Genomic DNA, 57,671 nt, shown 5'->3' on the forward strand with positions numbered 1-57,671 from the left:
TGTGCGGTTCGGCAAGGTGCACGTCTACGACAACTACTACGAGGTGCCGGACGCGAGCACGTTCGTCTACGCGATCGGCGTCGGCGTGCAGTCGCAGATCGTCGCGGAGAACAACTACTTCCGGCTGAGCCGTGCCGTCGACCCCGCCGGCCTGCTGTACGACTGGGGCGGGACCGCGCTGACCGCGCGCGGCAACCTGCTGCGCGTGGGCGGCAAGGAACGGCCGATCGACCTGGTCGGCGTCTACAACGCGGCGCACGACCCCGACTTGGGCGCCGACGCGGGATGGACGCCCACCCTGCACACCGGCATCGATCCGGCGAACACGGTCAGGCGGGAGGTGTCCCGCCACGCGGGCGCGGGCCATCTGAAGTGAGTCGCACCGGCCGGGCTCGTCGCCGAGCCCGGCCGGCATTTCTGGCGTTTCAGCAGGTCAGCGGTTTCCGACCGTCTCACAGGCGACGTCGTGCGGTGTGCGGCGCAAGCAATCCGGCGAGCCGAGATCTTGACAAGTCATGATCACATGGGCAGGTTGACAACGTTGTCATACCCGGGGAGCCCCCTATGCCCGAGTCGTCGTCCGTATCGCGACGTTCCTTCCTTTCCGCCGGCGCCACGCTTCTCGCCTCGTTCGGAGTGGCCGCAGCCCTCCCGGACGCCGCCGAAGCCGCGTCCACCACCCCTGCGACCCCCGCGGCCGCCAAACCGGCCGCCACACTGGCCGCCGACCTCGCCCGGTACCGGCCCGTGACGGTGTCGTCCACCGACTACGCGCCGACGCCGGGCGCATTCGCCGTCGACGGGTTACCGCAGGTCGGCGTGCGCGGCAGCGGCTGGCGCGCCGCCCCGGGCGACCCGCAGTGGATCTCGGTGGACCTGCAGGCGCCGTGCCGCATCGAGGCGGTCACGCTGGTCTTCGAGGCCACCCTCGCCGACGGCCCGTTCGACGGGAACTACTCCGACACCGACGGCGACGAGATCCGCTCCAGCGCCGCCGTCGCGTACCGGCTGGAGGTCTCGTCCGACGGCCGCACCTGGCGCACGGTCTACGAGACCACCGACGGCCAGGGCGGCGTCGAGGCGATCAAGCTGCCCGAGCCGGTCGTCGCCCGCTGGATCCGGATGACCGCCACGAAGCGGTCCAACAGCAACCCGGTGGGCCTCAACGGCTTCCAGGTGTACGGCACGGCCACCAAGCACCAGCCGACCGCGCACGGCTGGACGAACTGGAGCGGCGGCGACCGGCCCGCCCCCGCGCTCACCGTGGCCGCCGACGGCACGGTGCCGCTGGAGTCCGGCTGGTCGCTCACCATGGACGACTTCGCCGGCACCGACGACGGCGCGGCCCTGTCCGCGGGCGACGTCGACGTCCGGTCCTGGCTTCCCGCGACCGTCCCCGGCACGGTGCTCGGCTCGCTCGTCGACCAGGGCCACCTGCCCGACCCGGTCTCGGGCTACAACAACATGCAGATCCCTGAGGCCCTGTCGCGCCACACCTGGTGGTACCGGCGGGCGTTGCGGCTGCCGAAGGGGCTCGACACCTCGGCCGGCCGGCGGATCTGGCTCGAGTTCGACGGAATCAACCACGAGGCGACGACCTGGGTGAACGGCGTGAACGTCGGCTCCGTCGCCCATCCGTTCGCGCGGGCGGCGTTCGACGTCACGGACGCGCTGCGGGGTCGTTCGGAGCACGTCGTCGCGGTCCGCGTCACCCCGATGCCGCACCCCGGCACCCCGGGCGACAAGGGAGCCGACGGCAACACGTTCCTGCAGTCGGCCCACCACTACCTCAACTCGCCGACGTACCTCGCCGTGTCCGGGTGGGACTGGATGCCCGCCGTACGCGACCGGGTCACGGGCATCTGGAACCACGTCCGGCTGCGCAGCACGGGCGTGGCCGTCATCGGAGACCCCCACGTCACCACCAAGCTGCCCGGCCTGCCCGACACCGGCACAGCCGAGATCACCATCGCCGTGCCGCTGCGCAACGTGGCCGGCACCGCGACCGCCGTGACGGTCCGCGCGAGGTTCGGCGAGGTCGACGTCCAGACGAAGGTGACCGTCCCCGCCGGGGAGACCACCACGGTGACGTTCACGCCGGACCGCTTCCCCGCCCTCAGGCTCAGGAACCCCGAGCTCTGGTGGCCCAACGGCTACGGCGACCCCGCGCTGCACGACCTGCGCCTCACGGCCACCGCGGGCGGCGAGGTCAGCGACCGCCGCGAAATCCGCTTCGGCATCCGCGAATTCGGCTACGACTGGGACCAGCCCATCGTCGTGTCGCCTCCCGGAAAGCCGCCGCTGGAGTTCACCGGCGACCGCGCGACGCAGACGGTCACGTTCGACCGGCAGCACGCCCAGCACGTCCGCATCCAGGCCGGCAAGCGCGCGACCGGCTGGGGCGTGTCGATGTGGTCGTTGTCGGTCGCCGACGGCGCCGGCGCGGACCTGGCCCTGCACAAGACCGCCACGGCGTCCTCGACGGACGGCAACGGGCCCGCCAACGCCGTCGACGGCGACGACGGGACCCGCTGGTCGTCGGCGTACCAGGACGACCAGTGGATCCAGGTCGACCTCGGCTCCCCGGTGGACTTCGACCGGGTCACCATCGTGTGGGAGCAGGCGTTCGCGCTGGACTACCGCATCCAGGTCTCCGGCGACGGCGACGCCTGGACCGACGTGAAGACGGTCACCAACGACACCCCGATCGGCAACACCGCCACCCAGGTGGAGACGTTCCCGTCGCAGACCGCGCAGCATGTGCGCATCCAGGCAGGCAAGCGCGCCACCCAGTGGGGCGTCTCGATGTGGACGCTCTCGGTGCAGCGCCAGGCCGACCCGTCCGTCGACCTGGCACTGAACAAGACCGCGCGCGCGTCCTCGTCGGAGAACGACACCAACGTGGCCGCCAACGCCGTGGACGGCAACCCGCGCACCCGCTGGGCGTCCGCGTACCAGGACGACCAGTGGATCCAGGTCGACCTCGGCTCCCCGGTGGAGTTCGACCAGGTCACCATCGCCTGGGAGCAGGCCTACGCCCGCGACTTCGTCATCCAGGTCTCCGACGACGGGGACAAGTGGACCGACGTGAAGTCGGTGAACAACGCCGTCCGCCAGCTGAAGATCAGCGTGAACGGCGTTCCGGTCTTCTGCCGGGGCGGCAACTGGGGCTGGGACGAACTGCTGCGCCGGGTGCTCCCGCACCGGCTGGCGGACACCGTCGAGATGCACCGTGACATGAACTTCACGATGATCCGCAACTGGCTGGGCAGCAGCAACCGCGAGGAGCTCTACCAGGCCTGCGACGAGCAGGGCATCCTCGTGTGGAACGACTTCTGGCAGGCGGGGCAGTTCCTGCCGAACCCGCCCGGTTACGTCGACATCGCCGCCGACACGATCCGCCGGTTCCGGCACCATCCGAGCATCGTGGTGTGGTGCGGCGCCAACGAGGGCGACCCGCCCCCGATCGTCGACGCGGGGCTGAAGCAGGCGGCAGCGGACGAGAACCCCGAGATCCTCTACATCCCCAACTCCGCGGGCGGCATCGTCAGCGGGCACGGCCCGTACCGGTGGATCGACCCGCCGACCTACAACGACAAGAACACCTACGACACGGGTGCGTTCGGATTCCACACCGAGATCGGCATGCCGGTCGTGCCTGTGGCGGAAAGCATGCGGAACCTCGTCGGCGACGAGCCCGGATGGCCGATCAGCGAGGTGTGGAACTACCACGACTGGTCGACCATCGGGAACCAGCACACCGACACCTACCTGGCCGCGATCGACGCCCGGCTCGGCGCGTCCGCCTCGCTCGAGGAGTTCGCCGCACGGGCGCAGTTCGTCAACTACGAGAGCCACCGCGCCATGTTCGAGGCGTGGAACGCCAACCTGTGGCAGGACGCCACCGCCCTGCTGCTGTGGATGTCGCATCCCGCCTGGCACAGCACGGTGTGGCAGACCTACGACTACGACCTCGACGTGAACGGCGCCTACTACGGCGCGCGCAAGGGGTGCGAGCCGCTGCACGTGCAGGCCGACCCCGGCACGTGGCAGGTCCGCGTCGTGAACCACACCACCGCGGCGCTCACCGGCGCCACGGTCACCGCCAAGCTGTACGACCTCACGGGGCGGCAGCTCGGCAAGACCCAGACCGGGCGGGTGGACGTCGCCAAGTCGTCCACGTCGGCCGCCTTCACCCTCACCGCGTCGGACGAGGCCCCGCTGCACCTCGTCCGGCTCGAACTGCGCGACGGCCGCGGCCGGTTGTTGTCGGAGAACACGTACTGGCGCTACCGGCAGGCCGAGGACATGCGGGCGCTCACCGGCATGCCGAGCACCCGGTTGTCGGTGTCGGCCACCGAGTCCCGCTCCTCCGGAGGACGGGAGACGGTGACCGCGACGGTGGCCAACCACGGCCACGCGGTCGCCGCGCTCGTCCGGCTGAGCGTGCGAGACGACCACGGCGACCGGATCCTGCCCTCCCGGTACGACGACAACTACTTCTGGCTCCTGCCCGGTGAGACGCGCCGGATCGGCGTCTCGTGGCCGTCCCGGGCGGGCACCAAGGGGATCAAGGTGTCGGCTCAGGCCTACAACTCGGCCGACTAGTTCCGGGCCGGGGTGCCGCTCACGCGCGCAGGCGTCCGTCCACGCGCTGCGGCACCCCGAGCGGGTTGTCGTCCCGCAACTCGAGGGGAAGCAGTTCCGCGGGCCAGTCCTGGTAGGCCACCGGGGTCAGCCACCGGCTGATCGACGCCGCGCCGACCGAGGTGTGGGCGGGCGACGTGGTGGCCGGCCAGGGACCGCCGTGGTGCATGGCCCAGCACACCGCGACCCCCGTCGGCCACCCGTTCCAGATGAGGCGGCCGGCGATCCGCTCCAGGACGGCCGTGATGTCGCGCGCGTCGCCGGGACCCCCTGCGTGCACGCTCGCCGTCAGCGAGCCGGGCAGCCTGCGCAGCACGTCCGGCAGGTCGGAGGAATCGCGATATCTCACGACGATCGCGGCCGGGCCGAAGCACTCCTCGGCCAGTTCGGGCAGCCCGCCGGCGAACGCGTCGAGCCCGGTGGCGAAGACCTGCGGCGTCACCGCGTCCGGCGCGTCCCCGGCCCCGCCCCGCGCCAGTACGGCCAGGCCCGCGCCGGGCAGCCGCTCGACCGCGCGGAGATAGCCGTCGCGGATCTTGGCGGTCAGCATGCGCCCGCCGGTGGTCGCGGCGACCGCCTCGCCGATGGCGCGCTCGAACTCGCCCTCGGTTTCACCCTCGCCCTGGGGGACGAACACCAGCCCGGGGTTGGTGCAGAACTGGCCGACCCCGAGCGTGAGGGACGCGGCGAACCCGGCCGCGACGGCGGCGGGGTCGGCCGAGGGCAGCACGACGACCGGATTGACGCTGCCGAGCTCGCCGTAGAAGGGGATCGGGTCCGGCCGCCCGCCTATCAGCGCCTGGATGGCCGTGCCTCCGGCGAGGGAACCCGTGAAGCCGACGGCCGTCACCAGCGGGTGCCGCACCAGCGGAGCGCCCGCCTCGAATCCGTGCACGAGTCCGAGCAGATCGGGGTCGGGCAGCGCCCGCCGTACGACGGCGGCGGTCAGGTCGGAGGTCTGCGGGTGGCCCTCGTGCGCCTTCACGACGACGGGGCATCCTGCCGCGAGCGCGGAGGCCGTGTCGCCGCCCGCCACCGAGAACGCGAACGGGAAGTTGCTCGCGGCGAAGACCGCGACGACCCCGACCGGCTGATTCATCCGGCGCACGTCCGGCCGTGGAGGCGTCGCTCCCGGGTCCGGGTGGTCGATCACGGCCTCGGCGTACGCCCCGTCCCGCAGCACCTCGGCGAACAGGCGGAACTGCGCCGCGGTGCGCGCGACCTCCCCGCGCAGCCGCACCTCTCCGAGGTGGGTCTCGGCGTCGGCGACCGGCCAGAGCTCGTCGAGATGTTTGAGCAGCGCCTCGGCGACGCCCTCCAGGACCGCGGCGCGCTCGGCGGCGGGTGTCGCCCGCCATGTGGCCCCGGCCGCGGCGGCGCGCCGCACCACTTCGTCGATGTCGTTCATTCAGCGCTCCCGGGTGAGATTGTCGGCGTCGAGCTGAGGGCCGCAGAACCGCCCGCCGAGCAGCGCATGGTCGATGGCGGCCGGGTCGGGCTCGCCGAACTCGGCGATGAGCTCCCCCGCGTAGACCTCGGCGTCGTCCTGCGGTTCGTAGCCGATGGCGCGGCCCTCTTTCAGCGACCACCATCCGCGGGTGTTGGCCGAGACTCCCCACACCACGTGATAGCCGTCGGCCGCCAGCGAGGCCTCGACCAGCCGGGCGCAGTCGTCGGGGGACAACCAGGTGGACAACATGCGCAGGTCCTTCGGCCGCGCGAAGCACGACCCGATGCGCAGGCACGTCACGGCCATGCCGTACCGGTCGTGGTAGAGCGAGCCGAGCGCCTCCTTGGCGACCTTGCTGACGCCGTAGTAGGTGTCCGGGCGGGGGAACAGGTAGTCGGGGGCCTCGTCCACGCGCGGCTGGAAGCCGACGGCGTGGTTGCTGCTCGCCAGCACGACGTGGCCCACCCCGGCCTTCCTCGCGGCCTCCAGCACCACGTGGGTGCCGTTGATGTTGACCTCCAGGATGTCCTGCCAGGGCTGCTCCACGCTGTGCCCGCCGAGGTGCAGCACCGCGTCGACGCCGTCCATCGCCGCGTCCATGGCCGCGGGATCGGTGAGATCCGCCGTGACCGCCTCCTCGCCCGGGCCGGGATCGACGGCGGTGATGTCCAGCAGGCGCAGAACCCGCCCGTCGCGGGCCAGCCGGGGACGCAGCAGCGTGCCCACGCCGCCCGCGGCTCCGGTCATGAGAATTCGCATGGCTCTCCTGTCAGACGCCGGCCCCGCAATAATCTGCCGAATATCGACATTTATGTCCGCTTATGCGGGGATTCTTGACACCGTAAGTACCGATTCTTACAGTTACGACGGGTGTTCACAATCTTGACCCTGGTTCATATATGTGAATAGCTCGCCGTGCTGACGGCGACGGCTACGACGATTGAGTGGATCGATGCGTCTCGACGGTGTCTTGTTCTTCCCGGTCACGCCGTTCTCCGCGGACGGCACTCTGGACGAGGCCGCCCTGCGGCTCCACGTGGAGGCGGGCGTCGCGGCGGGCGCCGGGGGCGTCTTCGCCGCCTGCGGGACGGGAGAGTTCCACGCCCTCGCCCTGGAGGAGTACGAGCGTGTGGTGCGGATCGCCGTGGAGGCGACCGCCGGGCGCGTCCCCGTGCTGTCCGGCGCCGGCGGCCCGCTGCCCTTCGCCCAGGCGTGCGCCGGGGCCGCCGCGCGTGCGGGCGCCGACGGCCTGCTCGTGCTCCCGCCGTACCTTGTGGCGGCCCCGCCCGCCGGCCTGGTGCGCTACATGCGCGAGGTGTGCGCGGCGACCGACCTGCCCGCGATCGTCTACCAGCGCGGCAACGCCCGCTTCACCCCGCGGACCGCCGCCGAGCTGGCCACCGAGCCCAAGATCATCGGGTTCAAGGACGGCATCGGCGACCTCGACCTGCTCCAGCGGATCATCCTCGCCGTACGGCAGGCCACCGACCGCGAATTCGCCTTCTTCAACGGGCTCCCGACGGCGGAGATGACGGTGCCCGCCTACCGCGGCCTGGGCGTGAACCTCTACTCCTCCGCAGTCTTCTGCTTCGTCCCCGAGGTCGCGCTGGCCTTCCATCGGGCCGTCACCACCGGAGACGGCGAGATGACGCGGCGGCTGCTGACCGAGTTCTACCGGCCGCTGGTGGAGCTGCGCGACCTGGTCCCCGGATACGCGGTGTCCCTGGTCAAGGCGGGCGTCACGCTCCGCGGCCTCGACGCCGGGCTCGTCAGGCCCCCGCTGGTCGACGCCGCACCCGAACACGTCACCCGGCTCAAGGACCTGGTCGCGACCGGACTGGAGATCGTCTCATGCTGATCCGCGACGTCGTCGTCACCCCTGTCGCCTTCAGGGACCCGCCGCTGCTCAACGCCGCGGGCGTGCACGAGCCCTGGGCACTGCGCACGATCGTCGAGGTGGTGACCGACGAGGGCCTGACCGGCCTCGGCGAGACCTACGGCGACCTCGGCCACCTGGCCAAGATGCGCACGGCCGCCCGGTCGCTGATCGGGCTCGACCCCTTCCACCGCAACGCCGTCTACACGGCCGTGGCCGCCTCCGTCGGGGCCGACGTCGTGACCGACGCACACGGCCTCACCGGGGCGTCCACCCGGGAGAAGACGGTCGACCGGGTGTTCTCTCCCTTCGAGGTGGCCTGCCTCGACATCCTGGGCAAGGCCGCGGGACGGCCCGTCGCCGACCTGCTCGGCGGCAAGGTCAGGGACGCCGTGCCGTACAGCGCCTACCTGTTCTACAAGTGGGCCGGGCACCCGGGCGCGCCCGACGACGCGTTCGGGGCCGCGCTCGACCCCGCAGGCATCGTCGAGCAGGCCCGGCTGTTCACCGGAAGGTACGGCTTCCGCTCGATCAAGCTGAAGGGCGGGGTGTTTCCGCCCGCCCAGGAGATCGAGGCGGTCCAGGCGCTGAGGGAGGCGTTCCCGGAGCATCCGCTGCGGCTCGACCCCAACGCCGCCTGGAGCGTGGAGACGTCCATCGAGGTGGGGCGGGCCCTCGACGGCGTGCTCGAATACCTGGAGGACCCGGCCGAGGGCATCGACGGCATGGCGGCCGTCGCCCCGCGTGTGCCGATGCCGCTGGCCACCAACATGTGCGTGGTGACGCCCGAGCACATCCCGCCGGCGATCCGGCAGGGCGCCGTCGGCGTGCTGCTCCTCGACCACCACTACTGGGGCGGGCTGGTGAAGTCGTCCCACATCACCACCCTGTGCTCGACCTTCGGCATCGAGCTGTCGATGCACTCCAACTCGCACCTGGGCATCAGCCTTGCCGCGATGACCCACCTGGCCGCCGCGACTCCCGCGGTCACGCACGCCTGCGACACCCACCTCCCGTGGCAGGACGGCCAGGACGTGGTGGCCCCCGGCGTGCTGCGTTTCGTCGACGGGGCCGTCCCCGTTCCGGACGGGCCGGGGCTCGGCGTGGAGCTCGACCGCGACGCCCTCGCGGTCATGAGCGAGCAGTATGAGAAGTGCGGGGTACGCTCTCGCGACGACACGTCGTACATGAAGAGCATCGACCCGTCCTTCTCCCCCCGGAGGCCACGCTGGTGAACGTCATCTACGCCTACCCCTGGGACGTCGTCGGCGATCCCTCCGCCGCCGGACGCCTGAAGGCGCTGGGCGCCGACGCCGTGGCGCTGGCCGCGTCGTATCACACGACCCGCGCGGCCACCCCGAGACACCCGGCGCACCGGCTCGTCGACGCCCGGCACTCGGCGTGCTACGTCCCGGTCAGGGAGGAGGCGTGGAAGGATCGCCGGCTCGTGCCGGCCGCGCCGTCCTGGATGGAGACGGCCGACCCTTTCGGGGACGCCCGCGACATGCTGCGCGCCGAGGGCCTGCCGGTCCACGCGTGGACGGTGCTGACCCACAACTCGCTGCTGGGCTCGGCCAACCCCGGCCTCGTGGTCACGAACGCCTTCGGCGAGCCGTACGCCTACGCGTTGTGCCCGGCCTCCGCGGACGTGCGCGACTACTGCCGGACGCTGGTGCACGAGGTCGTCGAGCTCGGCGCGCCCGACGCGCTGATCCTGGAGGCCTGCGGCGCGCTGGGGTTCCGCCACGGCGGCCACCATGAGAAGACCGACGGGGCCGACTGGTCGCCCGCCCAGACCGCGCTGCTCTCCCTGTGCTTCTGCGCCGCCTGCCAGACGCGGTACACCGGCGCCGGGATCGACCCGGCGGTGCTGCGTGCGCGGGTGTGCGCCGCCGTCGACCTCCCCCCGCGCTCGGTGACGTCGGTCGACGAGGCGCTGGGCGACCTGGCGGAAGCCGTACGGGACGTGCGGACCGGCATGGCGACCATACTGCGCGACCTGCTGGTCCGCGAGGCCAGGTCCGTACGGCCCGGCATCCCGGTGACCTTGCACGCCAGCGCCGACCCGTGGGCGACCGGGCCCTTCGCGACCGTTCCCGAAGGCGTCGACGTGGACGTGCTCGTGGGCAACTGCTGGAACGCCGTCGAGGTCGACGAGGCCGGGCTGCGCGCGCTCGGGCGGCTCGGCCCGCGCGTCGGGGCCTACCTGCTGGCGCTTCCCCCGCGGCCCGCCGATCCCGCGGCGCTGTCATGGCTGGTCGAGACGTACACGGCGGCGGGCGCACAGGAGATCCACTGGTATCACGGCGGGCTCGCGTCCACCGCCCGGCTGGAGGCGATCGGCGCGGCCATCAGCCGGTGAGGCACAATCCCGGCATGAGGTTCGGCATCCTCGGCCCCACGGAGGCCAGGCTCGACGACGGGCGCACCGTCTCCATCGGGGGGCCGGGCCTGCGGGCGCTGCTCGGGCTGCTGCTCCTCGGCGCAGGCAAGGTGATCGCCGGCGAGCGCCTCATCGACGGCCTGTACGGCGAGCGACCGCCCGCGACCGCGACCAACGCCCTCCAGTCCCAGATCTCGCGCCTGCGCCAGCTGCTCGGCGACCTGGTGGTGCGCGACCCGGCGGGATACCGCCTCGCCGTCGAGCCCGACGACGTCGACGCGCTGAGATTCGAACGCCTGGCCGCCGAGGGCCGCCGGGCCCTGTCCTCCGGCGACTCCGGCACGGCGGCCGAGCTGCTGAACCAGGCGCTCGGCCTGTGGCGTGGGCCCGCCCTGGCCGACATCCCCGACGCGCCGTTCGCGGCGGCCCAGGCGGCCAGGCTGGAGGAGTCGCGGCTGGACGCCGCCGACGACCTCGCCGAGGCCGTGCTCGCGCTGGGCGACTCCCACGGCCTCTGGCACGATCTCGTCCCCGAGCTGCGGCGGCGCGTCGCCGAACATCCTCTGCGTGAGCGCACCCGCGCCCAGCTCATGCGCGCGCTCTACGCGAACGGCCGGCAGGCGGAAGCTCTCGCGACCTTCGAGGACGCCCGGCGGCTGCTGGCCGACGAGCTGGGCGCCGACCCCTCCGCCGAACTGGCCGCCGTGCACGTCGCCGTGTTGCGGTCCGACCCGGCGTTGTCCCCCGCCGTATCACCCGCTGGGCCGGCCCCTGCCCGGCGGTCGCTGCCCGCCCCGCTCACCACGCTGATCGGGCGCGAAAACGACCTCCAGCAGATCGACGCCCTTGTGGGCGAGTCACGCCTGGTCACGCTCACCGGGCCGGGCGGCACGGGCAAGACCCGCCTGGCCACCGAGGCCGCCGGCCACCGTCCCGGAGGCGTCTGCTACGTCGAGCTCGCGCCCGTCGGCGACGGCGCGGACGTGCCCCAGGCGGTGCTCTCCGCGTTAGGCCTGAGGGAGACCGGCGTGCTGGCCGGCTCGGGGCCCGCGCGGCAGAGCGCCTCCCCCGACCCGGTCGCCCGGCTGGTCGCGGCCCTCACCGACCGGCCGCCCCTGCTCGTGCTGGACAACTGCGAGCACGTCATCGAGGAGACGGCCCGGCTCGCCGAACGACTCCTGACCTCGTGTCCCGAGCTGCGCGTCCTGGCCACCAGCCGCGAGCCGCTCGGCATCACCGGCGAACGGCTCTACCCGGTGCCCCCGCTCGGCCTCCCCCCGCTCGGCGGGCCCGTGCACGGCGAGCCGTTCGTGGACGGCGACGCGCTCGCCTACCCGGCGGTCCGGTTGTTCGCCGAGCGTGCCCGTGCCGTACGGCCCGACTTCACGCTCGACGCCGCGGTCGCGGGTGACGTCGTGCGCGTCTGCCGGGCGCTCGACGGGCTGCCGCTCGCCATCGAGCTGGCCGCCGCCCGGCTCCGCTCGATGAGCGCCGGCGAGATCGCGGCCAGGCTCGGGGCCGCCGGCGAACGCCCCGACGACCGTTTCTCCCTGCTGTCCCGCGGAAGCCGTACGGCCCAGCCGCGGCATCGCACGATGCGCGCGGTCGTCGAGTGGAGCTGGGACCTGCTCGACGACACCGAGCAGGCGATGGCCAGGCGGCTGACCGTCTTCGCGGGAGGCGCGACCGTGGAGGCCGTCGAGCGGGTGTGCGGCCTTCCCGACACCGACGGCCTGCTCGCCTCCCTCGTGGACAAGTCGTTCGTCGAGGTCGTGGGCGACCGCTACCGCATGCTGGAGACGATTCGTGCCTTCTGCGCGGAGCGGCTGTCGGAGGCGGGCGAGGAGGCACGCCTGCGTGAGGCGCACGCGGACTGCTTCCTGCGGCTGGCCGAAGCCGCCGACCCCCACCTGCGCGGGCCCGGTCAGCTGGACTGGCTGAGGCGGCTGGACGACGACCACGACAACCTGCACGCCGCGCTGCGCAGGACGATCGACGCCGGTGACACCCGAGTGGCTCTGCGGCTCCTGTCGGCCTCGATCGGCTACTGGACGCTGAGAGGCCTGCGCCGGGAGACCGCCGCATTCGCGGGAGACCTTCTCGCCGCGACGGGCGCCGTGCCCCCCGCCGGTCTCGAGGAGGAGCACGCGTTGTGCGTGTTCGCCGCCCTGTCGGGCAGTGACCGCGACCCCGGCCTCGCCCCCCACGTGCGGGCGGCCACCGAGCTCGTCGACACCCTGGAGACGCTCCCCCGCCAGCCGTACCTCTTCGTCCTCCGTGCCACGGTCATCGGGCCGCCGGAGCGGGGATCGGTCACCGAGCTGGCGATCGCGCAGGCCCGGCTGAGGCAGGACCCGTGGCTGAGCGCGCTCGTCGACTTCGGCAACGGATTCCTCCTGGCCTTCGACGGACACCTCAAGGAGGCCGAGCGCCGCATCACCGCCTCGGTGGAGGCGGCGCGGGCCGTCGGCGACCGCTGGATCCTGGCGGTCATGCTTTCCTCGCTGGCCGAACTGGTCGAGATCCAGGGCGACTTCTCCAGGATCGAGGTGCTGACGAACGAGGCGCTGGAGCTGGCCGAGCGGCTTGGCGCCGTACTCGACATGGCCGAGACGCTGTGCCGCCGGGCCCGAGGCCGCGTGCACGCGGGTGACGAGCAGGGCGCCCGGTCCGACTACGAGCGCGCCACCGAGCTGGCCCGCCGCGCGGGCGCCCCGGAGATCACCGCCGCAGCGCATCTGGGGCTCGGCGAGATGGCCAGGCTGCGCGGCGACCTCGGCACGGCCCGGGCGCTCTTCGAGACGGCGCTCGCCGAATGCACCGCGGACTGGTTCGGCGCGGAGGAGATCCGCGCACGCGTCTATATTTCGCTCGGCTGGACCGCGGAGCTGGAGGGCGACACCGCCGAGGCGATCGGCTGGCATCGCCGCGCCCTGTCCACCGCGGTCGGCGACCGGGACGTCTCCAGCGCCGCCCGGATCGCCGAGGGCCTCGCCGGCGTCGCGATGCTCGAGGCGGACGGCCGGCGTGCCGCGCTTCTGCTCGGAGTCGGCGCCGCGATGCGCGGGTCGGCGGCGGTCGGAGACCCCGACGTCGCCCGGGTCGTCGCCCGGTGCCGAGCGGCCATCGGCGAAAGCGCCTACGAGACCGCGTACGAGCGGGGAAGGGCCCTCACGAGCGAACGCATGCGCGTGCTACCCGACGCCGCTCAGCCGGCGCTGACCGTCATCGAAGGGCACCTGTCAGCGTTCGGTGACTGACTCGTCAGCGCCGGCGCGCACGCTGCCGGCATGAACGAATCACGCAGATGGGGCACGCTGGTCATCGCATGCCTGGCCATGCTGCTCCTCGCCATCGACCTCACCGTGCTCCACCTGGCCGTGCCCAAACTGGTCGAAGGGCTCGGCCCCTCGGCCACCCAGTTGTTGTGGATCGCCGACATCTACGGCTTCGTGCTCGCCGGGCTGCTGGTGACCATGGGCAACGTGGGCGACCGGATCGGGCGCAAACGGCTCCTGCTCATCGGCACCGCCGCGTTCGGCGCGGCCTCCGCGCTGACCGCCTACGCCTCCAGCCCCGAGATGCTCATCGTGTCCCGGGCACTGCTCGGCGTGGCGGGGGCCACCATCATGCCGTCGACGCTCTCCCTCATCCGCAACGTCTTCACCGACCCCACCCAGCGGACCACCGCCGTCGGCATCTGGAGCAGCGTCGCGGCGATCGGCTACGCCCTCGGACCGATCGTCGGCGGCTTCCTGCTCGATCACTTCTGGTGGGGCTCGGTGTTCCTCGTCAACCTGCCGGTCGTCGCCGTCATCCTCGCCGTGGGCGCGTTCGTGCTGCCGGAGTCGCGCAACCCCCGCCCCGGCCGTCTGGACGTGCCCAGCGTCCCGCTCTCGGTGATCGGCGTGCTCGGGTTGGTCTACGCCCTGAAGGAGGCCGCACAAGGCGGTCTCGCCCAGGCGCAGGTCGCCGCGTCGGCCGCCGTCGGCCTCGCCGCGCTGGTCGTGTTCGTCCGGCGCCAGACGAAGCTGGCCGAACCTCTCATCGACGTGCGGCTCTTCCGGCGCCGGGCGTTCTCCGCGTCGGTCACGGCCGAACTCATCGCGATGTTCACCATGCTGGCCATGTCGCTCGTCTTCGCCCAGTACTTCCAGCTGGTGGCGGGCTGGACTCCGCTCGTGGCGGGGCTCGCCGGCCTGCCGGGCGGCCTGGCCGGAGGAGTGGGAGGTGCGCTGGCCGGGCCCCTCGTGCGGTCGTGGGGCCGGGGACCCGTCGTGGCGACCGGGCTGATCCTCACGGCAGCCGGGTTCACCCTGTTCAGCGGGTTGGGCGTCGAGGTGAACTACCTCTACCTGCTCATCGCCATGATCATCCAGGGCGTCGGCATCGGGTTCACCTTCGCCGTCACTAACGACACCATCCTCGCGACGGCTCCGAAGGAGCGGGCCGGAGCGGCGGGCGCGATCTCGGAGACCGCCCACGAGATCGGGGGCGCTCTGGGCATCGCCGTGCTCGGCAGCGTGCTCAACGCCGTTTACCGGAACGGCCTCGCCCTGCCCGCCGGGCTGCCGGCGCCCGCCGCGGACCTGGCGCGCGACACCCTCGCGGGCGCCGCCGAGGCCGCGGCCGCCCTCCCGCAGGAACTCGCGTCGGCGCTGCTCGCCACGGCCAGGCAGGCGTTCGTGGAGGGAATCCACGTCACCGTGCTCACCGGCGCCGGCATCCTGGTCTGCCTCGCCGGGGTGACCCTTTACGCGCTCAGAGGCGTGCCCAAGGTGATCCCGGAGCACGCCGAGCCGTCCGAGCAGGCCGCGCCGGTCAGGTGACCTGCGACAACCACGCGGCGTGCGCGCCGCCGAACGGGCCGGCCCTCAGGCCCACCGCGTCCATCAGCCAGGCGGCCGACCGCTCCGCCTGGCCGATGACGTCGGCGGGGTAGCCGTACAACACCTGGTGCTCGGCGAACTCGTCCTCGTCGTCCAGATGGATACGGCCGTCGCGGAACAGGATCACGTCGAGGTCGAGATCGACCATCGTCACCTCACCGCCGCTCCACTGCGGCACGGTGCTGACGTCGCAGTAGACGGCCATCTTGTGCGGATCGCCATAGAAGACGGCGGTCCACCACGAGTCGCGGGGGAAGAGGACGACGTATCCGTGCTCCGCCGGCACCGCGGGGCCCTCGCCCTTGCGGGACTCGGTGCCGGGAGGGGCGCCGACCCACACGCCGTGCTCGTCCTCGCCGAGCAGCCGCCCCGGGTGATGCCAGTGCAACGCCCCGCCGTACTTGCGGTAGACGACCCGGACTGCTTCGGCATCCGCCGTGCTCACCTCGGCCATGGGCCGGACGCTATGTCAGCACCCATCTCCGCGCAACCGCCCATGCTGCGGCCCACACTGCGGCCCATGCGTGGGCGCGGCGTGCGGGGCCGCACCGAAGTGCGGCCCCGGGCGGCTACACCTCGACGATCACCGGGATGATCATCGGGCGACGGCGGTAGGTGTCGCTGACCCAGCGGCCCACCGTACGGCGGACCGTGCGGCGGATCTGCATGACGTCCGCAACCCCGGCCGCGGCGACCTCCTGAAGCGCGGCCTCGATCTGCGGGATGACCGCGTCGAACGCCTCCGGGTCGATGCCGGAGCCACGCGCGGTGATCTCCGGTCCGCCCGCCAGCTTCCCTGTCGTGGAGTCGACCACGATGACGATGGAGATGAACCCCTCGTCGCCGAGAATGCGCCTGTCCTTGAGCGCGACGTCGGTGATGTCGCCGACCGAGGTGCCGTCGACGAACACGTAGCCGCAGGGGACCGCCCCGACGATGGAGGCCGTGCCGTCGACGAGGTCGACGACCACGCCGTCTTCGGCGATGACGATGTTCTCCTCCGGAACCCCCGTGAGAGCGGCCAGCCGCGCGTGCGCCCGAAGGTGCCGCCATTCTCCGTGGACCGGCATGAAGTTGGACGGCTTGGTCAGGTTGAGCACGTACAGCAGCTCACCGGCGGCGGCGTGCCCGGAGACGTGCACGCGGGCGTTGCCCTTGTGGATGACCCGCGCGCCCCACCGGGTGAGACCGTTGATGACCTTGTTGACCGCCGTCTCGTTTCCCGGCACCAGCGACGAGGCCAGCAGCACCGTGTCACCCGCCGCGACGCGGATCGGGTGGTCGCGGTTGGCCATGCGGGACAGCGCCGCCATCGGCTCGCCCTGCGAACCGGTGCAGATCAGCACCACGTCCTCCGGCGGCCACTCCTCGATCTCGCGCGAGTCGACGAGCAACCCGGCAGGCACCTTCAGGTAGCCGAGGTCGCGGGCCACCCCCATGTTGCGGACCATCGACCTGCCGATGAGCGCGACCTTGCGGCCGTGGTGCTCGGCGGCGTCCATGATCTGCTGCACCCGGTGGATGTGCGAGGCGAAGCTGGCCACGATGATCCGCTTGTCGGCGGTGCGGAACACCTCGTCGATGACCGGCGCGATGTCCCGCTCGCTGGTGACGAAGCCGGGCACCTCCGCGTTGGTCGAGTCGGACATGAGCAGGTCGACGCCCTCGGCTCCGAGGCGGGCGAAGCCGCCGAGGTCCGTGAGCCGCCCGTCCATGGGCAACTGGTCCATCTTGAAGTCGCCGGTGTGGAGCACGATGCCGGCGGGCGTGCGGACCGCCACCGCCAGCGCGTCGGGGATCGAGTGGTTCACCGCGAAGAACTCGCACTCGAACGGCCCGAAACTGCGCCGCTCCCCCTCCACGACCTCGGCCTTCACCGGCTGGATGCGGTGCTCCGACAGCTTGCTCTCGATCAGCCCCAGCGTGAGCCGCGAGCCGACGAGCGGGATGTCGGCCCGCTCACGGAGCAGGTACGGCACCGCCCCGATGTGGTCCTCGTGGGCGTGGGTCAAGACGACGGCCTCGACGTCGTCGAGGCGGTCACGGATGTAGTCGAAGTCGGGCAGGATCAGGTCGATGCCCGGCTGGTCGGGCTCGGGGAAAAGCACCCCGCAGTCGACGACCAGAAGGCGGCCTTCATACTCGAAGACCGCCATGTTGCGGCCGATCTCCCCCAGGCCGCCCAGCGCGACGATGCGCAGACCATTCTCGACCAGCGGCGGAGGCGGGCCGAGTTCGGGATGAGGGTGGCTCATGCGAGCTCCCTCCCGCTCTCCTCGCGCCGGTCAGTGTGGTGTTCGGTGTTTCGCTCGCTCATTCGGCTCCATTTGATGAATCAGGGACTGTGTGACAACGTGCTGTTCCCCGTGACCGCCCCTCCCGGAGGGACCTGTCGCGGGGAACGTGCCAGAGCGTGGCTCCGGCGGAAGACGAAGGGGGCGCGGCGACGCGCCTGAGGCGGGGCTCGGCTCAGCTGTCGGCAAGCTTGAGACCCCCGGCGATGAGATCCTCCCGCAGCACCGCCATCTGCTCCTGGGTGGCGTCGACGAGCGGGGGCCGCACGTGGCCGCCGATCTGCCCGGTCAGCCGGAGCGCCGCCTTGACCATGATCGCGCCTTGCGCCCGGGTCATGACGCCCGTGACGACGGGCAGGAGTTGCCGGTGGACGGCCAGGGCCCCCGCGACGTCACCCGCGCGGTGACGGTCGAGCATCGAGGCGAGCTCGGCGCCCGCGACATGGCCGACGACGCTCACGAAGCCGGCCGCGCCGACCGACAGCCAGGGCAGGTTCAGCAGGTCGTCCCCGGAGTAGAAGACGAGGTCGGTGGAGGCCATGACGTGGGAGGCCGCGAACAGGTCGCCCTTGGCGTCCTTGACGGCGACGATGCGCGGGTGGCGCGCGAGCCGGATCAGGGTGGACGTCTCGATCGGCACGCCGCTGCGACCGGGGATGTCGTAGAGCATCACCGGCAGCCCGGTGGCGTCGGCCACCGCGGTGAAGTGCTGGAACAGGCCTTCCTGTGGCGGCTTGTTGTAGTAGGGGGTCACCACCAGCAGGCCATGCGCACCGGCGCGTTCCGCCGCCCTCGCGAGCTCCGCGGAGTGCCGGGTGTCGTTGGTGCCGACCCCGGCGACCACACACGCCCGGTCGCCGACGGCCTCCAGGACCGCGCGGAGGATGCGGTCCTTCTCCTCGTCGGAGGTGGTGGGCGACTCCCCGGTGGTGCCACTGATCACCAGGCCGTCGTTGCGCTGCTCGTCCACCAGGTAGGAGGCGAGCTTCTGGACGCCCTCATAGTCGACCGCGCCGTCGGAGGTGAACGGCGTGACCATCGCGGTGAGCATGCGGCCGAAGGGGGCGTCGGAGGTTCCAGTTGGCGATGCCATAGACCGAACGCTACCTGGATCCGGACAGGCCGTGGACCCCGCCACCCCGTTATACGCGAACCACCGCCATCCGCCGCGACACACGGGACGAAGCAGGGCGTTCAGTTCGGTGAGCGGCAATGAAAGAGACCGCCGATATGTGCTCGGGGGTACACACATCAGCGGCCTCTACCGGAGAATCGCCGCGTCTTACGCCCGCGTTACACGCTCCTGGTGAGAATTTTTCGGACGCGCCCGACGCGGCGTGACGCCATCACCGCGCCTGGCCAAGAATGAGCCTCCTCCATAGATCTTCCATGCGCACGGTGATGAGCCGCTCCGTCTCCCGGACGACGTATCCCTCCGCGTGGCGGACGGTCCTCCGGATGTAGAGCAGACCGCCGGAATGACACAGCTCGTAGACGGTCGCCTTGCAGTCGCAGGTGTGCTCCCGCACACGCGCGCGATCGCTGCGCCGTGTGGGATGGCGCCAGGCGATCCGGACGTGCTCGGGCTGCAAGGGGGCGACGTGGATCCCGTGGTAGGAGGGGATGTCGACGTCGGGAGCCGGGCGGGACGCCCGCGGCCGCGGGGCCCGAACGTCGTTGGCCGCCGGGGGAGGATTACGTGAAGGACCCGAAATTTGGGGACCTGACTGTGGAGCACCACATTGACCCATCTGGTGACCTTTCAGCAGGCAAAGTTGGAGCCACAGGCGATGGTCATTACTCAGGGTTGTCTGTCGAATACGCCAAGATTGGGAGCCCGCCCAGCCCCCGAGGGATGGATTGATGGCCAACTCTGATCCGGTTTACCTGCGCGTAGTCGAGGACCTTCGCCGTCAGATCGTCGATGGCACGCTTCCGCCAGGGGCTCCGATTCCCTCGCGACACCAGATCACCCGGAAGTACAGCGTCGGCGAGACAGCCGCCCGCCACGCTCTCCGGGTACTGGCCCAGGAAGGGCTGATCGTCGGCAGAGTCGGATCCGGACATCGGGTGCGTGAGAAACCGATCCTCACGCCCTCCTACCGGAGCCGCGTCCCCGAACCGCACAACCCGTTCGCCATGGACATGCAGGCGAGCGGGCGACAGCCCACATGGAGCTGGCGCAGCGAGCTCGCCGAGGCCCCGCCGGAGATCGCCCAGCGCCTCCAGCTCAGCCAGTGGAGCCCGGTGATCAGGGTCCGCTTCGTCTGCCGCGGCGACGGCCGCCCGATGCAGCTCGCCACCTCCTACGAACTTGTCGAGTTCGGCCAGAGCCAGGCGCCCGAGGAGGGCACCGGCGAACGCCGCAGCACGGTCGCCCGCATGGCGGCGAACGGCACGGCGATCACGGAGATCAGCGAGTCGGTGCACATCCGCGTTCCGCAGCCGTCCGAGAGCGACACGCTGGAGCTCCCTACCGGGGTCCAGGTGCTCCACGTCGAGCGCACGTACTGGGCCGGAGAGCGCCCGGTGGAGACGAGCGACATCGTGTTTCCCGGCGACAGGTTCCGCCTCGTCTACGGCATTCCCGTCCACCCCTGACTGTCGGTGGCCGCTGGTACAACCGTTCCGGATCCCCCATCCGGAGGTGCCGATGCGCGTCAAGGACATGCCCCCGGCCGACCAGCCCCGCGAGCGACTTCTGAGCTCGGGCGCGTCGGCCCTGGCCGATCGCGAGCTGCTCGCCCTGTTGCTCGGCTCGGGCAGCAGAGGTGTCAGCGCCGTCGAACTCGCGTCCCAGCTCATCGCCCATTGCGGCGACCTCGGGGAGCTCTCCCGTTCGGAAGCCCACCGGCTGCTCGCCGTACGCGGCGTCGGGCCGGCCAAGGCCGCACGGGTGGCGGCGGCCTTCCATCTGATGCGCCGGGCCCAGGCCGAGCCGGAACGGCGGCGCGTGTCGTGCTCCGGCGACATCGCGGCCGTGGCCGCGCCGCTCCTCCACGGGTGCCCCCGCGAGAGGGTCGTCGTCGTGATCTGCGACTCCCGTGGCTCGGTGATCAGGCGCTCGCTGGTCAGCGAAGGGGGAAGCGACCACGCGGCCGCGCCTGTTCGTGACATCGTCACCACCGTCCTCGTCTCGGGCGGAGCCGCCTTCGGCCTCGCGCACAACCATCCCGGCGGCTCGCTGGACGCGAGCGCCGCCGACCTGGACGCCACGGCCCGCCTCCACGAGGCCGCCGAGGCGGTCGGCCTTCGTTTCCTCGACCACGTGATCGTCACTGACAACGCCTGGCGGAGGGTCGCGCTCCCTCCCGCCGTCGCACGTCGGCAACCATACGTCTAGTTGTATGCTCACGTCTAGGCGAATAGTTCGGACTAAATAGACATAGCCAGACGAGGTGCCTCGTCATGGGTCGCCTATTTTTCGAGCGTGCTCGACCATGAAGGCGATACTCACCTGTATGTGCAGATTGCCGAGATCATCCGGCAGCAGATCCAGAGAGGCGACCTCGCGCCCGGCAATGCCGTCCCCAGCGAGGCCGCCATCCAGAGCGAGTACGGCGTGGCCAGGACCACGGCCAGGCGGGCGTTCCACATGCTCCGCGAAGAAGGCCTCATCTACACGGTCCAGGGCGAGGGCACGTTCGTCGGCCCGCCCAACCAGGCCGCCAGGGAGCCGCGCAGGACTCCCCTCTACCGGCAGATCGCCGACGACGTCATCGGGCGCATCCGCGACGGTGCGTTGCAGGAACGCCGCCCGATTCCGAGCGAGACCACGCTGGTCCAGCAGTACGACGTGGCCCGCGAGACAGTGCGCAGGGCCGTCGCCCTGCTGCGCGAGGAGGGCTGGATCTACACGGTCCCCCAGCGGGGCAGCTTCGTGTCCCCGCGGGACAAGCAGCCGGGCGCCTGAGCGGCGCGCTTCGGCCGGGGGCCAGGCCCGCTCGCGGGCTCAGAAGACCGGGATGATGTCCTCAGGGTCGACCACGTCGACCGCCACGCCGTCGATGTCGAGCTCGGGGATCGCGGGGAACTCGATTCCCCACCGCTCGACGATCGCCCGTACGCGTGCCATGGCGAGCCGCCAGTTCTCGGCCTGCTCGTCGTAGGACAGAACGCCGAGACCGGCCTGCCTGGCGTGATCCGTCAGCACCCGGTGATTGTGCAGGAAGTACGGCGGGAGCTCCCAGAAGCCCTCTGGAGGCTCCCAGAGGATCATCGACAGGAACACGAACCCCGCCCGGAGCTGGCGGGTGATGAGGCCGCGGACGTCGTCGGTGAGTCCGGGCCACTCGTTCTCCAGGATCGTCATGCAGATCTGCAGATGCCGCGACTCGTCACGCCCGATCTTGTGAAACATGTCGGAGAACAGCGGATGCCCGGTTGCGCCGGCCATGCCGCGAAACAGCGTCGACGCCGCCATCTCGCCCATCATGAAGCTGGTGAACAGTACGGCCAGCGAGTACTTCCCCACCGCGGCGGTGTAGCCCGTCCAGTAGCGGCCGCCGTTGTGGTACAGCCACCCGATGTTGTTGTGGGCCGCCCGCTCCAGGTCGGTGGAGGGCTCCCAGCCGAGCGGTCCGCCGGGCCACAGACGGGCGATCGTCCGCTGGCAGCACTCCTCGTGGTTCATCTCGTCGCGAGTGATGGAGAAGAAGCACTTGCGTACCGGGTCCTCCTCGTGCTTCTCGAACGCCTGGATCGTCGCCCGCGCGAAGACGGCGGGGCCCGACGCGTCGAAGTTGGCCAGCACGGAGAACCAGTACATGATTCCGAGCCTCTGCTCGGCGGTGAAACTCCCGGGATCGAGCAGGTCCCAGGGCAGATCGGCCGGGTTCCAGACCATGCGCTTGGACTTCTCGTAGATGTCCGCGAGCTTGCCGGTCTCCACCCGCCATTCCATCGGATAGATGTTCGGCTGCGGCACCTCGGGCGCGGGCCAGAAGCCGCCTTCGGGAATCGTGACGTCCGTCATGGTTCCACCGCCGATCAGGGTGCTATGACAGCCTCAGCCCTATCCTGTTCCCATCTGTCACATGATTCAAGCTTTCGCGGCCCTGCGGCTGCCCTGGGTCAGGGCGACGCACACCAGGACGGCGCCCGCGGCCGCCACGGTCGCCCCGCCGAACCGCTCCCCCATCAGCAGCCAGGCCCACACCAGCGTGAGCAGCGGCTGGGCCAGCTGGACCTGCCCGGCACGCGCGATGCCCCCGGCGGCCAGGCCGGCGTACCACGGGATGAAGCCGAGGAACATCGAGACCAGCCCCACGTAGGCGAACCCCGCCAGCGACACGGCATCGAGCTGCGGACCGGTCACCGCCGCCAGCACGACCGTCGCCGGCACCGTCACCGGAGCCGCCACGACCAGCGCGTACGAGATGACGAGCCGACCTGGGACCTCCCGGGCCAGCCTGCCGCCCTCGGTGTAGCCGACGGCCGCAGACGACAACGCGAGCACGAGCAGGAGGTCTGCTCCGGAGAGTTCGCCGCCGCCTTGCGTGAGGGTGAACGCGGTGATCGACGCGACTCCCCCCGCGCAGGCCACCCAGAAGAGCGGCCGCGGCCGCTCCCCCGCACGCAGCACGGCGAAGGCCGCCGTCGCCGCGGGAAGCAGCCCGATGACGACCGCCGAGTGGGCCGTGCTCGCCCCGCCGTACAGGGCGAGGGAGCTGAACAGGGGAAATCCGAGCACTACACCGAGGACGATCAGCACGTACGACCGGAGATGGGCCCGGGGCGGCAGGACTGGAGCCCTGGACACCTTGAGGCAGACGAGTGCCGCGAGCGCCGCGAGCGCGGCGCGCCCGACGGTGACCAGGTAGGGGTCGAAGCCGCGCAGCGCGTAGACCGTCGCGGGGAACGTCGCCGAGAACGAGAGCACTCCCAGCCCGGCCAGCGCGGTGCCCCGCCAGGCGCGTCGCCCCGGCGACTCCACCGGCGGGGAGACCGGTATCGGAGCGGGAACGATAGCGCTATTGTCGGTTTTCATGAATGACGATAGCAGTATCGTGCGCCTCGCCGCGATCCTCCGGAAAGAGGCGGAGATGTCGCGGCCGGGCGACCGGCTGCCGTCGAGCAGGGAGATCATGCGGCGTCACGGCGTCAGCCCGGTGACGGTCTCCCGGGCGATCGCGCAGCTCGCCGCAGAGGGACGCGTGGTGACCCGGCCGGGCAGCGGCGCGTTCGTCGCCTCCGTACGGCCGGCCGCCGCCGAGGCCGCCGACCTGTCGTGGCAGACGGTCGCGCTCGGAGACCGGGTCGTGGACGACTCCGCGGTCGTGAGCCTGCTCGCCCAGCCGGAAGACGGGGTCGTCCCGCTGACGGGCGGCTACCTCAATCCCGATCTGCGCCCGACGCGGGAGTTGGCGGCCGCGGCTGCCAGGGCCGTACGCCGTCCGGACAGCTGGGCGATGCCTCCGCTGAACGGCCTGGCCGGGCTGCGGAGGTGGTTCGCCGCCGAGGTGGGCGGGGCGCTGACACAGAGCGACGTGCTGGTGGTGAGCGGCGGGCAGGCGGCGTTGACGCACGCGTTCCGCGCGCTGGCGGCTCCCGGGGAGGTCGTGCTCGTGGAGACCCCCACCTATCCGGGCGCCCTGGCCGCCGCGAAGGCCGCCGGGCTGCGCGCCTCCGCCGTGCCGGTCGATCGTGACGGGACGCGGCCCGACCTGCTGGCCGAGGCCTTCGCGCGCACGGGCGCCCGGGTCTTCCTCTGCCAGCCGACGCTGCACAACCCGACCGGGGCGACCATGCCCCTCGACCGCAGACAGCAGGTGCTGGCGGTCGCGGCGGCGGCGGGCGCGTTCGTGATCGAGGACGACTACGCCAGGTTCCTCACCCGGGGACCGGTGCCGCCGTCGATGGTCTCCCTGGACCGCCACGGCACCGTCGTGCACATCCTGTCACTGAGCAAGATCACGGCACCCAGCCTGCGGGTGGCGGGCCTCATCGCGCGTGGCCCCGCCGCGCACCGCCTGCGGGCGAGCCAGCTGGTCGAGTCGTTCTTCGTCGCACGCCCGTTGCAGGAGACCGCTCTGGAGTTCGTCGGCTCACCCGCGTGGCGTCGGCACCTCGCCACTGTCACCCAGGAGATCGGCACCCGCCAGCAGGCATTGCTCGCGGGCCTCGCCCTGCATGCGCCGGAAGCGGAGGTCCACCTCGTGCCGCGCGGCGGGCTGCACGTGTGGGTACGGCTGCCGCAGGACGCCGACGAGGCGGGGGTCGTGGAGGCGGCCCGGCGCGAGGGCGTCCTGATCAGCCCGGGACGGATCTACTACCCGTCCGAGCCCCCCGGGCCCAGGATCCGGCTGACACACACCGCCGCCGTCACCTCGGCCGAGCTGGATGAGGGCGTCAGGCGCTTCGGCGCCGCCCTGCGGAACCGGACCGGCGCCGAGCCGTGACCGCGCCGAGCGGACGTCATCTCGTGCGCGGGTTCCTGGGGGCGCTCTCCCGGCGCCGTCGCACGCGGCGGTTCTTCTCCTGCATGGCCAGGTAGGCCAGGTAGCTGATGCGCATGACTCCTCCTGGAATGTCGACACCGGTAAGAGCTTTACGAAGGTGTTGATTATTCCGCCATGCGGGCTCCCATAGAGTTGACGAAGGAGGCGATCACCCACATGACCAGTCCGGCGGAGTTGCTGCGCGACTTCGTGAACACCTACGACGTCGAGGGAGACGCCGACGAGTTGTCCTCCCCCGCCGAGCTGTCCCTCTGGCTGCGCGAGCACGACCTGATCGGCGACGACGACCGTGCCATGGAAGGCGACCTCGCCGTCGCGATCCGCCTGCGCGAGGGGCTGCGCCACGTGCTGCGGCTCAACCACGACGGCATGCCGTACGACGCGCCCGAAGAGCTGGGCACGGCGCTGGCGGCCCTTCCGATGCGCGTCACGCTGTCGGGAGGATCGCCCGCCCTCGAACCGGCGGTCGGCGGCGCACCCGGCGGGCTCACCAGGATCGCGGCGCTCATCCCCGCCGCGCACGCCGACGGTTCCTGGCCGCGGCTCAAGGTCTGCGCCGAGAGCACCTGCCAGTGGGCGTTCATCGACACCTCGAAGAACCGCTCGCGCGCCTGGTGCTCGATGCGGGTGTGCGGGAATCGCAACAAAACACGGACATATCGGGCGAGACGGCGGGCGGAGAGCTCGTCAGGCCACGACGGCGAGTACGGTGATACGGGCAAAGAAGGGAGCTAGCCGGATGGGTGTCAGGACTGCTCGTCTCGAGGATGTCGAAGCGGTGACGAGCACCCAGATCCGGGCGTGGAAGTTCGTCTACCGCGATTTCATGCCCCTCGGCCCGCTGGAGCAGATGACGGGGCCCGCCGCCGAGAAGCTGTGGCGGCGCCAGTGGGACGAGGCGATCACCACGCCTCCCACTCCCCGGCATCGGGTGCTCGTCGCCGTGGAACAGGTCATCCCGGAATCCGAGTCGTCCCCGGCCGAGGAGGACGAACGGCCGGGACCGCCGGACTCCGACCGGGTCGTCGGGCTCGCCTCGCACGGCCCCGCCGAGGACCCGGACGTGAACCCGTCGACGACGGCGGAGCTGCTCACCCTGCTGGTCGACCCGAATCACACCAGGCGCGGCCACGGCAGCCGCCTGCTCAACGCGACCGTCGACCACCTGCGCGACGACGGTTTCAGCACGGTCGTGACGTGGGTATTCGCCGACAACCACGCGATGCTCGCCTTCCTGGAGTCTGCGGGCTGGGGCGAGGACGGAGCAGATCGTGTGCTCGACATGGGCCGCCCCATTCGCATGGTCCGCCTGAGGACCGAAATCGGCTGACCCTCACCCTCCCCCGCCACCCTCGCCGTGATCATGCAGATCTTCGCCCGCGCGCCTGTGACGTGCACATTCCCCATGCGTGATCATGCAGAAGTTCGCTCGCAAGGCCACCGACCTGCGAAAACTCGTTTCGCGATCATGCAGTTGTCACCCCGCGGTCCCCGCGAAAGCACCAGAAGCAGGAAAAGGTAAGAACGTGGCCACATCAGCCCAGTGGTTAGCCGGCGCTCGTCCCCGTACGCTTCCCGCCGCCGTCGTGCCCGTCGTCGTCGGCACCGGCGCGGCGATCTCCCAGGGAGGCGCGGTCTGGTGGAGGGCCGCGGTCGCACTGTTCGTGGCGCTGGCCCTGCAGGTCGGGGTGAACTACGCCAACGACTACAGCGACGGCGTGAAAGGCACCGACAAGGAACGCGTCGGCCCCATGAGGCTGGTCGGCTCAGGTGCGGCCGCGCCCAAGCAGGTGCTCGCCGCCGCCTTCCTCTGCTTCGCCGCCGCCGCGGTCGCCGGACTGGTCCTGGTCGTCGCGACCGGTGCTTGGTGGCTCATCCTGGTCGGGCTCGCCGCCATCCTGGCCGCGTGGTTCTACACGGGAGGGTCCCGCCCGTACGGCTACCGCGCCATGGGCGAGATCTCGGTCTTCGTCTTCTTCGGCCTGGTCGCCGTGGCGGGCACCACCTACGTGCAGGTGGACCGCCTGACCTGGTTGTCCCTCGCCGCCGCGATCCCCGTGGGCCTGCTGGCCTGCGCGCTGCTCGTGGTCAACAATCTGCGCGACATCGGGACCGACGGCGTCACCGGCAAGCGCACCCTCGCCGTGGTCCTCGGCGACAGGCGGACCCGGGTGCTCTACTCGGCCGCGCTGATCGTCCCGATCGTGATCGCGCTGGCCCTCGTGCCCGTACGGCCCTTCGCCGCGCTCACCGTGCTGGCGATCCCTCTGACGGTGGCTCCGGTCAAGGCGGTCATGTCGGGGGCGACCGGCCCCTCACTGATCGCCACGTTGCAGCAGACGGGTCGCCTGCAGCTCGTGTTCGGCCTGCTCTTCGCAATCGGCCTGGCACTTTGACGCCGGAGCGTCTACGGCGACCGTGAGGCCGGCGTACGGCTGTCGCCGCGAGAGCGACAGCCGTACGCGGGCGACGTCAGCCCGCGACCGCTCCCGCCGGGCCGCCCGACATCTCCTTGATCAGCGCGATCACCTCGTCGAACCGCGAGTCCATCCGGTCGAGGCGCCCGTCCATGGCATCGAACCGGCCGTCCATCCGATCCATGCGCCCGTCCATGGCGTCGAACCGCTGGTCGACCGCGTCGAACCGCTGATCCACGACGTCAAATCGCCGATCCACCGCGTCGAACCGCCGGTCCACCGCGTCGAACCGCCGGTCCACGGCGTCGAACCGCTGATCGACGGCGACGAAGCGGTCGTCCACCGTGTCGAGACGATCGTCGAGGGCCTCGAACCGGGACTCGACCGCGGTTCGGAACTCCGTCATGTCGTCGCGCAGCGCCTGGATCATGCGGGTGTTGGCGCCCTGCGCCTGCTGCACGTCCAGCCGTACCCGCTCGACCTTGTTGTCCACGGTTCCGACAAGGATCTTGATGGACTGCACGTCGAGCTCCAGCGCCGTGACGCGCTCCTCGAACGACATGTGCGTCATGGTGACCATGCCTCTCTCCTCGGGGGGTGATGGTTCCGCGGCCGCCGATCGACGGCCTGGTCCATACCTTCGCGGAAGATCAGGCCTCCTCGTGCCGTTCCGTGACGGCCCTGTGGAGAGGCTTCATCCTGTGGACAACTTTTATAGGTCGAGGAGGCGGTCAAGCCCCACCGTCAACCCGCTGAGGTCCTGAACTCGGCGTATACCGAGGAGCACTCCCGGCATAAAGGAGGATCTGCTCATAGTGTCATGCCTGATTGTCAGGATCTCCCCTTCGCCGCCGAGGATCACCTCCTGGTGGGCGATCAAGCCGGCCAGCCGTACGGCATGCACGTGGACACCGTCCACGGAGGCGCCGCGCGCACCCTCCAGCTGGGAGGTGGTCGCGTCGGGAGACGGTCCGATGCCCGCCTTGGCCCGCGCCTCAGCGACCAGCTCCGCCGTACGGCGGGCCGTGCCGGAAGGCGCGTCTGCCTTGTTGGGATGGTGCAGCTCGACGATCTCCACCGACTCGAAATACCGTGCCGCCTGCTGAGCGAAGTGCATCATGAGCACGGCGGCGATGCCGAAGTTGGGCGCGATCAGCGCGTTGGTCCCCGGGTTGGCGGCGAGCAGGCCGCGCACGGTGTCGAGCCGGGCGGCGTCGAAACCCGTGGTGCCGACCACCGTGTGGATGCCGTGGCCGACGCACCATTCGAGGTTGGACATCACCACATCCGGGTGCGTGAAGTCGACGACGACCTGTGCGTCCGTGAGCGCGTCGAGCGGGTCGTCCTTGTCGACCGCCCCGACCAGCTCCATATCCTCGGCCGCGTGCACGGCCTTGCAGACTTCCACACCGACGCGCCCGCGAGCGCCCAGAACACCGACCTTAATCACGCGCCCAAGGCTATATCCGGCCGGCGGGCCGACATGACGAAGCCGCGCGGGCGACGGGCGCACCGCGCGGCTTCGAAGCCGGGACTCAGGCGATCGCGAAGCTGAAGTCCTTGTCCCCGTACGGACCGATCACCGCGAGCGTCATCGGCCGGTTGAGGATGTCGCCGGCCACGGCGGCGAGGTCGTCGGGCGTGACCGCCTCGATCCGGGCCAGAACCTCGTCGACCGACATGAGCGTCTCGTAGACGAGCTCGCTCTTGCCGATGCGGGACATGCGTGAGCCGGTGTCCTCCAGCCCCAGCACGAGCCCGCCGCGCATCTGTCCCTTGCCTCGGGCGATCTCCTCGGGGGCGATGCCCTCGGCGACGACGCGCGCCACCTCGTCACGGCAGATCTTCAGGACGTCGTCGATCTTGGACGGCAGGCAGCCCACGTAGATGCCGAACTGGCCGGTGTCGGCGTACTGCGAGGTGTAGCTGTACGCGCTGTAGGCCAGGCCGCGCTTCTCCCGGATCTCCTGGAACAGCCGCGACGACATGCCGCCGCCGAGAGCCGCGTTCAGGACGCCGAGCGCGAAACGACGCTCGTCGGTTCGGGAGAAACCCGTCATCCCGAGCACCAGGTTGGCCTGCTCGGTGGGACGGTCGACCACGCGGACGCCCGAACGTTCCTCGACCCCGGGCCCGCCGAGCCGGGGAAGCGCCGGGCTCGCCGGGGCGCCGAGGGCGCCCGCACGCGCGTAGGCCGCGGCCACCAGCTCGACCACACGCTCGTGGCTGACATTGCCCGCCACGGACACCACGGTCTGCGGAGGCGTGTAGTAGCGCTGGTAGTACTCGACGATCCGGTCGCGGGTGAGCGCGTTGATCGAGTCCTCGTTGCCGAGGATCGGCCGGCCGATCGGGGTGTCACCGTACAGCTCGGCGGAGAACTGCTCGTGCACCACGTCGGACGGGTCGTCGTCGTGCATGGCGATCTCTTCCAGGATCACGCCGCGCTCGGACTCCACGTCGTCGGCGGTGATCAGGGACGAGGTCACCACGTCGGCGAGCACGTCGATGGCGACCGGGAGATCCTCGTCGAGCACCCGGGCGTAGTAGCAGGTGTACTCCTTGGCGGTGAAGGCGTTGATCTCACCGCCGATGCCCTCGATGGACGCCGAAATCTCCATGGCGTCCCGCGTGGGCGTGCCCTTGAAGAGCAAGTGCTCGAGGAAGTGGGTGGCCCCCGTGTGCTCGGGGGCCTCGTCACGCGAACCGATGCCGACCCACATGCCGACCGCGACGCTTCGCACGGTCGGCATGGTCTCGGTCACGATCCGGAGCCCTCCGGGAAGGACGGTGCGGCGAACGACGCCCGCACCGTCCTTGCCGGGGTGCAGAGTCGTGGTGCTCACGAGTTGCGTTCGTCCCGTCCGCTGCGGGTACGGCGACGCGGCCTCTCCGTGCGCTGCTGCGGCTCCTCCTCCTGCGGCGCCGCGGCGACCGCCGCGGGCTCGCTGTCGGCCTCGGCGCCGCCGGCGGCCTTCTCAGCCGCCTCCTTCTCCACGACCTCGACCGGCACCAGTGAGAGCTTGCCCCGCGAGTCGATCTCGGCGATCTCCACCTGGATCTTCTCGCCGACGCTCATGACGTCCTCGACGTTCTCGATCCGCTTGCCGCCGTGCAGCTTGCGGATCTGGGAAACGTGCAGCAGGCCGTCCTTGCCGGGCAGCAGCGACACGAACGCGCCGAAGGCGGCGATCTTGACGACCGTGCCCAGGTAGCGCTCGCCGACCTCCGGCATGTGCGGGTTCGCGATGCCGTTGATCAGCGACCGGGCCGCCTCGGCGGACGGGCCGTCGGTGGCGCCGATGTAGATCGTGCCGTCGTCCTCGATCGTGATCTCGGCGCCGGTGTCGTCCTGGATCTGGTTGATCATCTTGCCCTTGGGGCCGATGACCTCGCCGATCTTGTCGACCGGGACCTTGATCGTGATGATGCGCGGAGCCGTCGGGTTCATCTCCGCCGGAGAGTCGATGGCCTCCTGCATCACATCCAGGATCGCCAGGCGGGCGCCCCGCGCCTGCCTGAGGGCGGCGGCCAGCGCGCTGGCCGGAATGCCGTCGAGCTTGGTGTCGAGCTGCAGCGCCGTGATGACGTCCTTGGTGCCGGCGACCTTGAAGTCCATGTCGCCCATGGCGTCCTCGGCGCCGAGGATGTCGGTCAGCGTGACGTACTCGTCGCCCTCGCTGATCAGGCCCATGGCAATGCCGGCCACCATCTCCTTGAGCGGCACGCCGGCGTCGAGCAGCGCCATCGTCGAGGCGCAGACCGAGCCCATCGAGGTCGAACCGTTCGAGCCCAGCGCCTCCGACACCTGCCGGATCGCGTACGGGAACTCCTCACGCGACGGCAGAACCGGGATGAGCGCCCGCTCGGCCAGCGCGCCGTGCCCGATCTCGCGCCGCTTCGGAGAGCCGACGCGGCCGACCTCACCGGTGGAGTAGGGCGGGAAGTTGTAGTTGTGCATGTAGCGCTTGGTCCGCTCAGGGTTGAGCGTGTCGATCATCTGCTCCATGCGCAGCATGTTCAGCGTGGTGATGCCCAGGATCTGGGTCTCGCCCCGCTCGAAGAGCGCAGAGCCGTGCACCCGCGGCACCACGTGGACCTCGGCGTTGAGCTGCCGGATGTCCTTGGGGCCGCGGCCGTCGATGCGCACGCCCTCCTTGAGGACACGCTCGCGCATCAGCTTCTTGGTCAACGACCGGAACGCGGCGCCGACCTCCTTCTCCCGGCCCTCGAAGTCGGGGAGCAGCTTCTCGGCGGCCAATGCCTTGACCCGCTCGATCTCGATCTCGCGCTCCTGCTTGCCCGCGATGGTCAGCGCCGAGCCCAGCTCGGTGTTGACGGCCGCGGTGACCGCCTCCAGGGCGTCGTCCTGGTAGTCGAGGAAGATCGGGTACTCCGCGGTCTCCTTGGCGGCGACCCCGGCGAGCTTGGCCTGCGCGTCGCAGAGCACCTTGATGAACGGCTTGGCGGCCTCGAGGCCCTGGGCCACGGTCTCCTCGGTCGGCGCCACGGCGCCCTCGGCGACCAGCTTGAGCGTGTCACGGGTCGACTCGGCCTCGACCATCATGATCGCGACGTCGCCGTCCGGCAGGACACGGCCGGCGACGACCATGTCGAACGTGGCGTTCTCCAGCTCGGTGTGGGTCGGGAACGCCACCCACTGGCCCTCGATCAGGGCGACGCGCACGCCGCCGATCGGGCCGGAGAACGGCAGGCCCGCGAGCTGCGTGGACAGGCTGGCCGCGTTGATCGCGACCACGTCGTACAGGTGCTCCGGGTGCAGCGACATGACAGTCGCCACGACCTGGATCTCGTTGCGCAGGCCCTTGACGAACGACGGCCGCAGCGGCCGGTCGATCAGGCGGCAGGTGAGGATCGCGTCCTCCGACGGCCTGCCCTCCCGGCGGAAGAACGAGCCGGGGATCCGGCCCGCCGCGTACATCCGCTCCTCGACGTCGACGGTGAGCGGGAAGAAGTCCAAGTTCTCCTTGGGATGCTTGGACGCTGTGGTGGCGGACAGGACCATCGTCTCGTCATCGAGATAGACGACGGCGCTTCCCGCCGCCTGCCGCGCGAGGCGACCGGTCTCGAACCGGATCGTGCGCGTGCCGAAGGGGCCGTTGTCGATCACGGCCTCCGTGCTGTGGACACCCTCCACGGGGGACCTCCTTCTCGGGTCGGTCTCCCGCGTCCCTCTCTTGCCGGGCTCCCCGTTCAGGTGCAGTGCCGGTCTTCGATCGAAGCGCCCGGTCTCCTCTGTACGGCTCGTGCCGTACCGACCGGGGGCCACTACCGAGGACCGGCCCTCTCACGCCGCGGGATCGCGCGTGCTGCTTGCTTGCGGACGCGGGGACTTGTCTGTCGGGTCGAGGGCCGTGGGGCCCTGTCTCCCTGTCGGCTATTCAGTTTGCTCGGCGCCCGGGCCGCTCGGTCGGCGGCTCACCGGGGCTACCTCGTAACAAGCCATTGTTGCCTGTTACGAGAAAGGAGCGGCGGAGGATCGCCGCTCCTTTCCCCACGCTATCGGCGCAGGCCCAGCCGCTCGATCAGGGACCGGTAGCGGGTGATGTCCTTGGCCTGCAGGTACTTCAGCAGCCGGCGGCGGCGGCCCACCAGGAGGAGCAGTCCGCGGCGGCTGTGGTGGTCGTGCTTGTGGGTCTTGAGGTGCTCCGTGAGGTCGCTGATGCGCTTGCTCAGCAGCGCGATCTGGACCTCAGGGGACCCGGTGTCGCCCTCGCTGGTGCCGTATTCGGCGACGATGGCCTTGGTTGTGGCGGTGTCGAGCGACACTGCTTCTCCTTCGCGTGGGAAGGCACGCGGCGTGATTTCGAGCCCGCGAACGACCGTGCGTGCCTACAGTCGCCGTGACAGGCCAGCTCACAGATAATGAAACATCATCTGAACATGGCTGACATGCAAGGCTACCACCGCTGTTCAGCGCCCCGCACACTTCCGTTCGCGGAGGGTCCGCTGCGGCCTGATCGCCATGGCCCGATCACGCTCCGGAGACGGCGTCTCCCGCGGTGACCCGCCGCGCCTGGTCCACGTCGGCGTGCATCTGCTCAATCAACGCCTCGATCGAGTCGAACCGGAGGGTGTCGCGGAGTCTCGCGACGAAGTCGACCGCCACGTGCGCGCCGTACAGATCGAGATCGTCGCGGTCCAGCGCGTACGCCTCAACCGTGCGCTCGACCCCGTCGAAGGTCGGATTGGTCCCGATGGAGATCGCCGCGGGCCATCTCTGCCCCTCGTACGGCGAGGGCGCCTGGGTGCACTGGAGCCACCCGGCGTAGACCCCGTCGGCCGGGATCGCGGTGTGCTGCGGCGATTCGATGTTGGCGGTCGGGAATCCGAGCGCCCGGCCGCGCTGGTGGCCCCTGACCACCACGCCCTCCACGCGGTGCGGGCGGCCGAGCGAGGCCGTCGCGGCCTCGACGTCGCCCGATGCCAGCAGTTCGCGGATCAAGGTCGACGAGATGGCCTCCGCGTTACGCACCAGAGATACGCCTTCCGTCACGTAATCGTATTTTTCGCCCAGCGTCCGCAATGTTTCGATGTCGCCGGAGGCCTTGTGGCCGAAGCGGAAGTTCTCCCCCACCACCACCCCCGCCGCATGCAGCCGGTCGACCAGCGCCGTCTGCACGAACTCGTCCGGGGACATCCGGGAGAACTCCAGGGTGAACGGCAGCACGCACACGGCGTCCACCCCGAGCGCCGCCAGCAGCTCGGTGCGGCGGCGCGGCGTCGTGAGAAGCGGCGGATGGCTGCCCGGCCGTACGACCTCATCGGGATGAGGGTCGAAGGTCACGGCGACCGCGGGATGCCCGAGATCCCGGGCCAGCTCCACCGCCTGGGCCACCATCTTCTGATGACCGTGGTGCACACCGTCGAACACACCGATCGTGACGACGGACCTGCCCCAATCGTCGGGGACGTCCTCCAGCCCGTGCCAGCCCTGCACCTCGACCTCGATTCCTGTACGGCTCGCGTCAATCCGGCCGTAGACAAGCCTGCCATGCCGCCCGTGGTTTCCGGGAACCAGCCCCTGGACAGGGTCGGCCGCCTCAGGAGACGAAGACCGCGAGCGGCCTGGCCGCGCCGCCCCGTTCCTCGACCAGTGCCAGCAGCGTGCCGTCGGGCGCGAAGACCCCCACCGGCCCGGGGCCGAGGCCCGCGGACGCGAGGCGGCCTCCGTGAGCGACCAGGCGGGCCTCCTCCTCCGTCACGTCCCTGCGGGGGAAGGCGGCCGCCACGGCCTCGGCCATCGGCAGGATCACGCATTCCTTGGCCAGGTCGTCGAGAGTCCTGGCCGACTCCAGGGCGTACGGTCCGACCCGGGTGCGGCGCAGACGGGTCAGGTGGCCGCCCACCCCGAGGGAGCCGCCGAGATCACGTGCGAGCGCGCGGATGTAGGTGCCGCTGGAGCACGTGATCGTGGCGTCGACGTCCACGGCCTGCCCTTCCCTGCGCAGGCCGGTCACCTCGAAGGCGTAGATCGTGACCGGACGGGCGGCGAGCTCGACCTCCTCACCCGCCCTGGCCCGCTTGTAGGCCCGCTCGCCGTTCACCTTGATGGCGCTGACCTGCGGAGGCACCTGCATGATCTCGCCGGTGAGCGCCTCGATCCCCCGGCGCACGTCCTGCTCCCCGACGTGATCGGCCGGGGTGACGGCGGTGACCTCCCCCTCGGCGTCGTCGGTGTTGGTGGAGACGCCCAGACGCATCGTGGCCTCGTAGACCTTCTCCGTGAGCGCCAGATGCCCGAGAAGGCGCGTGGCCTTCTCCACACCGACGACCAGCACCCCGGTCGCCATGGGGTCGAGCGTGCCCGCGTGGCCCACCTTGCGGGTGCCGGCGATGCCGCGCATCTTGCCGACCACGTCGTGGGACGTCCAGCCCGCCGGCTTGTCCACGATGATCAGCCCGCTGGGCGGGACGGGCCGGCGAGGCCTAGCCGTACTCATGAGACGTCCAATGCATGGTCACGAAGGGAGAATACGCAGGTCATCGAGCACTTTCCGGAATTCGTGCATGATCACGAACTGCATTCGCGCAGCTCAACACCATCGTGCGCGAACTTCTGCATGATCACGACCCGGGTCGGGCCAGGTCGGAGCGGTCGCGCGCGAACTTCTGCATGATCACGGCGAGAGGAGGGAGCGAAGGGCGGTCATCGTCTCCTCGGGGGACACGTGGGAGGAGAATCCGGCGGCGCTCGGGTGCCCGCCGCCGCCGAGGGCGGTGCAGGCCCGGCCCACGTCGACGGCGCCCTTGGACCGCGTCGAGACGTTCCACACGCCGTCGTCGGCCTCCTTGAGCACGACGGCCACATCGGCCTCGTCGACCCGGCGCACGACGTCGATCACGCCCTCCACCTCGTCGTACGGCAGGCCGTGCGCGGCACGGTCGGCCCTGGTCACGAAGGTCCACACGATCCCGTGCCCCCCGGCCTGCCCGGGCTCGAGCACGACGCGGTCCAAAGCGGCGCCGAGGACGCGCAGATAGGCGAAGGGCGAGCGGTCCCACAACTCCCGGGCGATCTCATCCGTGCGGAGCCCTGAGGCGACCAGGCGGCCGGCCATGGCGTGCGCCGCAGGAGTGGTCCCCGAGTAGCGGAAGGATCCGGTGTCGGTCACCAGCCCCGTGTACAGGCAGGTGGCGACGTCCCCGTCGATCTCCAGCCCGAGGCGGTGGATGAGCTCCTCGACGAGCATCGTGGTCGCGGCGGCCGACGGGTCCACCAGGTTCACCGATCCGAAGCCCGGGTTGGACACGTGGTGATCGACGACGATCAGTTCGCCGGCCTTGCCCGCGTTGGGGACGAGCAGGCCCAGCCTGTCCATGGTCGACGCGTCAAAGGTGATCATCAGGGCCGGCTCGGCCGGGTACGCCTGCGGCTCCACCAGAAGCTCCTGGCCGGGCAGGAACCCGAGCAGTCGCGGGACGGTGAGATTCCTGTCGCCGAACGAGGCGACCACCTCTACCCCGGCCCGCCGCAGGGCGAGCCCGAAGCCCAGCATCGATCCGAGCGCGTCCCCGTCAGGCGACACGTGGCAGGCGAGCGCGACGGAGCCCGCGCCGCGGACCAGATCGGCGGCCCGCTGCCAGTCCGCCTCGGCGACGGCCGTGCCTGACGTGGTCACGTCGCGCGGTGCCCCGCCCGGTCGGAGACCTCGTTCTCGTTCTCGTCGTCGGCGTCGTCCGCCTCGTCGTTGAAGCGGTAGGGATCGGCGTCGCCGGCGAACTCGGCGCCATCGGCCTGTTTGGCGATCTCCTCGTCCCTGGCCTTCGCCGCGGCGAACAGGTCGTCGAGGTGCCGCGCGCTGTCGGGCAGGGGGTCGTGGACGAAGGTGAGCGTCGGGGTGTGCCGCAGACCGGTCTGGCGGCCCACCTCCGACCGGATGATCCCCTTGGCGCTCTCCAGCGCCGCGGCGGTTCCGGCCCGGTCGACCTCCGAACCGAAGACCGTGTAGTAGACCGTCGCAGCACCCAGGTCCGCGGTGATCCTGGCGTCTGTCACCGTGACGAATCCCAGCCGCGGATCCTTGATCCGCCGCTCGAGCATCTCGGCGACGACCTGCTGGATTCGGTCGGCCAGCTTACTGGCGCGCGCTGCGTCCATGCTCACGCTCCCTCGTTCGACGTACGGCTTGACGCGGCGGCCGTCCGGTCTATTCCTCGTGCTCGTTGAAGACCCGCTGCCGTGCCGACAGCAGCTCGATCTCCGGGTGGTAGGCGACCACGCGCTCGCACGCGTCGAGCACCTCGTCGCAGTTGGCGGCGGACGCGGAGACGACGGCCACGCCGATCTCCGCTCGCCGGTGGAGGTCCAGGTGGCCGGTCTCGGCGACGGCCACGGCGGGGAACCGCCGCGTTATCTCCGCGATGAGCGGCCGGACCACGGAGCGCTTCTCCTTCAGCGAGTGCACGTCGCCGAGAAGGATGTCCAATGTAAGAGCACCGACATACATGGGTACGTCGCCACGGGCAGGACGGTTCGGCCGCCGCCCCGGAGGGCGGCGGCCGAAGTCGTCACACGCGCGGCTTCTCCCGCATCTCGAACGTCTCGAAGACGTCGTCGATCTTGATGTCGTTGTATCCGAGACCGATACCGCACTCGAAGCCCTCGCGGACCTCGGTCGCGTCGTCCTTGAACCGCCGCAGCGAGATGACGGTCAGGTTGTCGGCCACGACGACACCGTCGCGGATGATGCGGGCCTTGCTGTTGCGGGTGATCGTGCCCGAGCGGACCAGCGCACCGGCAACGTTGCCGATCTTCGGCACCTTGAAGACCTCGCGGACTTCGGCGGTACCGGTCTGGACCTCTTCGAACTCCGGCTTCAGCATGCCCTTCAGGGCCGCCTCGATCTCCTCGATCGCCTGGTAGATGACCGAGTAGTACCGGATGTCGACGCCCTCGCGCTCGGCCAGGTCGCGCGCCCGGACCTCGGGGCGGACGTTGAAACCGATGATGACGGCGTTGTCGTCGGCGATCGCGAGGTTGACGTCGTACTCCGTGATCGCACCGACGGCGCGGTGCAGGACGCGGAGGTTGACCTCTTCACCCACGTCGATCTTGAGCAGCGCGTCCTCAAGGGCTTCCACCGAACCGGAGACGTCACCCTTGATGATGAGCTTGAGCTCGTCGACCTGACCCTTCTCGAGGTCCTTGAACAGTTCCTCGAGAGTGCGCCGGCGGCCGGACTTGGCCATGTCGGCGATGCGCTGACGGGCCGCTCGCTGCTGGGCGATCTGCCGCGCCATCCGGTCGTCGCTGACGACGATGAAGTTGTCGCCGGCGCGAGGGACGGCGGTCAGACCGAGCACCAGGACCGGACGCGACGGGTCGGCCTCTTCGACCGGGTCCCCGTTGTCGTCCAGCATCGCCCGGACGCGGCCGAAGGCCTCGCCACAGACGATCGAGTCGCCGACCCGCAGGGTGCCGCGCTGCACGAGCACGGTCGCCACGGGACCGCGGCCCCGGTCGAGGTTCGCCTCGATGGCCAGGCCCTGGGCGTCCATGTGCGGGTTGGCCCGCAGGTCGAGCTCGGCGTCCGCGGTCAGCACGATGGCCTCGAGCAGGTTGTCGATGCCGGTGCCGTTCTTCGCGGAGATGTCCACGAACAGGGTGGAACCGCCGAACTCCTCGGCCACCAGGCCGTACTCGGTCAGCTGGGCCCGGACCTTGGTCGGGTCCGCACCCTCCTTGTCGATCTTGTTGACCGCCACCACGATCGGCACGTTCGCCGCCTGGGCGTGGTTGAGCGCCTCGATGGTCTGCGGCTTCACACCGTCGTCCGCCGCGACCACCAGCACCGCGATGTCGGTGGCCTGCGCGCCACGGGCACGCATGGCGGTGAACGCCTCGTGACCCGGGGTGTCGATGAAGGTGATCTTCCGCTCTTCACCCTCGTGCACGGCCGCCACCTGGTAGGCACCGATGTGCTGGGTGATTCCACCGGCCTCGCGGGCGACGATGTTGGTGTTCCGGATCGCGTCAAGGAGCTTCGTCTTACCGTGGTCGACGTGACCCATGACGGTCACGACCGGCGGGCGCGGGGCCAGGTCGGCCTCGTCACCCTCGTCCTCGCCGAACTCGATCTTGAAGGACTCGAGGAGCTCTCGGTCCTCCTCCTCCGGGCTGACGACCTGGACGACGTAGTCGAGCTCGGCGCCGAGCAGCTGCAGCGTCTCCTCGTTGACCGACTGGGTCGCGGTCACCATCTCGCCGAGGTGCAGCATGATCTGCACCAGCGAGGCCGGGTTCGCGCCGATCCTGTCGGCGAAGTCGGCGAGGGACGCGCCACGCGGGAGACGGATCGTCTGACCGCCGCCGCGCGGAGCCTGCACGCCTCCGATCGCGGGGGCCTGCATGTTGTCGAACTCTTGACGCCTCTGACGCTTCGACTTGCGGCCACGGGTCGGCCGGCCGCCCGGCCGCCCGAAGGCGCCCGCCGTGCCGCCGCCACGTCCACGGCCGCCGCCACCGCCGCCACCACCGGGACGACCGGCGAAACCGCCGCCGCCACCACCGGGGCCACCGGCGCCACCACCGGGACGGGGACCTCCCGCGGTACCCGTACGGGGACCGCCGAACCCGCCACCCGGACGGCCACCGCCGCCAGGGCCGGGACGACCGCCGCCACCACCGGGACCACCGGGACGGCCACCGCCGCCAGGGCCGGGACGACCGCCGCCGCCGCCACCGGGACCGGCGGGACGGCCCTGGGGCATCATCGTCGGGTTGGGACGCGGACCACCGGGACGCGGACCACCGGCGCCGGGGCCGGGGCGAGGACCGCCCGCTCCGGGGCCGGGACGAGGACCGCCGGGACCCGGACGGGGACCGCCCGCACCCGGAGCGCCGGTGCGCGCGCCCGGAGGACGCGGCATGGCGCCGTCACGTCCGCCGTCGCGGCGCGGCTCGCGAGGGCCACGGTCACCACGGTCACCACGATCGGGACGGTCGCCGCGGTCGGGGCGGTCACCACGATCGGGACGGTCGGGTCCGCCGCCCGGACGCGCCGGGCGCTGTCCCATGCCGCTGGCGGTCGAGGAGAACGGGTTGTTACCCGGACGCGGGCCCCGCGGGCCGGGCTTGGGTGCACCTGGCCGCGAGCCGCCTGCCGCCGGGGCGCCGGGTCCGGAGGGAGCGCCCGCGGAGGGGCGCGGAGCCGGAGCCGGAGCGGGCCGCGGGCCAGGCTTGGGCGCACCGGGGCCCGGCCGAGGGCCGGACGCCGCGGGACGCGGAGCCTGCGGAGCCTGTGCAGCGGGACGCGCGACCTCGGGCCGCGCCGCCTCAGGCTGAGGAACCGGCGGAGCCGGGTGGGGCATGGGAACCGGACGGGGGGCAGGCCGCGGACCCGGACGGGGTCCCGGCTTGGCCACGCCGTCGGAAGAGGGGGAAACCGGCGCCGGAGCGGCGCCACCACCGGCCAGGCCTTCTGCCGGCCTCGGCGCAGGCCTCGGCTGCGCCGGACGTGGGGACGGCTTTCCGCCGCCCCGGGAGGCGTCGCCCTTGCCGAACGCCTCAGTAAGCTTGCGGACGACCGGCGCCTCTATCGTTGAAGACGCCGACCTCACGAACTCGCCCATCTCGGTGAGCTTGGCCATCACGACCTTGCTCTCAACTCCGAACTCCTTGGCGAGCTCGTACACCCGGACCTTCGCCACTGCACTCCCTAACTCGGCCCGGGAGGCTCGCAGTGCCGCCGGACCGTCGCTACCTGGACATACTCATCGCCGCGTGCTCATCAGGCGCTCATAGCAATCTGACTCCGCCCATCAACTCGGCGTCCCTTACATGACAGTTCTTCGTGCCTCGACCCCAGGCCGAATACAGGGGCCAGCGGTAACCATTCACCCGGCGCTTACCCGGAGTCAAGCCCCTCAAGGTGAGCTCGCAGATATGCCGCGTCAAGCGCTCCCTGCGCGCGGAACGCGCGAGAGAACGCCCGGCGACGTTCGGCAAGCTCCAGACAGCCCAAAGCGGGGTGCAGTGAAGCACCGCGCCCTGGGAGCCGTCCTCGTAGGTCGGGGACGATCACGCCCTCGATCACTACCAGGCGAAGCAACTCGGACTTTACCGTGCGAACCCGGCAGCCCACACACGTTCGTAGCGGGGCAGCTAGGTCACCGGAATCAAGCTTACCTTGCCGACGCATCAGCGGGATCGGCCGGTACCTCCTGAGCGTCCGACCGAATGTCGATGCGCCATCCGGTCAGGCGCGCGGCAAGGCGGGCGTTCTGCCCTTCCTTTCCGATCGCCAGCGACAGCTGGTAATCGGGTACCGTCACCCGCGCCACCCGGCCGTCGAGATCGAGAACCTCAACCCGGGAAACACGCGCCGGAGACAGGGCATTCCCCACGAACTCCGCCGGATCGTCCGACCAGTCGATGATGTCGATCTTCTCACCGTGCAGCTCGGTCATGACGTTCCGTACGCGGGACCCCATCGGCCCGATGCAGGCGCCCTTGGCGTTGACGCCGGGCTTCCTGGACCTCACAGCGATCTTCGTACGGTGGCCCGCCTCACGCGCGATGGCCGCGATCTCCACGGTGCCGTCGGCGATCTCCGGGACCTCCAGCGCGAACAACTTCTTCACCAGGTTCGGGTGGGTGCGCGACAGCGTCACGGAGGGACCCTTGGGCCCCTTCTTCACCTGCACGACATAGCAGCGCAGGCGCTCGCCGTGCACGTACTCCTCGCCGGGAACCTGCTCGTTGTGCGGCAGGATCGCCTCGATCTTGCCGAGGTCGACCAGCACGACCCGCGGGTCCTTGCCCTGCTGGATGATGCCTGCGACCAGTTCGCCCTCACGGCTGGCGAACTCGCCGAAGTTGATCTCGTCCTCCGCGTCGCGAAGCTGCTGGAGGATGACCTGCTTGGCCGTCGTGGCCGCGATCCGGCTGAAGTTGCCAGGGGTGTCGTCGTACTCCCTGACGACCTCGCCGCTCTCGCCGAGTTCCGCCGCCCAGATGCTCACATGCCCAGAAACCCGGTCGAGCTCGGCGCGTGCCTTCTGCGCCGCGCCCTCCGTGCGGAAGTAAGCGATCAGCAATGCGTCCTCGATCGCCTTGACGACCAGGTCGAAGGAGATGTCCTTTTCCCGCTCCAGGCTGCGCAGGACGCTCATGTCAATGTCCACAAGGCTCCCCCTAGCCCTCGTCGTCTACATCGTCTGTGTCGCCGTCGCCGAACTCGTCGCCGGCGTCCGGCCGGTTGAACTCGATCTGGACCCTGCCCCGGACCAGCTCGTCGAATCCGAGGCGGCGCGTGCCGTCGAGCACGACGCCGGAGTCGTCGACGTCACCGATCCGGCCCTCGGCCGAGGTTCCGTCCTTCAGGTCCGCCTTGACCAGACGGCCCGTGGCGCGGCGCCAGTGGCGGGGCTCGGTGAGCGGCCGGTCGACTCCCGGGGAGGTGACCTCCAGCACGTACGGCCCCGCGCCGAGGGTGTCGGCGGCGTCGAGCTCCTTGGAGATCGACAGGCTGACCTCCGCCACATCGTCGAGGCTCACCCCGCCGTCCCGGTCGACGATCACCCGGACCAGACTCCTTTTGCCGGCAGGCGTGACCGTCACGTCTTCGAGATCGAATCCGTCGGCGGCGACCACCGGGGCCAGCAGCTCCACCAGTTGGTCGCGCCGAGCGCCGTTGCCCATTCCGACCTCCAGTTTGCGCGTGTGACTCGCCGATGTGCCAACAGCCTATCGGGGCCGCGGGACGAAAAGAGCGCCACACCCGGCGGCGACCGACACGAGAACGACCATCCGTACGAAGCGGTGACTACTGGGCGTTGAGCCGTACGATCTATGACGTGGAGCACACGAGCGGGAGACCCGTGACGCGGCGCGCTCTGCTGGGGACGGCCATGGCCGGGCTGATCGTGTCGGGCTGCACGTCCCGCTCGGAGGAGCCCGCCGCCCCCCGGCCCAAGGATCCCCAGGTCGTGCTGCTGACGTCCCTGATCGAGGCGAAGGAGCAGATGATCGCGCTCTACGACAGGGGGGCGCTCGCCGGGGCGGATCTCGCCACCGCGCTCGGTCCTTTCAAGCAGCGCCACGCCGCCCACCTCGCGGCCTTCAAGAAGCTGATGCCTCCCGGCGAGAGCTCGTCGCCGTCACCCTCGCCGACGGCCTCGGCGGCGGCCTCCCCCGTCTCGCTCGCGAAGCTGCGCGACGCTGAACGCCGGGCGGCGGCCGGGCGGGCCAAGCAGATGGCCCACGCCTCCCCCGCGCTCGCCCAGCTGCTCGCCAGCGTCGGAGCGTGCGAGGCCGTACACGCGATGGCTCTGGGGGTTCTGCGTGGCTGACCCCCTCGCCAAGGCGCTGGCCGCCGAGCACGCCGCGGTGTACGCCTACGGCGTGATCGGCGCGAAGACGACGGGCAAGCTGCGCGTCAAGGCCACGACGTCGTTCGACGCGCATCGGGCCAGGCGCGACCAGCTGCGCGCACTGATCGTCCAGCAGGGCGGCAGGCCGGCCGAGCCTGCCCCGACCTATCAGCTGCCGTTCGTGGTGGCGACCCCCTCCGACGCCGTCCGCCTCGCCGTACTCGTCGAGCAGCGGCTCGTCACCGCCTATCTCGAGCTGGCGGCCGACGAGGACGCCTCCGTCCGCCGCGTCGCCGCATTGGCCGCCCAGGAGTGCGCCACCCGCGGGTACGGCTGGCGGCCCGAGGCAGTGGCCTTCCCCGGCATGCCCGGACAGACGGCCGCGTCCGCGCCCACAGACGCGGGCGCGGACGCGAGTGAGGACGCTGACGCCGGGGACGGCGTCGCGGAGACCACGGGAGTCACCGAGACGCCGGTTCCCCTGGAGGGAGCGTCCGCCGGGGCCGAGTGACGGTAGGGCTGAGTGACGGTGGGGCCAGCTCAGGCCTGGGCCGCCGCGAGCACGCGGTCGACGGCCTCCGCCAGCGGGATCTCCTCCTTGGTCCCGGTCGCGCGGTCGCGCAGCTCCACGACGCCCTGGGCGAGCCCGCGCCCGACGATCAGGACGGTGGGCAGGCCGAGCAGTTCGGCGTCCTTGAATTTCACGCCGGGCGACACGCCGGGCCGGTCGTCGACCAGGACGCGCAGGCCGCGCGCCTCCAGGGTCTCGGCGATCTGGGTGGCCACCTCGATCTGGTTCTCCTTGCCGGTGCCGACGATGTGCACGTCGGCGGGCGCAACCTCGCGCGGCCACCTCAGGCCGAGCTCGTCGTGCTGCTGCTCGGCCAGCACGGCCACGGCGCGAGAGACGCCGACGCCGTAGGAGCCCATCGTGATGCGGATCGGCTTGCCGTCGGGCCCGAGCGCGTCGAGCCCCGCGGCGTCGGCGTACTTGCGGCCGAGCTGGAAGATGTGGCCGATCTCGATGCCGCGGTCGATGGACAGGGGGTGGCCGCAGCGCGGGCAGGCGTCTCCGGCGCGCACCTCGGCCGCCTCGATCGTGCCGTCGGGCTCGAAGTCGCGGCCGGCGACGACGTGGGCGGCGTGCTTGCCGGGCTCGTTGGCCCCGGTGACCCAGGCCGAGCCGGTGACCACGCGGGGGTCGACGAGATACCTGATGCCGAGCGACTTGAGCACCTGCGGGCCGATGTAGCCGCGGACCAGACCCGGGTGGCGGACGAAGTCCTCCGCCTCGAAGATCTCCGGGACGCCGGGGTCGAGGGCGGCCTCCAGCCGCTTGAAGTCGATCTCGCGGTCGCCGGGAACGCCGATGATCAGCGTCTCGACCTCGTCGGAGCCGGGCGTGCGGACCTTGACCACGAGGTTCTTCAGCGTGTCCGCGGCGGTGATCCCCAGGCCGAATTGCTCGTTGACATGGCTGACCAGCGTCTCGATCGTCGGCGTGTTCGGCGTGTCGAGCACCTGGAGCGCGGGCTGCGAGGTCGTCACGGCGGGCGGAACGGGCGTGATGACGGCCTCGGCGTTGGCCGCGTAGTCGCAGTTGCGGCAGGCCACGAAGGTGTCCTCACCGGTTTCCGCGGGGGCGAGGAACTCCTCGGAGGCCGATCCGCCCATGGCGCCGGACATCGCGAAGCAGATGCGGTAGTCGATGCCGAGCCGGTCGAAGATCCGGATGTAGGCGTCCCTGTGCAGTTCGTAGGAGCGCTTGAGCCCGTCGTCGTCGAGGTCGAAGGAGTAGGAGTCCTTCATGACGAACTCCCGGCCCCGCAGGATGCCCGCGCGGGGACGCGCCTCGTCGCGGTATTTCGTCTGGATTTGGTACAGCGTCACCGGATAGTCCTTGTAGGAGGAGTACTCCCCCTTGACCATGTCGGTGAACATCTCCTCGTGGGTGGGTCCGAGGAGGTAGTCGGCGCCCTTGCGGTCCTTGAGGCGGAACAGCGTGTCGCCGTACTCGGTCCACCTGCCGGTCGCCTCGTAGTAGTCGCGGGGCAGCAGCGCCGGGAAGAGCACCTCCTGGGCGCCGATCCGGTCCATCTCCTCCCGGACGACCCGGGCGACGTTCTCCAGGACGATCTTGCCGAGGGGCAGCCAGGAGTAGATGCCGGGGGCGACCCTGCGGACGTATCCGGCGCGGACGAGCAGCTTGTGGCTCGGCACTTCCGCGTCCGCCGGATCCTCACGCAGGGTGCGCAGGAACAGGGTCGACATACGCAGCAGCACGGCTACTCCTTGCTCGTGGGAGCTCTCGCGCGGCGCCTGCCGCGGATCGGCCGGCGCGTGAGAGACGACGTGAACCAAGGTTATCCAGTCCGGACCGCGTAGCGCCCCTCGGTTATGTCGCCACTCCGGGCGAAGAGCCCGGAGCCGCTCCTCTCACCCTCCCAGAAGCTCTTCCCAGTGCTGCCGGGAGCTGCTGTGCTGGCGCGGCCTGACCCTCCGTACGGCGCCGGCCGCTCCGTCGAGGGTCGCCGACATCCGCCACAACCCGGGACGGGAGCGCAGGCGGGCCATGCCGATCGGGTCGATGGCCCGCAGCACGAAGCTCACCCCCATGACGTCGAGCGAGGCGGTGGAGGCCGAGACGATTCCGGCCGGACCGGCCAGAGGCCCGGCGAGCCCCGGCTCGCGTACCCTCTCGATCACCAGAGCGGCGACCTCCGAGGCGTGCGGCCCGTCGCGCCACTCGATGTGCCAGGAGTGGTCGCTCCCCCGCCACCAGGCGAGGTCGCGGCAGGCCTCCAGCATCTCGGCCTCGCCCGATAACGCGGCCATCACCCGGCCGAGCGCCTCGTAGCGCCGGGCGTTCGGCGTCCTGATGTCGTCGCGATCGAGGTCCGGCGGCGTCTGGGTCTCGTCCCGCCCCCCGCGGTATCCCGTCATGCTTGGGAGGGTCCCATCAATCGGCCGCGCCGTCCCGGAGTTGCCGTCTTTTGGCCTCCGGCAGTGGGACTCGTGGCGCCGGCGGCTCATGTACGGCGGCGTCCTCAGCCGCCGCCCTCCAGGCTCAGGCGGTCGAGTGCGTTTTCGGACGCGGCCGGGGTTCCGGCGGTGAGGTGGTGGCGCAGGCGTTCGCCTTCGACGTCGAGGTTGGGCAGCGCCCGGTCCAGAGGGCGGGGCAGCCACCAGGCGGCGTGGCCGAACATGGATATCACCGCGGGGACAAGGGCCATACGGACCACGAAGGCGTCGACGAGTACGCCGATGGCCAGCGCGAAGCCCATGGACTTGATGACCGGGTCGTCTATGAATACGAACCCGCCGAAAACGGCCGTCATGATCAGTGCGGCGGCGGTGACGACGCGAGCGTTGTGCCCCATGCCGTTGATCGCGGCCTGACGGGGGGTGTCGCCGTGCACGTAGTCTTCGCGCATACGTGAGACCAGGAAGACCTGGTAGTCCATGGCCAGCCCGAACAGGATGCCGACCAGCAGGATCGGCAGGAAGCTGACCAGCGGCCCCGGTACGTCGACGCCGAACAGGTTCGCCAGATGCCCCTGCTGGAAGATGGCCACCGTGATGCCGAAGGTCGAGCCGACGGTGAGCAGGAACCCCACGGCCGCCTTGACCGGTACCAGGATCGAACGGAAGACCAGCATCAGCAGCAGCACCGACAGGCCCACGACCAGCAGCAGGTAGATCGGCATGGCATCGGCGAGCTTTTCGGAGATGTCGATGCCCACCGCGGTCGCGCCGGTCAGGGCGATCTCCGCGGTCTTGATGGCGGCGACCTTGGTGCGGATGGCGTTGACGGTGTCCTCGGTGGCCGCGTCGGTCGGCCCGGCCTTCGGGATGATGGTCAGCAACGCCGTGGTGCGTGCGGCGTTGGTCTGCGGCGGAGCCACTGCCAGTACGCCGTCGGTCCGCTGGATCAGCTGGGCGGCCTGCTCGGCGGCGGCGGTCGTGGCCTGAGGGTCGGCAGCGGAGACGACGGCGATCAGCCGGGCGTTGAAGCCCTCGCCGAATCCTTCGCTGGTCAGGTCGTAGGCCTGGCGGGCCGGTGAGCCGGGTGCGGCGGTGCTCGCGTCCGGCAAGGCCAGCCGCAGATCCTGCGCGGGGAGCGCCAGCGCGCCCAACCCCAGGATCCCGGCGAGCAGGATCGGGACGCGCAGCCGGGTGACGATCCGCCCCCAGGCGTACCCGAAGCCGTCGCCGCCGGCGCTCGTGCTCTGGCCGGTGCGCTGCTTGCGCGGCAGCGCGAGAGCGCCGGCGTAGGACAGGAAGGCGGGCAGCAGCGTGAGAGCGACGGCCACGGCCACGGCCACGGTGCCGGCGGCGGCCAGGCCCATGACGCTCAGGAAGGGGATGCCGACCACCGACAGGCCGGCGAGCGCGATCACCACGGTGGCACCGGCGAACACGACCGCGGATCCGGCGGTGCCGGCCGCCCGGCCGGCGGCCTCTTCGCGATCCATGCCCTCGGCCAGGAACTGGCGGTAGCGGGAGGTGATGAACAACGAGTAGTCGATGCCGACGGCCATGCCCAGCATCAGCGCGAGCACCGGTGTGACGGAGGTCAGCTCGATGACACCGCTGAGCGCGTACAGACCGGCCATGCCGGTCGCGACGCCGATGAGCGCGTTGAGCAGGGTCATGCCGGCGGCAACCAGCGAGCCGAAGGTGATGATCAGCACGACCGCGGCGATCAGGACGCCGATCCCTTCTGAGCCTCCCACCTCGGGCGTGCTGGTCATGACCTCGCCGCCGTGCTCCACCCGCAGTCCCGCCACGGAGGAGCCTGCCTTCAGGTACGCCTCACGCTGCGCGGCGGTGATGTCCTGGGCGTCCCGGTCGAACTGGACCTGGACCAGGGCGTAGCGGCCGTCCGCGGAGACCGCGCCGGATCGGAACGGGTCCAGGGCCGCGACGACGCCGGGTACGGCGGCAGCCTCCTTGACCACGGCCGCCACCGCGGCGGCGTCCAGCGTCCGCCCCTGCGCAGCGGCGATGACGATGGTGCCGGTGGCACCGCTGGCCTGGGGAAACTCTCTAGCCAGCGCGTCCAGTGCCCGCTGGGACTCGGTGCCGGGCATCGTGAACTTGTCGCTGGACGAACCGTGGAAGACCGCGGCGGCCAGGCCCAGGAGCACGAGCAGCAGCAGCCACACGGCGGCCACGCGCCCTCGTCTGCGGAAGGAGAACCGGCCCAGCCGGTACAGCAAGGTTGCCATGAGCGGGGGGTTTCTTTCTCGGAAGATCGAAAGGATCAGTCGGTTTGGCGGCCCAGCGTGCGCAGTGCGCCGCGGGTCAGCTCCGCGCGTAACTCCGGGTCGGGGAGCGCGTGTTCGCCGGCGCTCGTCAGGAAGATCCCCACCATCGCCATCCACGCCCAGACGCGGGCCTGCGGGGCGGGCGATCGGCCGGTCAGCGCGTCGACCAGCCGTTCGGTGAGGGCGTCCACGTCCGGCAGTTCCGGACGGTTGATGAGCGAGTCGACGTCCTGCAGGAGGATCTTGACCTGCCGCCGAAAGTGCAGGGACAAATCCACGAGCCCGGCGACGGCCGCCCGCGCGGCGTCCTCGCCGTCCAGCGCGGCGAGTCTCCCCTCAAGCTCGGCCATCTCTCGCCCGACGGGAGACAGCAGCTCAGTCAAGATCGCATCCTTGTTGGTGAAGTGATACAGCAAGGACGCCTTGGAGCAGCCCGCATCCGACGCGATGTCCTGCAAGGACGTGCCGCGAAAGCCGTGCGCGGCGAACAGCCGCACGGCTGACTCCAGGATTTCCGCGTGCATGGTGGTCGCGGAGCGCGTCATGGCACAACCCTAGCTGACCGATCGGCCAGTTCTGACCGATCGGCCAGAACGCTCCATCCGAATCCGGCGTTACTTCCCAAATAGGACACGGCCTAATTGGACCGGCCCATATCGACGACGGTTCACGTCGAACATTCGGCGAAATCATTCGCGATCATCGACGATTTCATCTCATTGCGCCCGGCGCTGCGAGGGCGTGATACTCGGCAGGTGCATCTCACCATTCAGATCGCGGCCGAAGAATCGCCCGGGCTCGAACTGGATTCCCTCAAACAGGACCTCCTCGCGGCCGACGAACTGAGAAGCGCCGCCATCGAGAGCCGGACCGGCCTGCCGACAGGAGGCATGGGGCCGATCCTCGAAACCCTGCTCATCTCCTTCGCCTCCGGCGGCGTCGGAGTGGCCCTCGTCGAAGGCGTCTTCGGGTGGTTACGCAGCAGGCCTGCCGGCATCACCGTCAAATTCAGCAACGGTGACCGGAGTGTGGAAGTGGACGACAGGACCGCCAGGGACCCGGCCGCCGTCATCGCGTTGCTCCAGGCCCTCGACGTCATCGAGAGCGGACCGCGAGGGAAATGATCCACCACCCCGACCCGGACGGGTCCCGAGCGGTGCTCATCGGGGTCGCGAACTACGCCGACCCTGAGGAGTGGCCCGACCTGCCCGCGGTGCTCGCCAACCTCGCCGACCTGCGGCGGGCGCTCACCGATCCTGATCTGTGGGGCCTGCCGGCGGGGAACTGCGTCGACCTGGTCGATCCGCGCGACGCCGGAGACGTCCTCGACGCGATCGCCGACGCCACCCGGCGGGCGAGCGACACGGTGCTCGTCTATTACGCGGGCCACGGCGCGCGCACCCATTCCGACTTTCGCCTGACCCTCTCGACGACGACCAGCGACAAGCCTTATCGCAGCGTCCAGTATTCCGACGTGAGCCATTTGATCCGGCAGCGCAGATGCAGCAACGCGGTGGTGATCCTCGATTGTTGTTACAGCGGCATGGCCCACGGGATGTCGGATCTCAACTCGTTCATCGACACCCAGATCAGCAGCACCAACGCCTACACGATGACCTCGTCGGCGAGGAACGCGTTATCCCTCGCTCTTCCCGGCGAGCGGAACACCGTTTTCACCGGGCAACTCCTCAGCACCTTGCGGGGCGGGATCTCGTCGGAGCAGGAATACCTCTCCCTCGCCGACGTGACCCAGGCCGTCCGGCTGAATCTCGTCAGGCGCGGGATGCCCGAGCCGCGGTCGAGCCAGACCGACAACGGGGACCGCATCGGACTGGTGCGCAACAGGCTCTGGACCGGACGGCCGGCCCGCCCCTCGGCCGCGCCGGCGCAGGTCGCCGGATCACGGACCCGCGAGCACGCGCCGCCTCCTCCTCCCAGGAAGACCGGGCGGGCGGTGGGCATCGACCTGGGGACGACCAACTCCGTCGTGTCGATCCTCGAGGACGGCGAACCGACCGTGATCGCCAATGCGCAGGGTTCGCGGACCACGCCGTCCGTGGTCGCCTTCGCCAAGAACGGCGAGGTACTCGTCGGTGAGGTCGCCAAGCGTCAGGCGGTGACCAACGTCGACCGGACCGTCCGTTCGGTCAAGCGCGAGATGGGCACCGACTGGACCGTCGAGATCGACGGCAAGAAGTTCACCCCGCAGCAGATCAGCGCGTTCATCTTGCAGAAGCTCAAGCAGGACGCCGAGGCCTACCTCGGCGAGGAGATCACCGACGCGGTGATCACCGTCCCCGCCTACTTCGACGATGCCCAGCGCCAGGCGACCAAGGAGGCCGGCCGGATCGCCGGACTCAACGTGCTGCGCATCATCAACGAGCCCACCTCCGCGGCTCTGGCCTACGGCCTCGGCGACGACGAGGAGCAGACGGTCCTCGTCTTCGACCTCGGCGGCGGCACCTTCGACGTGTCCCTGCTCGAAATGGGCGACGGCGTGGTGGAGGTCAAGGCGACCAGCGGCGACAACAATCTGGGCGGCGACGACTGGGACCAGCGCCTCGTCGGCGAGCTCGTGGCGCGGTTCACGGCCGCACACGGCGTCGACCTGTCGAAGGACAAGATGGCCCTGCAGCGCCTGCGTGAGGCCGCGGAACTCGCCAAGATCGCACTGTCGGAAAGCTCCCGGACGACGGTCAGCCTGCCGTACGTGACGGCCGCGCGCGGCGGACCGCTGCATCTCGAGGAGACCGTGACCCGGGCACAGTTCGAGCGGATCACCACCGATCTGCTCGAGCGCTGCCGGGGGCCGTTCCGCCAGGTCATAGCGGACGCGGGGATCAAGGTCTCCGACATCGACCATGTGGTGCTGGTCGGCGGCTCCACCCGCATGCCGGCCGTGTCCGACCTGGTCAGGGAGCTGACCGGCGGCAAGAAGGCGAACCGGGGGGTCAACCCCGACGAGGTCGTGGCGGTCGGAGCCGCCCTCCAGGCCGGCGTGCTCACGGGCGACGTCACGGACGTCCTGCTGCTCGACGTCATCCCGGTGAGCCTCGGGCTGGAGACCAAGGGCGGGGTGTTCACCAAGATCATCGAGCGGAACACCACCATCCCGCACAGGAGGTCGGAGATCTTCACCACGGCCGAGGACAACCAGGCGTCGATCCTGGTCTCGGTCTTCCAGGGAGAGCGCGAGATCGCGGCCTACAACAAGAAGCTGGCGACCTTCGAGCTGACCGGCATCCCGCCGGCGCCGCAGGGCGTGCCGCAGATCGAGGTCACCTTCGACATCGACCCCAACGGGGTACTCGGCGTCTTCGCCAAGGATCTGGGCACAGGGAGGGAGCAGTCGCTAATCGTCACCGACATGCGGGCGACATGACGGGTTCTGGCCCCTCAGGGATCCATGAACAAGAATCACGGATAGGAACGCCTGTCCGCGGAGGCGAGATGACATTGCGTGTGGCGGTCGTCGGGTCCGGCCCTGCCGGGATCTACACGGCCGAGGCGCTGACCAAGCAGGCCCAGGGGCCGTTGCAGATCGACGTCCTGGAACGGCTGCCCACGCCGTACGGGCTGGTGCGGTACGGCGTGGCCCCGGACCACACCTCGATCAAGTCGATCGCCGGATACCTGCGCCGCGTGCTGGAGTCGCCGGGAGTGCGCTTCCTCGGCGGCGTCGAGTTCGGCGTGGACCTGTCGGTGGACGATCTGCTGGCCTGCTATGACGCGGTCGTGTACTGCACCGGCGCCATGGTCGACCGGCACCTGGGCATCCCCGGGGAGGACCTGCCCGGCAGCATGGCCGCGACCGACTTCGTCAACTGGTACTGCGGCCACCCCGACGTTCCGCCGGACACGTTCTCCCTCGACGCCGAGGACGTCGTGGTGATCGGGGTCGGCAACGTCGCGGTCGACGTGGTGCGGGTGCTCGCCAAGGGCGCGGAGGAGTTGCGCGACACCGACGTCCCCGAGGAGGTGCTGCGGCGGCTGGAGACCTCACGGGTCCGGCGGATCCACATGGTCGGCAGGCGCGGCCCCGAGCACGCCAAGTTCACCCTCAAGGAGCTGCGCGAGCTGGGCGAGCTGCTCAACGCCGACATCCTCACCTTCCCCCACGAGGTCGAGGTGGGCGATCTCACGACGTTGTCCCGCCAGGTCAGGGGCAACGTCGACGTCCTGCGGTCGTGGTCGGCGCGGGTTCCCTCGGACCGGCCGCGGCGGCTGGAGGTGCGTTTCTGGCTGCGCCCTGTGGAGATCCTCGGCGGCTCGCGGGTCGAGGGCATCCGGCTGGAGCGCACGCGGCTCGACGACGGCCGAGTTGTGGGCACCGGGGAGTTCGAGACCATCCCCGCCGACATGGTGTTGCGTTCGGTGGGCTACCAGAGCGTCGCCCTTGCCGGCGTGCCGTTCGACGCCGCCACCATGACCGTCCCCAACGTGGCGGGCAAGGTGGCCGACCGACAGTACGTCGCGGGCTGGCTCAAGCGGGGGCCGACGGGCGTCATCGGCACCAACAAGTCCGACGCGGCCGAGACGGTGCGCACGCTGCTGGCCGACACCGCACCGGGGGTCGCGCAGGCGTCGCTGGACGAGTTGCTGAGCGCGCGCGGTGTGACCCCGCTGACCTACCAGGACTGGCTGGCGATCGAGACGGCCGAAGCCAAGCTGGCCACCTCCCTGCGGCGCGGCGAGCGGGTCAAGCTGGTGGGCCGCGAGGCGATGCTCGCCGCATGCGGCAGGGTCACCCAGCCCGCTCCCGACGTGGCCTCCTGACGCCCGGGCCCCGTAGGGCTCCCGCCACCCTGGCGGTGCCGCACGGTACGGGGCCTCTGCGAAGATCTGGGGCATGGAGACCACGCTGGCGGGTTTGCGGACCACGGACGGCACAGGCGGCCCCGGGCTCTTCGCGGGGTTCGACGAGACCCATCGCGAGCAGCTGGCGCGGTATCCCACGCGCGAGATCGCATGGCAGCCGCTGCACACGGTTTACGTCCCGGCCGACAAGGTGACGGCGGGGACCGTCGCCGAGTGGCGGCACGCGGCCGTCGACCTGCTCCACAAGCACGTGTTCGCCCCCGGCGAGCTCGCCTCGTTGTTCGATCTCGACCTCGACCTGGCGACGCCGGTGCACGACCGGCTCAGGAAGAAGCTCGCGAACGAGCCGATCGAGGACCTGCGGATCGACTTCGAGGACGGGTACGGCTTGCGCCCGTGGGACGAGGAGGACCACCACGTGGAGACGGCGGCGGCGGCCGTCGCGACCATGCACGAGGAGGGTTGCCTGCCCCGGCGATGGGGCCTGCGGATCAAGTCCTTCGCCGACGGCGACCCGAAGCGTTCGATCCGCACTCTGGACGGCTTCCTCACCCACGTGATCAGGGAAGTGGGCGAGTTGCCGCGCGGTTTCACGGTCACCTTCCCCAAGGTGCTCATGGAGGACTATCTCCGGCAGTTCGCGGCCTGTCTGGAGGCGCAGGAGGAGGCGCTGCGCCTGGCGCCCGGCAGGCTGCGGTTCGAGATGCAGGTGGAGGCGCCGCAGACGGTGGTGTTCCTCCAGCGGTCGGCGGATCTGGTCCCCTCGCTCGGCGGGCGTCTGGCGGCGGCGCATTTCGGCGTCTTCGACTACACCGCGGCTCTCGGCCTGCCGCCGCACGAGCAGCGGCTCGACCACCCCGCCTGCGACCACGCCCGCCACATCATGCAGACCACGCTGGCCGGCACGGGCGTCGAACTGTCGGACGGCTCACTCGCGGCGGCTCCCGCGTCCGACTCGGCGGAAGACGTCCGCGACCTGCTGCGCCGGCACGCCGCGCAGGTCCGCCATTCGCTCTCCCACGGCTACTACCAGGGCTGGGACATGCACCCGTCGCACCTGGTCAGCCGTTTCGCCACGGCCTACGCCTTCCATCTGAAGCACTACGAGGCCTACGCCGAGCGGATCCGCGCCTGGGAGGATCGGCTCGCGGCCGAGGGCGGGGTGCTGGACGAGCCTGCCACGATCAAGACGCTGATCGCTGCGCTGGCCCGGGCCGACCACGCCCTCTCGTGAGGACGATCAGGCGTGGTCCACGAGCATGCGCCATTCGCGCACGCGGGCGGGGTCCATGGGGTCGTCCCACGAGCCGCGTACGGCGCTGCCGACGTGGAACGCCCTGATGCCGTAGTCCAGGAGCACGGGGACGTGCGCGCCGCGCAGGCCGCCTCCGGCCAGCACGAGCGCGGCGTCCCCCGCTTCGGTTCTGGCGCGTAAGACCCCCAGGCCGGCGCCCACGCCCTCGGGCGAGCCCGACGTGAGCACCGTGGCGAGGTTCGGCAGGAGCCGCACGGCACGCCAGGCGGCGCGAAGGTCGGCGGCGTGGTCGACCGCGCGGTGGAAGGTCCACGGCAGCGGGGCCACCGCATGGATCAACGTCTCGGTGGCCTCGACGTCGACCGATCCGTCCGCGGTGAGGAACCCGAAGACGAAACCGGCGGCTCCCGCCGCGGCGAGATCCTTGACCGTGCCGCGCAGCCGGTCCAGCTCGCGGGGCGTCACGGTGAAGCCCGCTCCCCCGCGCAGCATGACCATCTGCGGCAGCCCGCACTCCTTGGCGATGGCGGCGACCACGTCCGCCGAGGGAGTGAGCCCGTCGGAGGCCATGTCGGCCACGACCTCCAGGCGGTCTGCGCCACCCTCCTCGGCGGCCACCGCATCGCGCACGTCCAGCGCGATCACTTCAAGGAGTGATCCGGTCATGATGCGAACAGTATCGGGTCCCTTTGCGACGCCGTACGGCATCCGCCCCTGTTCAGACCTCGATCAGCTCCTTGTGCGCGGTGATGTCAAGCGCTCCGCCGTACGACGCACGGGCGGCCGGGCGCTCGAAGAGCGCGCCCGAGGCGCGGTGGGGCAGGTCAACCGTGCGGACGTGGCGGAAGCCATGCTTCCGGTAGAAGGCCTGCAGCCGGGGGTTGTCCTTCGCGCAGTCGAGGCGCAGCCACGGTAAGCCCTCGGCGGCGGCCAGGCCGCAGGCCCAGCCGAGCAGCGCGCCGCCCAGCCCCCGCCCCGCATAGGCCCTGCTGACGGCCAGTTTGTGCACGTACAGCGCGTCGCCGGGACGGTCGGGCGCGGTCCAGAACTCGGGGTCGGCGTGGCCGTCCACCGCCATGGTCGCGGCGGGCACGGGGTCGATCCCATCGTCGAGGAGGTACATGACGCCCTGCTCCACGAGCGGCTCGATCTTGGACGCGGGGAAACCTCCGGCGGGCCACTGCCGTACGTCGGCGGCGTTCAGCCACCTGGCCGCCTCGGCGAGGAGGGTGAGCACGGTCGGCAGGTCGGCGGGCCGAGCGCGACGGAGCGTGAGTTCGACGGGCAGATCCAGGGTGTTCGTGGGCATGGAAGAGTCCTTTCGGTGCGAAGTGAATCGATGTGAACACGAAGAGTGACGGCCATACGGCGCACGGCGGCCGCGTCAGCGAAAGGAAAGAAGCAGCGTCAGGGTGCCCGGGCGTTGCGCGGTGATCGCTCGCGACGGGCGCACAGCGAGAGACGGCCCCTCCGAAGAGGGGTCATCCGTGCTTCGTCAATGACGTTCCAGCTCGTATCTGATCAGGTGCTTGTCGGCGGGGAGCACCGAGACGGCGACACGCACCGGGGTGTCGCCCGTGTCATAGCCAACTCGGACATAAACGACAACTGGCGTACCTGGTTCCAGCTGAAGTTGCAACGCTTCATCCGGAGTCGGCATACGTGCAGAAATGTCGTCTACGACCCTCACCTGGGGGTGCCCGAGCTCCGCCAGCACACGATTGGCTCCGCGCTTGATGTCGCCCGGCCTCGCTATCTCGGAGTCCGCGACGAGGTCGAGCGGGAAGTAGGAGTCGTAGGTGTTGTACGGCTGGCCGTCCACGAAACGCAGCCGCCGCCGCACGACGGCGAGCGCCTCGTCGGCGAGGGCGAGACGGGTGGAGACGTCCTCGGGAGGGTTGACGATCGAGACCTCGATGTTCTGGTCGGCCCTGCGTCCCTCACCGGTGACCGCGTGCACGAACGAGTCGAAGCGCGGCTCGCTCTGATCGAGCGGCACGAACTCGTCCTGGGGGCGCATGAGAAGGGGACGGCGCTCGCGTACGAACGTTCCACGCCGGCGCATCCGGAGGATGAGCCCCTCGTTCTCCAGTTCGCCCAGGGCCAGCCGTACCGTGTTGCGGCTGACGCCGTGGAGCTCCATGAGGTCGGTCTCGGTCGGAATCTGGTCGCCTGGCGCGAGCTCTCCCACATAGATGGCACGCCTGACCTCGGCGGCCACCTGCTGGTAGAGCGATGATCGTGCCATCTTTCCTCAATCTACCCTTTTGTTCCAACAAATCTAGACGATCTCGGTCTTCCGGGGAACAACCCCTTGACCTGACCCCGTCGGGCCGCGCATTATCCAAACGTTGGTACAAATCCATCAAATGGGGGTGGGAGTCGGTGCTAGCGGTCCGCGCGGGTACGCCGTACTTGCCCTGGCGCGATCCCGGCGAGGCGACGCGTTCGCTTCGCTACGCCTTGCATCGGCAGGGATTCACCCACACCTATCAGAGCAACGGGAACGGCATGTCCGTGCTGTCGGTATCTACCGAACTGACGGTCTGGTGCAAAAACGGGAGCTTCGTCTGGAGTGAGCGTGACGTGGTGGTCACTCACCCCTCCGACGACCCCGACGGCGCGGCACGCCTGATCCTTCGTCATCACCGCATGCCGGAGCAGCAGTCGGACGACGGCTGATCCCCCGAGCCTCCGCGCGGTTCAAGCGAGGCTTCGACCCCAACCCTCGCCGGGGTCGAAGCCTCCCGCCGGGGAGGTGCGCGTCCTGGCGGGTCCCCCACGCCCGCCAGGACGCGACACCTGTCCCCGTCCACCCGTACTGGAACCGACCGGTCGGTATGCTGCCGCCATGACTCTGTTCTCGGTGGAAGGCAAGACGGTCGTCGTGACCGGGGGCTCACGCGGCATCGGCAAGATGATCGCGGCCGGCTTCGCCGGTGCGGGCGCCACGGTCTACATCTCCTCGCGCAAGAAGGACGAGCTTGAGGCCACCGCGGCCGAGCTCGGCTGCCGTGCCGTACAGGCCGACCTTTCCGGCCCCGAGGGCGCCGAGACCCTCGTCGAGGCCGTCTC

The 57,671-nt window shown here is 70.5% G+C and carries 50 protein-coding genes and 2 pseudogenes (2 of these 52 only partly in view); 23 read left to right on the forward strand and 29 right to left on the reverse strand.

Annotated features, from left to right (window positions below; all coding sequences use genetic code 11):
• A protein-coding gene (locus Pth03_RS17315; protein WP_203945322.1) for a pectate lyase family protein crosses the window boundary here: on the forward strand, positions 1 to 376 show its end. Its footprint begins 920 nt before the window's first position; only the last 376 of its 1,296 coding nucleotides appear in the window; the start codon falls outside the window, past its left edge; the stop codon is at positions 374 to 376.
• A gap of 188 nt (positions 377 to 564) precedes the next feature.
• A complete protein-coding gene (locus tag Pth03_RS17320; RefSeq protein ID WP_203945323.1) occupies positions 565 to 4,608 on the forward strand; it encodes a discoidin domain-containing protein in 4,044 nt (1,347 codons plus the stop codon).
• Positions 4,609 to 4,627: 19 nt separating this feature from the next.
• Here the strand turns inward: Pth03_RS17320 and Pth03_RS17325 are convergent, their stop codons facing one another.
• A complete protein-coding gene (locus Pth03_RS17325) occupies positions 4,628 to 6,055 on the reverse strand; it encodes an aldehyde dehydrogenase (NADP(+)) (protein WP_203945324.1) in 1,428 nt (475 codons plus the stop codon).
• Complete coding sequence (locus Pth03_RS17330; RefSeq protein ID WP_239119112.1) at positions 6,056 to 6,856, reverse strand: NAD-dependent epimerase/dehydratase family protein; 801 nt, start codon at positions 6,854 to 6,856, stop codon at positions 6,056 to 6,058. It lies immediately after the preceding gene.
• Positions 6,857 to 7,049: 193 nt separating this feature from the next.
• On the opposite strand from Pth03_RS17330, the gene Pth03_RS17335 reads away from it, so the two are divergent.
• From Pth03_RS17335 to Pth03_RS17355, 5 genes are read left to right on the forward strand one after another with little or no spacing between them, the layout of a single operon-like run.
• Positions 7,050 to 7,955: a 5-dehydro-4-deoxyglucarate dehydratase gene (locus Pth03_RS17335; protein WP_203945325.1), complete on the forward strand. Its 906-nt coding sequence runs from the start codon at positions 7,050 to 7,052 to the stop codon at positions 7,953 to 7,955.
• Positions 7,949 to 9,208 (forward strand): glucarate dehydratase family protein, encoded by a 1,260-nt coding sequence (locus Pth03_RS17340; protein WP_203945326.1) that lies wholly within the window; start codon positions 7,949 to 7,951, stop codon positions 9,206 to 9,208. Before Pth03_RS17335 ends, Pth03_RS17340 begins: the two co-directional genes overlap by 7 nt.
• The gene (locus Pth03_RS17345) at positions 9,205 to 10,335 is read left to right on the forward strand and encodes a hypothetical protein (protein WP_203945327.1); all 1,131 of its coding nucleotides are present in this window, start codon (positions 9,205 to 9,207) and stop codon (positions 10,333 to 10,335) included. Before Pth03_RS17340 ends, Pth03_RS17345 begins: the two co-directional genes overlap by 4 nt.
• Before the next feature lie 14 nt (positions 10,336 to 10,349).
• On the forward strand, positions 10,350 to 13,616 hold the full coding sequence (locus Pth03_RS17350; RefSeq protein ID WP_203945328.1) for an AfsR/SARP family transcriptional regulator: 3,267 nt from the start codon (positions 10,350 to 10,352) through the stop codon (positions 13,614 to 13,616).
• Between the two features lie 30 nt (positions 13,617 to 13,646).
• Positions 13,647 to 15,185, forward strand: a complete 1,539-nt coding sequence (locus Pth03_RS17355) for a DHA2 family efflux MFS transporter permease subunit (RefSeq protein ID WP_203945329.1) — start codon at positions 13,647 to 13,649, stop codon at positions 15,183 to 15,185.
• Here Pth03_RS17355 and Pth03_RS17360 read toward each other — a convergent pair.
• From Pth03_RS17360 to Pth03_RS17375, 4 genes are all read right to left on the reverse strand, one after another.
• On the reverse strand, positions 15,178 to 15,699 hold the full coding sequence (locus Pth03_RS17360; RefSeq protein ID WP_203945330.1) for a DUF402 domain-containing protein: 522 nt from the start codon (positions 15,697 to 15,699) through the stop codon (positions 15,178 to 15,180). The two genes, Pth03_RS17355 and Pth03_RS17360, sit on opposite strands and share 8 nt — an antisense overlap.
• A gap of 115 nt (positions 15,700 to 15,814) precedes the next feature.
• Complete coding sequence (locus tag Pth03_RS17365) at positions 15,815 to 17,500, reverse strand: ribonuclease J (protein WP_203945331.1); 1,686 nt, start codon at positions 17,498 to 17,500, stop codon at positions 15,815 to 15,817.
• 214 nt (positions 17,501 to 17,714) lie between these two features.
• Positions 17,715 to 18,632, reverse strand: coding sequence for a 4-hydroxy-tetrahydrodipicolinate synthase (gene dapA / locus Pth03_RS17370; RefSeq protein ID WP_203945332.1), 918 nt, complete (start codon positions 18,630 to 18,632; stop codon positions 17,715 to 17,717).
• Between the two features lie 253 nt (positions 18,633 to 18,885).
• Positions 18,886 to 19,131 (reverse strand): hypothetical protein, encoded by a 246-nt coding sequence (locus Pth03_RS17375; protein WP_239119113.1) that lies wholly within the window; start codon positions 19,129 to 19,131, stop codon positions 18,886 to 18,888.
• Between the two features lie 271 nt (positions 19,132 to 19,402).
• On the opposite strand from Pth03_RS17375, the gene Pth03_RS17380 reads away from it, so the two are divergent.
• The 3 genes from Pth03_RS17380 (at position 19,403) to Pth03_RS17390 (ending at position 21,452) form a co-directional block, all read left to right on the forward strand.
• The gene (locus Pth03_RS17380; RefSeq protein ID WP_203945333.1) at positions 19,403 to 20,140 is read left to right on the forward strand and encodes a GntR family transcriptional regulator; all 738 of its coding nucleotides are present in this window, start codon (positions 19,403 to 19,405) and stop codon (positions 20,138 to 20,140) included.
• 52 nt (positions 20,141 to 20,192) lie between these two features.
• A complete protein-coding gene (locus tag Pth03_RS17385; RefSeq protein ID WP_203945334.1) occupies positions 20,193 to 20,882 on the forward strand; it encodes a JAB domain-containing protein in 690 nt (229 codons plus the stop codon).
• Positions 20,883 to 20,969: 87 nt separating this feature from the next.
• Entirely contained in the window at positions 20,970 to 21,452 is a 483-nt protein-coding gene (locus tag Pth03_RS17390; RefSeq protein ID WP_203945335.1) for a GntR family transcriptional regulator, read from the forward strand.
• 39 nt (positions 21,453 to 21,491) lie between these two features.
• On the opposite strand, the gene Pth03_RS17395 is transcribed toward Pth03_RS17390, so the two are convergent.
• The gene (locus Pth03_RS17395) at positions 21,492 to 22,514 is read right to left on the reverse strand and encodes a hypothetical protein (protein WP_203945336.1); all 1,023 of its coding nucleotides are present in this window, start codon (positions 22,512 to 22,514) and stop codon (positions 21,492 to 21,494) included.
• Positions 22,515 to 22,580: 66 nt separating this feature from the next.
• The gene (locus Pth03_RS17400; protein ID WP_203945337.1) at positions 22,581 to 23,528 is read right to left on the reverse strand and encodes a DMT family transporter; all 948 of its coding nucleotides are present in this window, start codon (positions 23,526 to 23,528) and stop codon (positions 22,581 to 22,583) included.
• On the opposite strand from Pth03_RS17400, the gene Pth03_RS17405 reads away from it, so the two are divergent.
• From Pth03_RS17405 to Pth03_RS17420, 4 genes are all read left to right on the forward strand, one after another.
• Positions 23,527 to 24,939 (forward strand): aminotransferase-like domain-containing protein, encoded by a 1,413-nt coding sequence (locus Pth03_RS17405; RefSeq protein WP_203945338.1) that lies wholly within the window; start codon positions 23,527 to 23,529, stop codon positions 24,937 to 24,939. The two genes, Pth03_RS17400 and Pth03_RS17405, sit on opposite strands and share 2 nt — an antisense overlap.
• 174 nt (positions 24,940 to 25,113) lie before the next feature.
• Positions 25,114 to 25,734, forward strand: coding sequence for a CGNR zinc finger domain-containing protein (locus Pth03_RS17410; RefSeq protein ID WP_239119114.1), 621 nt, complete (start codon positions 25,114 to 25,116; stop codon positions 25,732 to 25,734).
• Positions 25,735 to 25,738: 4 nt separating this feature from the next.
• On the forward strand, positions 25,739 to 26,329 hold the full coding sequence (locus Pth03_RS17415) for a GNAT family N-acetyltransferase (protein ID WP_203945339.1): 591 nt from the start codon (positions 25,739 to 25,741) through the stop codon (positions 26,327 to 26,329).
• Positions 26,330 to 26,525: 196 nt separating this feature from the next.
• Positions 26,526 to 27,395, forward strand: a complete 870-nt coding sequence (locus Pth03_RS17420) for a 1,4-dihydroxy-2-naphthoate polyprenyltransferase (RefSeq protein ID WP_203945340.1) — start codon at positions 26,526 to 26,528, stop codon at positions 27,393 to 27,395.
• A gap of 76 nt (positions 27,396 to 27,471) precedes the next feature.
• Here Pth03_RS17420 and Pth03_RS17425 read toward each other — a convergent pair whose 3' ends face one another.
• The 14 genes from Pth03_RS17425 to rimP form a co-directional block, all read right to left on the reverse strand.
• Positions 27,472 to 27,996 (reverse strand): hypothetical protein, encoded by a 525-nt coding sequence (locus Pth03_RS17425; RefSeq protein ID WP_203945341.1) that lies wholly within the window; start codon positions 27,994 to 27,996, stop codon positions 27,472 to 27,474.
• A gap of 132 nt (positions 27,997 to 28,128) precedes the next feature.
• Positions 28,129 to 28,866: a 4-hydroxy-tetrahydrodipicolinate reductase gene (dapB, locus tag Pth03_RS17430; RefSeq protein ID WP_203945342.1), complete on the reverse strand. Its 738-nt coding sequence runs from the start codon at positions 28,864 to 28,866 to the stop codon at positions 28,129 to 28,131.
• An 85-nt stretch (positions 28,867 to 28,951) separates the two neighbouring features.
• Entirely contained in the window at positions 28,952 to 30,262 is a 1,311-nt protein-coding gene (locus Pth03_RS17435) for a M16 family metallopeptidase (protein WP_203945343.1), read from the reverse strand.
• Entirely contained in the window at positions 30,259 to 32,574 is a 2,316-nt protein-coding gene (locus tag Pth03_RS17440; protein WP_203945344.1) for a polyribonucleotide nucleotidyltransferase, read from the reverse strand. Before Pth03_RS17440 ends, Pth03_RS17435 begins: the two co-directional genes overlap by 4 nt.
• A 362-nt stretch (positions 32,575 to 32,936) precedes the next feature.
• Positions 32,937 to 33,206, reverse strand: a complete 270-nt coding sequence (gene rpsO / locus Pth03_RS17445; protein ID WP_203945345.1) for a 30S ribosomal protein S15 — start codon at positions 33,204 to 33,206, stop codon at positions 32,937 to 32,939.
• Positions 33,207 to 33,411: 205 nt separating this feature from the next.
• Entirely contained in the window at positions 33,412 to 34,377 is a 966-nt protein-coding gene (locus Pth03_RS17450; RefSeq protein WP_203945346.1) for a bifunctional riboflavin kinase/FAD synthetase, read from the reverse strand.
• Positions 34,378 to 34,480: 103 nt separating this feature from the next.
• Positions 34,481 to 35,380, reverse strand: a complete 900-nt coding sequence (gene truB, locus Pth03_RS17455; RefSeq protein ID WP_203945347.1) for a tRNA pseudouridine(55) synthase TruB — start codon at positions 35,378 to 35,380, stop codon at positions 34,481 to 34,483.
• A 177-nt stretch (positions 35,381 to 35,557) separates the two neighbouring features.
• Positions 35,558 to 36,559 carry a DHH family phosphoesterase gene (locus tag Pth03_RS17460; RefSeq protein WP_203945348.1) on the reverse strand — a complete coding sequence of 334 codons (1,002 nt, stop codon included), beginning with the start codon at positions 36,557 to 36,559 and terminating at the stop codon, positions 35,558 to 35,560.
• Complete coding sequence (gene rbfA, locus Pth03_RS17465; RefSeq protein WP_203945349.1) at positions 36,556 to 37,038, reverse strand: 30S ribosome-binding factor RbfA; 483 nt, start codon at positions 37,036 to 37,038, stop codon at positions 36,556 to 36,558. Before rbfA ends, Pth03_RS17460 begins: the two co-directional genes overlap by 4 nt.
• A 49-nt stretch (positions 37,039 to 37,087) precedes the next feature.
• Positions 37,088 to 37,387 (reverse strand): DUF503 domain-containing protein, encoded by a 300-nt coding sequence (locus Pth03_RS17470; RefSeq protein WP_203945350.1) that lies wholly within the window; start codon positions 37,385 to 37,387, stop codon positions 37,088 to 37,090.
• A 61-nt stretch (positions 37,388 to 37,448) separates the two neighbouring features.
• Complete coding sequence (gene infB, locus Pth03_RS17475; protein WP_203945351.1) at positions 37,449 to 40,589, reverse strand: translation initiation factor IF-2; 3,141 nt, start codon at positions 40,587 to 40,589, stop codon at positions 37,449 to 37,451.
• 197 nt (positions 40,590 to 40,786) lie between these two features.
• Positions 40,787 to 41,080 (reverse strand): YlxR family protein, encoded by a 294-nt coding sequence (locus Pth03_RS17480; protein WP_203945352.1) that lies wholly within the window; start codon positions 41,078 to 41,080, stop codon positions 40,787 to 40,789.
• The gene (gene nusA / locus Pth03_RS17485; RefSeq protein ID WP_203945353.1) at positions 41,064 to 42,053 is read right to left on the reverse strand and encodes a transcription termination factor NusA; all 990 of its coding nucleotides are present in this window, start codon (positions 42,051 to 42,053) and stop codon (positions 41,064 to 41,066) included. The genes Pth03_RS17480 and nusA overlap by 17 nt, the downstream gene beginning before the upstream one ends.
• Positions 42,054 to 42,075: 22 nt before the next feature.
• Positions 42,076 to 42,582: a ribosome maturation factor RimP gene (rimP, locus tag Pth03_RS17490; protein ID WP_203945354.1), complete on the reverse strand. Its 507-nt coding sequence runs from the start codon at positions 42,580 to 42,582 to the stop codon at positions 42,076 to 42,078.
• A gap of 155 nt (positions 42,583 to 42,737) precedes the next feature.
• Between rimP and Pth03_RS17495 the strand changes: the two genes are divergently transcribed.
• Positions 42,738 to 43,232 (forward strand): hypothetical protein, encoded by a 495-nt coding sequence (locus Pth03_RS17495; protein ID WP_203945355.1) that lies wholly within the window; start codon positions 42,738 to 42,740, stop codon positions 43,230 to 43,232.
• Complete coding sequence (locus Pth03_RS17500; RefSeq protein ID WP_203945356.1) at positions 43,225 to 43,764, forward strand: ferritin-like domain-containing protein; 540 nt, start codon at positions 43,225 to 43,227, stop codon at positions 43,762 to 43,764. The genes Pth03_RS17495 and Pth03_RS17500 overlap by 8 nt, the downstream gene beginning before the upstream one ends.
• 29 nt (positions 43,765 to 43,793) lie before the next feature.
• Here the strand turns inward: Pth03_RS17500 and Pth03_RS17505 are convergent, their stop codons facing one another.
• The 4 genes from Pth03_RS17505 to Pth03_RS17520 all read right to left on the reverse strand — a co-directional run bounded on the left by Pth03_RS17505 (position 43,794) and on the right by Pth03_RS17520 (position 49,068).
• The gene (locus tag Pth03_RS17505) at positions 43,794 to 45,536 is read right to left on the reverse strand and encodes a proline--tRNA ligase (protein ID WP_203945357.1); all 1,743 of its coding nucleotides are present in this window, start codon (positions 45,534 to 45,536) and stop codon (positions 43,794 to 43,796) included.
• A 153-nt stretch (positions 45,537 to 45,689) separates the two neighbouring features.
• The gene (locus Pth03_RS17510) at positions 45,690 to 46,196 is read right to left on the reverse strand and encodes a hypothetical protein (protein ID WP_203945358.1); all 507 of its coding nucleotides are present in this window, start codon (positions 46,194 to 46,196) and stop codon (positions 45,690 to 45,692) included.
• Between the two features lie 104 nt (positions 46,197 to 46,300).
• The gene (locus Pth03_RS17515) at positions 46,301 to 48,484 is read right to left on the reverse strand and encodes an MMPL family transporter (protein ID WP_203945359.1); all 2,184 of its coding nucleotides are present in this window, start codon (positions 48,482 to 48,484) and stop codon (positions 46,301 to 46,303) included.
• 35 nt (positions 48,485 to 48,519) lie between these two features.
• Positions 48,520 to 49,068 (reverse strand): TetR/AcrR family transcriptional regulator, encoded by a 549-nt coding sequence (locus tag Pth03_RS17520; protein ID WP_203945360.1) that lies wholly within the window; start codon positions 49,066 to 49,068, stop codon positions 48,520 to 48,522.
• A 210-nt stretch (positions 49,069 to 49,278) separates the two neighbouring features.
• On the opposite strand from Pth03_RS17520, the gene Pth03_RS17525 reads away from it, so the two are divergent.
• From Pth03_RS17525 to Pth03_RS17540, 5 genes and pseudogenes are all read left to right on the forward strand, one after another.
• The gene (locus Pth03_RS17525) at positions 49,279 to 49,647 is read left to right on the forward strand and encodes an effector-associated constant component EACC1 (RefSeq protein ID WP_203945361.1); all 369 of its coding nucleotides are present in this window, start codon (positions 49,279 to 49,281) and stop codon (positions 49,645 to 49,647) included.
• Positions 49,644 to 50,315, forward strand: a pseudogene (locus Pth03_RS41535) (caspase family protein); the annotation flags it as partial. The gene Pth03_RS17525 and the pseudogene Pth03_RS41535, both read left to right, overlap by 4 nt.
• Positions 50,316 to 50,477: 162 nt before the next feature.
• Positions 50,478 to 51,887: pseudogene (gene dnaK / locus Pth03_RS41540) on the forward strand (molecular chaperone DnaK); the annotation flags it as partial.
• A gap of 86 nt (positions 51,888 to 51,973) precedes the next feature.
• Positions 51,974 to 53,299: an FAD-dependent oxidoreductase gene (locus Pth03_RS17535; RefSeq protein WP_203945363.1), complete on the forward strand. Its 1,326-nt coding sequence runs from the start codon at positions 51,974 to 51,976 to the stop codon at positions 53,297 to 53,299.
• A 73-nt stretch (positions 53,300 to 53,372) separates the two neighbouring features.
• Complete coding sequence (locus Pth03_RS17540) at positions 53,373 to 54,575, forward strand: DUF6986 family protein (RefSeq protein ID WP_203945364.1); 1,203 nt, start codon at positions 53,373 to 53,375, stop codon at positions 54,573 to 54,575.
• A gap of 6 nt (positions 54,576 to 54,581) precedes the next feature.
• Here Pth03_RS17540 and Pth03_RS17545 read toward each other — a convergent pair whose 3' ends face one another.
• The 3 genes from Pth03_RS17545 to Pth03_RS17555 all read right to left on the reverse strand — a co-directional run bounded on the left by Pth03_RS17545 (position 54,582) and on the right by Pth03_RS17555 (position 56,844).
• Positions 54,582 to 55,262 (reverse strand): copper homeostasis protein CutC, encoded by a 681-nt coding sequence (locus Pth03_RS17545; protein WP_203945365.1) that lies wholly within the window; start codon positions 55,260 to 55,262, stop codon positions 54,582 to 54,584.
• A gap of 52 nt (positions 55,263 to 55,314) precedes the next feature.
• The gene (locus Pth03_RS17550; protein WP_203945366.1) at positions 55,315 to 55,905 is read right to left on the reverse strand and encodes a GNAT family N-acetyltransferase; all 591 of its coding nucleotides are present in this window, start codon (positions 55,903 to 55,905) and stop codon (positions 55,315 to 55,317) included.
• Positions 55,906 to 56,091: 186 nt separating this feature from the next.
• Positions 56,092 to 56,844 carry a GntR family transcriptional regulator gene (locus Pth03_RS17555; protein ID WP_203945367.1) on the reverse strand — a complete coding sequence of 251 codons (753 nt, stop codon included), beginning with the start codon at positions 56,842 to 56,844 and terminating at the stop codon, positions 56,092 to 56,094.
• A 167-nt stretch (positions 56,845 to 57,011) separates the two neighbouring features.
• Between Pth03_RS17555 and Pth03_RS17560 the strand changes: the two genes are divergently transcribed.
• Positions 57,012 to 57,278, forward strand: a complete 267-nt coding sequence (locus Pth03_RS17560) for a hypothetical protein (RefSeq protein WP_203945368.1) — start codon at positions 57,012 to 57,014, stop codon at positions 57,276 to 57,278.
• Positions 57,279 to 57,447: 169 nt separating this feature from the next.
• Positions 57,448 to 57,671, forward strand: partial view of an SDR family oxidoreductase gene (locus tag Pth03_RS17565; RefSeq protein WP_203945369.1) — the start only. Its footprint extends 538 nt past the window's final position; 224 of the gene's 762 nt are visible here — the first part of the coding sequence; it begins with the start codon at positions 57,448 to 57,450; its stop codon lies beyond the right edge, outside the window.

This window comes from Planotetraspora thailandica (genome assembly GCF_016863335.1).
GTDB classification, from domain to species: Bacteria; Actinomycetota; Actinomycetes; order Streptosporangiales; family Streptosporangiaceae; genus Planotetraspora; species Planotetraspora thailandica.

Bases quoted from the DNA above. Each gene is read 5' to 3' on its own strand.
- Pth03_RS17400 (WP_203945337.1), bottom strand. From the start codon at position 23,528: ATGAAAACCGACAATAGCGCTATCGTTCCCGCTCCGATACCGGTCTCC.
- Pth03_RS17380 (WP_203945333.1), top strand. From the start codon at position 19,403: ATGGCCAACTCTGATCCGGTTTACCTGCGCGTAGTCGAGGACCTTCGC.
- Pth03_RS17365 (WP_203945331.1), bottom strand. From the start codon at position 17,500: ATGAGCCACCCTCATCCCGAACTCGGCCCGCCTCCGCCGCTGGTCGAG.
- Pth03_RS17550 (WP_203945366.1), bottom strand. From the start codon at position 55,905: ATGCCCACGAACACCCTGGATCTGCCCGTCGAACTCACGCTCCGTCGC.
- Pth03_RS17520 (WP_203945360.1), bottom strand. From the start codon at position 49,068: ATGACGCGCTCCGCGACCACCATGCACGCGGAAATCCTGGAGTCAGCC.
- Pth03_RS17425 (WP_203945341.1), bottom strand. From the start codon at position 27,996: ATGGTCACCATGACGCACATGTCGTTCGAGGAGCGCGTCACGGCGCTG.
- Pth03_RS17410 (WP_239119114.1), top strand. From the start codon at position 25,114: ATGCGGGCTCCCATAGAGTTGACGAAGGAGGCGATCACCCACATGACC.
- Pth03_RS17395 (WP_203945336.1), bottom strand. From the start codon at position 22,514: ATGACGGACGTCACGATTCCCGAAGGCGGCTTCTGGCCCGCGCCCGAG.
- Pth03_RS17320 (WP_203945323.1), top strand. From the start codon at position 565: ATGCCCGAGTCGTCGTCCGTATCGCGACGTTCCTTCCTTTCCGCCGGC.
- Pth03_RS17545 (WP_203945365.1), bottom strand. From the start codon at position 55,262: ATGACCGGATCACTCCTTGAAGTGATCGCGCTGGACGTGCGCGATGCG.
- Pth03_RS17355 (WP_203945329.1), top strand. From the start codon at position 13,647: ATGAACGAATCACGCAGATGGGGCACGCTGGTCATCGCATGCCTGGCC.
- Pth03_RS17350 (WP_203945328.1), top strand. From the start codon at position 10,350: ATGAGGTTCGGCATCCTCGGCCCCACGGAGGCCAGGCTCGACGACGGG.
- Pth03_RS17480 (WP_203945352.1), bottom strand. From the start codon at position 41,080: ATGCGTCGGCAAGGTAAGCTTGATTCCGGTGACCTAGCTGCCCCGCTA.
- Pth03_RS17555 (WP_203945367.1), bottom strand. From the start codon at position 56,844: ATGGCACGATCATCGCTCTACCAGCAGGTGGCCGCCGAGGTCAGGCGT.
- Pth03_RS17335 (WP_203945325.1), top strand. From the start codon at position 7,050: ATGCGTCTCGACGGTGTCTTGTTCTTCCCGGTCACGCCGTTCTCCGCG.
- Pth03_RS17515 (WP_203945359.1), bottom strand. From the start codon at position 48,484: ATGGCAACCTTGCTGTACCGGCTGGGCCGGTTCTCCTTCCGCAGACGA.
- Pth03_RS17540 (WP_203945364.1), top strand. From the start codon at position 53,373: ATGGAGACCACGCTGGCGGGTTTGCGGACCACGGACGGCACAGGCGGC.
- Pth03_RS17510 (WP_203945358.1), bottom strand. From the start codon at position 46,196: ATGACGGGATACCGCGGGGGGCGGGACGAGACCCAGACGCCGCCGGAC.
- dapA (WP_203945332.1), bottom strand. From the start codon at position 18,632: ATGGCATCGCCAACTGGAACCTCCGACGCCCCCTTCGGCCGCATGCTC.
- rimP (WP_203945354.1), bottom strand. From the start codon at position 42,582: ATGGGCAACGGCGCTCGGCGCGACCAACTGGTGGAGCTGCTGGCCCCG.
- Pth03_RS17535 (WP_203945363.1), top strand. From the start codon at position 51,974: ATGACATTGCGTGTGGCGGTCGTCGGGTCCGGCCCTGCCGGGATCTAC.
- Pth03_RS17330 (WP_239119112.1), bottom strand. From the start codon at position 6,856: ATGCGAATTCTCATGACCGGAGCCGCGGGCGGCGTGGGCACGCTGCTG.
- Pth03_RS17360 (WP_203945330.1), bottom strand. From the start codon at position 15,699: ATGGCCGAGGTGAGCACGGCGGATGCCGAAGCAGTCCGGGTCGTCTAC.
- Pth03_RS17385 (WP_203945334.1), top strand. From the start codon at position 20,193: ATGCGCGTCAAGGACATGCCCCCGGCCGACCAGCCCCGCGAGCGACTT.
- nusA (WP_203945353.1), bottom strand. From the start codon at position 42,053: ATGAGCGTCCTGCGCAGCCTGGAGCGGGAAAAGGACATCTCCTTCGAC.
- Pth03_RS17405 (WP_203945338.1), top strand. From the start codon at position 23,527: ATGAATGACGATAGCAGTATCGTGCGCCTCGCCGCGATCCTCCGGAAA.
- Pth03_RS17325 (WP_203945324.1), bottom strand. From the start codon at position 6,055: ATGAACGACATCGACGAAGTGGTGCGGCGCGCCGCCGCGGCCGGGGCC.
- Pth03_RS17470 (WP_203945350.1), bottom strand. From the start codon at position 37,387: ATGTATGTCGGTGCTCTTACATTGGACATCCTTCTCGGCGACGTGCAC.
- truB (WP_203945347.1), bottom strand. From the start codon at position 35,380: ATGAGTACGGCTAGGCCTCGCCGGCCCGTCCCGCCCAGCGGGCTGATC.
- Pth03_RS17340 (WP_203945326.1), top strand. From the start codon at position 7,949: ATGCTGATCCGCGACGTCGTCGTCACCCCTGTCGCCTTCAGGGACCCG.
- Pth03_RS17415 (WP_203945339.1), top strand. From the start codon at position 25,739: ATGGGTGTCAGGACTGCTCGTCTCGAGGATGTCGAAGCGGTGACGAGC.
- rbfA (WP_203945349.1), bottom strand. From the start codon at position 37,038: ATGGACGCAGCGCGCGCCAGTAAGCTGGCCGACCGAATCCAGCAGGTC.